Genomic DNA, 54,965 nt, shown 5'->3' with positions numbered 1-54,965 from the left:
ACGCTTTGCGTGTATGTTTCGTGAGCGATTCGCATACGACGAAATCGTCCGCGTCGAGTTCGAATTTCATGTTATCAATTTGAATCCGCAGAGAAGGCGGAGGAGAAGTAACCGTCGCAAATTCGATATCGACGTCTTTGTTGTATCCGACTTTTTTAACTATGTCCTTTAGTTGACTGAATCCGTTTCCTTCGATAAGTTGATGCGCCATTACTTCCCTCCTTCAATCTGCTGAATAAGTTGATTAACTGGATTATTGCTAGATGCCGCGCCACTTGCTTTCTTCTTGGCTTTTTTCTTAGCTTTCTTAGCGGCCGCTTTGACGGTATCATCCTCGTACTCAATCTTCGGTAAATCATCCGTTTTAGACAGCGTTATTTCCATACGATGAACGCCGTTTTGAAACGAATGTCTATCCGCGTTAACGTAAAATCCGCCCACCAAGTCCGTCATACTCTCGAATGCGTAAACCGCTGCTCCTGCGACGACATCCGTAATGCCGAGCGCTTCAATCGATACGTCTTCCGTTATTTTTCCGAGTTCCTTTAACCGCTGCTTCGCGAGTTGGTCGATTTGCGATTTATTGAGTTGCAAGTCCGCTTGCTCTAAGTGCTGCATCAGTCCGTACTTATTCGCGAGCGCCGTATCTTTTGCGAGCGCAGTAATCGGATTATTCTCGTCATCTCCGCCGATAACTTTTACGGACGTCCGCATATCATCGATTGAGCGCGAACGACTTGCGGTAAGAATATTTACGCCGTCTTCGATCATCCATCGCACGATTTCGTCTTTCTTTTCGCGCATGTACAGCTTTCCTTCGCGAGAGTATACGTAGAATTTGCGTCCCGTTTGTTTGCGCGTTTCGGTTAGCGCGGTAACGATCATATCCCACAGCGTCATATTACGCAGAATCATTTTCGGAATGACGTATCCGCTATTTGCGATGTTGCCTAACGGAATTTCGAACGCTTTTGCGATTTCCTTAACGATAGATGACGCGGTCATTCCGACAAACTTGCGCGTATCTTCGTTCTTCGTTAGATAAACGTTTTCGTCATACGCGATAATCGTTGCGTTACCGTCTTGTGCGATATCATACGAAAATATAACTCCGCGAAATAGTCCGACACTATCGACGCTAAAGCGGAGTTCCTTGCCGAGTTCGAACGCAATCGCCGGCTCGTCACCGTTGTACGTGTTCGACATCGTAACCGTTAGTGTGCGGTATGGCTGCGCAACATCTCCGGACCATTCGACGCGTTCAATGAGTGGGTCAACGTAATATTTTCCGTCGTATAGTAACGAAATTGTAACGGCCATTACGGGATCACCAACTTCTGCCCCGCCTTGATGACGTTCGGATTCGGACCGATTACCGCTTTATTCTTATCGTAAATCTTCCGCCAGTCGTTACCATTACCGTAAACTTTCGCGGCAATCTTAAAGAGCGAGTCGCCGGATTTAACCGTATAAGATGACGGAACACTATGCGTATTTGGACGCGGTGCTGACGTAGTGAGCTTCGGCATAACTGCGCCACTATTTCCGCTCACTGGCGTTCCTTTTTTCGCGATATCAATGAACGTGTACTCTTTTAAACTGAGCGTATAGTAAATATCCCCGGGCTCACCGCCTCGCTCTTCGTATTCAAATGAGCGGATAGTTACCGGAATGTTAATCGGCGTACCCGTTACGATATAGCGGATCGGCTTGCCGGATTTCTGCCAACCTTCGATTAACTTTGCGCACTCCCACGGATCTTTTAAGTTCGTATACTCGCAATAGGAGGCGTTATAGTCGCGTGGAAAAAAAGAAGACAACGAAAATTCCTTCTGACGATTATTACCGATAACGGTGTACTCGCCGAGATTAGAAACTTCGATGTCTTCGTATCCATGCGTGGACGTAACGGTAATGGACTCCGGATTAACCGGCAACCATAACGCTTCCGCTCCGTTATTATACTTTAACCAAAACTGCGGTTTCTGCCGCGCCATTTACCCGCCTCCTATTTCGCAAGATGGTACGCGAGTTGTTTCGCAATACGTTCGATATCCGAGTCATTCCGTACGTGGAACGTGTTCCCCGTGATGATTACGTTGCCGCCTTTCGTGCTGCTACCGTTACCGTTGCGGTAATCGTTCGCCTCTGACCGTGTCAATACCGCTTCATCCTTATGCAGATACGCCGGAAACCGGTTATACGGAACGCGATCGAGTCCGCCTGCGTAACCCCTACCGGATGTTACGAAGTTTTTAAGTCCGCCGTATGCGTCAGTAACGCTGCCCCATGCGTTTTCGTACCACGGCTTTTTATCCGGAGCCGAGATATATCCACCTTTGACGAGCGGCTGATTAGGATTCTTTTTGGCATTAGTCGCGACTTTACTCGTTAAGTCTTGTGTGCTGTTGTATTGCCGTTCAATCTTGGCCTTGGCTTGAAGAACTGGGGAATTATCAGAAATAATTTTCTTAAACCACGCAGGTGCTGCGATACTTAATGCAACAGTTAAGCCGATCGGCGTTGGATTAACAAGTAACGCCGCGACGCCGAGCGTTGTTGCAAGTAATGGGTCATTTAAAACACTTGTTGCCATTGACTTGCCCATCGATACAGCTAGACTTGTTGCGAGTTTCGTTCCGAACGATGCAATTTGCTGTGTTCCAGATGAGTTAAGCCATGCTGACAACGCTGGTCCGATTTCTCCTATAACGAAATTAACTTTGCTTTTAAGATCAGGTAGGTTTTGAAAAGCGGGATTCTTTAAGAAGTGTGTGTTCAGATAACCCTTTGCTTTATCGACCATCCGCTGTATACTCGCTGTAATTCTTGGTGTGTACTTTGTTACAAAATCCGCCGCCGCATTAGCGAATCTCTTTACGAGCGGTAGTGTAGGCATCATACCGGCAATTTGCAGAGTTTCGAGTGCGCCCTTAAACTGCTCAACCGCCCCCGACGCGTTATCCATTTTCTTACGTGCTACGTCTAAAGCCGTAACTTTCTTCATTTCCTTCTGGAAGTTTTTAACGCCCTTAGCGCCCTCCTTGTAAAGGATGTTACCGGCACGAATCGCGTCAGTACCGAACATCGTTTCAAGCGCAAGCGACCGTTGCTGATTCGTCAGTTTCGATAACGATTTGCGCAGTAGTCCGGAGACATCTTCGAGTGATTTAATATTTCCATGCGCGTCATAAAATGCGTTCGATCCGTTCTTGGTCATTAATCCGAGCGCTTTAAACAACGAAATTTGAGTCTTGGTTTGCGGTTGGAGGTTCTGCAACATCGTCTTTAGTGACGTACCGGCGTCGGAACCTTTCAGTCCGTTATTTGCGAATAAGCCAAGCGCAGTATTCGTATCTTCGAACGTTAACCCGAGTCCTGCCGCAACGGACGACACCGCCGCGAGTGACATGCGTAATTCCTCCACGCTTGTTGCGGATGCGTTCGCCGTTCCTGCGAGAATATTCGACGCTTGCGCTGCGCTCATTCCATCCGATTTAAACGCGTTAAGCGCGGTCGACATAATTTCCGCAGCACTTGCGAGATCTAGTCCGCCAGAGGTTGCGAGGTTTAGTGCCGCGTTAAGTCCGCCAGCTTGAACGGTTGCGGGCGTTAATCCGGCTTTTAACAATTCTTCGATACCTTGCGCGGCTTCTAGAGCGGAATATTTCGTGGCAGCGCCTTGCTGGAGCGCGAGAGTCTGCATCTGCTTCATTTGCGCGTCTGTTGCGCCAGTGAGCGCTTGAATGGACGACATTTGCGATTCGAAGTTCATCGCCTTTTTAAGCGAGCTGTATCCGGCAACCGCCGCCGCTCCTGTTGCGACTGCCCCAACACCCAAAGCACCCATAGCTGTTTTTTTCGCAAAATTAGAGAGCGTCTTCAATGTTTTCTTTGCGCTTGTATCTAACCCATCAAGAGCTTTTTTTGAACTGTTAGCGCCTTTTACAAATTTTCCGAACTCATCTCGCGCGCGCCCGTTAGCAGCTACATATGTCTGCACAGCTTTTTTCGTAGTCTCAGTTGAGCGCGATAACTGTTTCATTTGTTGATCTATCTTTTTTAGCGTGGATGAAGCGCCGTTGTCTGTTAGCTTAATTTTTCCTACTAACTCATAGGACATCACTTACCTCCTTCCTGCGCTAACCCTTCGCGCTCTCTCGCGACGTTCCGCTTCTTTTTGTTCCTTTTCTTCTTCCTCGAAAACTAAGAGCATCGAGGCAAACATAAACATTTGGTGTCGCTTTTCTTTCGCGTAAACTTCGTCAGGCGGTATATGATGTCGTTGGAATATCGCGTGCAAAAGTGCCGGAATCCCTCCCGCCTTTATTAGTTTTTTGCTTCTTCGATGAGTTCGTCTTCGTTCCCAAATCCGGATAAATCGAGAACCGCTTGTAACACTTTCGCAATCTCGCCGGGCAGAAGCGCTTTAGTTACGCAGTCAGCTTCGTCGGACGCGCCGTAATGTTGAATCAACGCTTTATCCGAGAAATTAGGATCAACGCAGCCCTTCGCGATAAGAAGCGCGTTAAACATTTGCTCATCTGTTTTCTTCTCGCCTTTTGCGTTAGGTAATGTTGCGCGTTCACCAACTCTGCGGAGTTCTTCGTTAGTCAGCGCTCTAACCGTGAAACTCGTTTTCAAACGCGAGATATACACTTGCGATTCAAGTTCGAGTGTCGCGCCGAGTAATGCCTCTAAACCTTTACCTGCATTTTTAGACATGTATAATTAACCTCCGATTGTTTTCGATAATTAAAAAAGCGAGCCGAAGCTCGCTATTATTGCGGTCTAATTGCGTCAAGAATTTCGTATCCTGAAAATACAAAAGTGAACTCATTTTCTACGATAGAGCCTACTTCATAATTGACGACTGGGATGTTATCGAACGTAACGTTCTTCAACCGAACGCGATACGCGCCGAATGATTCCGGATCGTCAAGTTTCACGACAAGTTCCGTTACGAACGGAGAACTCATGTCGTCGGTTACTTGCGCCATTTTTTCGATCCATTCGGATGTGACCATATAGCCGCCGAGTGAACCGGAGCCTTTTAGTGTTGTTGTTTTGTTACCGAGCCAACGTGTTCCGGCGAGTTTAATTTCTTCCATCCCGATTTCGATGTTCGCTTCGACTTTCGTGACATTTGTTAGCCAGTTGCCGTCGACATCGTAAGCGAAACCGTAGTTGCCGCTGATTACCTTTTTCGCGTCCATTGGGCCTGCCATCTATTTTCTCACCGTCCTTAGATATTGATTGTCATTAACACGCGCTCGATGCTGTCTACTTCCGTATAACTAATTTCAAGGAATACGGAATCGCCTACGCTTGGTCTTTGCGAATCCAGCGCAACAACCGGCGACGTCAACACGTTATCGACCTCTAGCTGTTCGAGATACGCTTTAATCGCGACCATTAACGTTGCTTGGCCGTCCGCATTATTGTTGAGTTTTCCGATGTAATTGTCCGCAGCAGTCTTCGCAATGTCGTACGAGATCGCTTGACGTGCGCGAATCGAACGGATTTTCTTACCGGATGTGACGATACCTTGTTCTAATCGAACTTTCTCGCCATCGTTAACGAATACAAGCGATCCAGCCGCAAGTGCCGCGGTAACTTGCGCGTTAGTCAGCCGTTTAGTAACGTCATCGACCGGAAGTACCGTGTATGTCGTCGACCGATTAATCGCGGTTCCTGCGATAAGTCCTGCGACAAATGGCGCGTATTGTGCGGAAGTATACGTGCTGCCACCGACAATTACCCCGTTAATCAAGTTAACGATATAGTCGTCTTTATTTAGCGTTGAGCGCGCGTTACCCAATGTTGGGTCTGCGTCATCAGTTGCGTCACCGCCGATAACGACGATGAACTTCTTACCGGCGTCGCGGTTTGTGGCTACCCACGTTTTAGTTGCGGCTTGTTGCGTATCATCGCTTTCACCGTCAAATACGAAAACGTTAAACGGATAGGCGTCGAATGCTGCGCGCATATCAACGTAATCTTGCGTTAATGGATTCGCGGGCATCGTGTAGACGAGTACTTGCTTTGCACCGCCTTGAAGCGCGAGTAAAATCGATTCAACGTTATCGACTCCGAATAGATCGGTTGCGTCCTTTTCCGTTTCAACCGTGTAGAACGTTTTTGTCGCCGCTGTACCTGCGTAAGTCAAGAGCGGAATAGCGACAATACCGCGAGCGCCGCCGCGAATTTGTGCAGCCGCAGCTTCTACAAAGTTAATGTAGATGCCTGGGCGCGTTGGAAGCGCGGTTGGGTCCCATGAAGCTCCTGGCATGTAATAACCTCCTTATAAATAAAAAGAGCGCTCCATTTTGGAACGCCCTTCTTTATGGTTGTTTGACTGTCACGTTGTTGATTTTTGGATATGCCGTTTGGTCACGCGATTCACGAGTGCTTGTTGCGAGGATTCCGATCGATACGAATAAGTCGTTATCCGTTTTCACCGGTTGCGAAAATGAGAATGACTCGATGCGGATATAATCAATAGAGTCCGCTTGGTATAACGCACGACCTAACGCGTCCATTTTCGGCATAACCTGTTCCGGCCATTGCGCAAAGTAGACGATTTGATATTCGCGGTCAATCCGGTAATGGTAGCGTGTTTCATTCTCGCGTTCTTCCGATAGAAAACGGACATAGAACGAGTTTGCCTTCGGAACTGCCGGAATGGTTTGCTTGCCGGTCGTAGCGTCCGGAAACTGCGCTTTAACGAATGACTCTATCGCAATAATTTCGTCGTTTAACGCCAACTTACCACCCCATTCCTTTCAATTCCGATTTAATTTCGTTCTCTATGTCCGCGAGCCATTTCTTACCGTTCTGTTGCGCAGGAATATCGAGGAACTTCTTCTCCGTTCCAGGAGCGCGAAGGCTCTTACCGCCCGCGTCTTCTTCGTGAATATAATAAGCGTAATTAAAACGCCCTTTACTCGATTGAACGACCGCATTCGCCGTAATTTCACCGGTAAATTCGTTTCCATTACGCTCAATCTCGCCGACCGTAATCGACCGACGTAACGTTCCTTCGTCTAATGGCGCAATGTCTACGGACTCACGTTTCCACGCATCGAGCGCGTCGTGCATTCCGCGTTTTGCCGCTTCTTCAATAACGTCCGCAGATCCGTCAACTAAACGCAACAGCGCGGAGACGTCAAATTCGAGTGCTTCCGCCATCAAACGTACACTTCCGTCAGTATCGGCTTACCGTTAAGCATCCGTCTAGGTTCGATAGCTAGCGGTTTTCGTGCGATCGTAACGCCCAATTCGTTCGTGTACGTTATAACGTCGTCGTACGAAACGTCCGGTAGCTTATCGAAAATAATCGTCATGCTCGAAACGGCTTCTGCTCCGAATTGATTGATGACTACGCTAGTCTGTTCGGTAACGCGCGCCTTGTACATAACGACCGCGCCGGAATCGGTGTGTCCCCATCCGGAATCCGCGCCAGCCTTCGTAACAGTGACCGTTTGCTTTAGCGGAATTATCGCCATTACATCGTCACCCACTTCGTCGCGCGCTTCGAAAGTGTTACGCCGTTCGCGTCACCGATAAGATCGAGCGCTGATTGCGGAATAAACTTGCGTAAATCTGCGCCAACTCCGTTTACGAACGCGTCTTTAAAATTGAACGAGCCGACTTTATCAACGGTAAATCCGGTTAATCCTTGTTGCGCCAGCTTATTCGTGTCGTTAAACGCGACAACTAAAGTATTCGAGAACTCGTACACCGCTTCGTCTGGTATCGTATATTGCGAATAGGCGCGGGTAAGCGTGTTTTCAGCGACGTTTAATATACGTTGTTTTTTCGCTGTATCTGCGTCCGTCCAGTCGTCAATATCGATACAGTTTGCGTTGATATAAAAATCCGCGAGTGCTACCGAAATAGCCAATCGGACCACCTCCGTTATGTTTCGGAGGGTGCGCTCGTTGCTTTGCGTTGTTTAGACGCAGGCTTTTCGGCTAATTCCTCCGTTTGTTCTTTTACCGCATCAACCAACGCATCAAGTACAGCGGCTTCATCTGCGTTGTCGGTGCGGTACTCACCGTTTCTAAATCGCCTCAATTCGCCATTAACGTAAAAGCCGAGTTCGGCGTAGCGTGATGTGTACGTAGACATTCGTTACCTCCGTTAAAAGAGCCCGCAAACGCAGGCTCGTGATTGGGACTATTACGCCAAACCTTTGATGCGCGCGTGAGCTTTTTCTTGACGGAACTCAAGCGTGTACTCACCGACCAAGATACCGCGAGTGTAGTCGCCTTGCTCGCCGAGGTATTTGTGGAAGAACTCGCGGCCTGCCAATGGGCGGATTGCCATACGGTTAACGTCCGTGATGATAGCCTCTTTAGCGTCAAGGTTGTTATTCAGTACGATTTCGAATTGACCGAAGTCAGATACGAAATGGTCAACCTTTTGACCGCGGCTGTTTTCGCTTTGCGCGATCAGGATTTTATTAGAGTCGAGTGCCGAGATCGCACGTTTTTGTTTCGCGCCGACTATGATCTTGTAATTTCCGCCGGAGGCGAAGCCACCTTTTTCGTAGATGGATTGGAGAGCGTCGTTCAGCTTGCCGCCGTCAATGCCTGCGCCAGCCGCGTCAGTCACGTTTGTTTGAATAAAGTTACGAATACCGCGCATTTGACGAACGTTACCGTTTTGATACGCCACACCGTTGATTAGCGCTTTTTCAAGAGACAGCGCGAGTTCAACTTGTTTCTTTTGTTTTTCGTACTCGTATAAGTCGCTGATTCCGTATTGCGTAACAGCTTCAGCAGTGCCGGTGATTTCTACAGAGTCGTCGAAGATTTGTGTGTAATTCGAAACGCTATTACGCGCCTTGAAGCGTGCAGAACGGGCGTCAGCTCCCTCGGTTCCTTCTACGAATTGAACTTCGATTTTAGCGCCGTCAGCGATCGCAGCAGCCGTTGTGCTTGCGTAACCACGCGTTACAGTCAGCGTTTTAGTGCCCGTATTAATTGCGGAAACATACAGCAACTCGTCTCCGATTTTCACAACGTGACCGACGCGGAACGGTTCTGCGTTCGCTACGACAACGGAAGTGTCAGTCGCGAGTTTAGCGCCGACAACCGTAGAATCGTCGCCGAACATTTCGTCTTCAAACCATTGATGCGATGTTTGCGTTACCGCATCGGAAAATCCGATAAGGTTCAGGAGTGGCGTTTGGTGCGGATTAAGCAACAGGATTTCGTCTACTACGGACAGCTTCTTACCGATTAGATCAGTCGTATAAATTCTTGGCATTTAAGTGATTCCTCCTAGTTTTTGTTAAAATAAAAAGGCCGTCCCGTTAGGAACAGCCTTTAACTCTCAAGTTTAAGTTTCAGTGCCGCGAATGCCGCGAAGTCTTCCGGTTTTCCGGTTCTGCGCGCCTTATCACCCGCTTCTTTCAATAGTTGCTCTTTCGTTTTCTCCTGCGGTTCCCCTCCGCCACTAGCGCCACCAATCGGTTTCGGCTTCGCTTGCTCGGCGAGATACGGATGTGCGGCGATTAGCGCCTTTACCGCGTCCTCTACGCCTTGGGGGTTGCCGTCGTCATCAACTGTAATCGCGCTTAAGTCAGCCAATTTTAATGCAGCGGCTACGCGATCAGCCGGAATCTTATTCTCGTGCGCGAGCGCTCTAAACTCTGCGTTAATCACGCGTGTATTAGCGGCAGTTATCGCGGTTGCTCCGCGTTCGTCCGCTTCTTGCGCTTTCTTCCGTGCTTCCTCTAACTCCGCTGCCAACCGTTCGGCCTCGGTTAGTTCCGCTTTCTTACGTTCTTCTTCCGCCTGTTCTAGCGCGGTCAATTTCGCTTTGATATCGTCATAGTCCGCAAACTTTTCGGTCTTCTTACGTTCACGCGCGAGCCTATCCGCGACAATTTGGTCGAGCTCCGCTTGAGTAAACGTCTTGTCCTCCGGTTCTGCTGGCGGTTCCGGTATTGGCTCCGGGTCACCTTCCGCGAAGGTTTGCAGATTCAATGCGTATCTATAATAGTGAGATTGTTCGTTTTTCATTTCGTATCCTCCCGCGTTTTAACGCCGCGTAGCGCATGGTTTCCGCAGAGTTTAACGTCGTGCCGCGTCTGGACAAAATAAAAACGCCTAGAGCATCGATTCAGGATCGCGCACTGGCGAAACAACATGTTTACAATTGGGGTGAAAAATTTGCCTGCGAGGTAAATCGCCAATATACGGGTAATCTCCGGGGGCGTCCGGAGTTAATTTAATGACCCGCCCCTCCCATAATTGACAGTCATCTTTAGCGCCATGTCGCGATATGACTCCGTATTGAACATCGCGACCGAGCGCTTCGTTAATCGTTGCGTCAATTTGCGTTTGCATCATTTTCGTACGCGTCATCATTTCAACGTAAACTTCCGGTTTCCATCGTCGTCCGGCCGCGTCAATAAGTCCGGTATTCACGGAGTCGCCGAGCGTCTTGCGCATTTGCGTGAGTATATCGCGGCTTATCGTACGCCGACCGTTAATGCCCGCCGTCATATTCGCACGAAACGAATCGGCGGTCGCTTGGCGGACGGCGGCGCGAACTTTGCGGTCGACGTTCTGCGTTACCGCAAGTAAATCCGCCTGCGTATCCGCAACGGCTGACGCAACCATTTCGCGATTGATGCGGTTAAACTTAACGATTTTCTGCGCTTCCTCAACCGTTTTGACTACGCCAATATCAATGAGTGTGCGGATAATTCCGTCGGTCGCCGCTTTCGGGATGTTCGCCTTAACCCACTGCGCCGACTCTTCGTTAAGTGACGATAATATTTTCGTAACCTCCGAAAGTGCGACCTGTGCGTTAGCGCGCGATATTTCCGATAGATCGAGGCGGTTTAACTCCGCTAAAATTGCGGTAATTGCACGTTTATACGCGTCAACTAACTTCGCGACGTCACGGTCGTAATTAGGCTCCGTAATCATCCGTTACCACCGTTGAATATCGAACTATCGACCGTACCGTTTACGCGTTGCTCATCCGCGTCGATACGTTTGACTATTTCCTCCGCTTGCGCCGCGCTAACTCCGTCGAGCTCTTTAATCGCGTCCGCCACCGATTGTGTCGGCTTATTACCAGTACGGATTTGCGCTACTTCTGCGGCCTCTTTAGGGTCCTGAGGTACGCCATCGCGCCATCTGATTACGGGATAAACCGGAGTATAAGGTTCCCATCCGGCCACGCCACGATTAGCGTAGTTTTCGAGCTGCATTACGGTCCAAATTGCGTCACGGAGAGCGCGGTCAACGTGCGCGCGTATCCGATTGACTTTCGCTAGTATCGGCATAAAACGCGCCTTAATCGCGCCGGAATCCGTGTGCGACGTTCCCGTTCCGCCTTTATCGTTGGCAAGCGTAGTGCCGAATAACCACTGCGGCGTTTCGCTCATCTGATAAACGAGGCCAAGCAGGATATCGAGCTCTTTGAACGCGGATTCGAGCTGGCCCTCCCACGTCATATAGCCCGGCGTTGGATCGTCTTTTTCAAGCGGAATGTATCGGCCGCCCCCGCGCACCTTGTCGCCACTATCCTCGATGTCGCCTGGTCCGTACATCCACGGATCACTATGCTTCCAAAGGATGTAATCGATCTGCACGAGCCGTTCGTTAATCGCGCTCAACACGCTTTCTATCTTCTCAACTCCGCTGATACCTTCCCACCGGTCATCAACCGATTTATACGGAATGTGGTGGACAAGTAAACGGTCGGTTCCCGTTTCCTCTACGTCAGACTCGCGTCCGGTATCGACCTTCTCCTCGATGTAGTATGTGCTAATTGGTACGCCCCACTCCGAATCAACTCCGCGTTCCGAGAGTTTATATCGCTCATATACGATGTATCCGGGAATGTAGCGCTCAACGTTGAGATACGGCGTTGCGGTTACGGGGCTACCCGTCAACCATTGCGTAATTTTTCCGCCTGTCTCCTCAACCCACTCGATCCACGCGATGTTAATTGCTTTAAACTTCTTACGCGAGCCAACGGATAACTCCGGAAATACAATGTTTGCCGGTACCGCTTCGATAATCGGCTCTAGTGTCACGTCCACGTCCAATCCGAGCGCTTCCGTCTCCGACGTATCGGCGCGCGCCCCGTAGCGCGATTTAACGAATGAATCACCGCGATAGCCACCGCCGATAACGAGTTCATGCGTCATTTGCGTTAGGTCGTTTTCCTCAACGATTGAGTCGAGTCGTTCCTGTTCACGCGTTCCCGGACCGGTTCCGGCTTCGTAAGTCGGCGGCTCTCCCGTGAGCAAATCGGCCGGCTTCGTCAGCAAGATGTCCATAAGATTCACCGCGATAAATAACGTTTTGAGCTGCGATGCGTGCGGAGTATCCTTTAACAGCGACGTCGCTCGTTCGTATATTTCCGCGTGTCGTCCGTCAAAGATAATACGGCCGCGTTTATAGCGTGCGAGCCGCGGTATATGACTAGCCGGAGGATATTGCTCTCCGACATCGAATAATTTAGCCAAGATTGCGTCCCTCCTTTCGTTTAAGCTGCAATTTCTCTAGTGTTTATTTCCGCTAAGACTAAATCGACGCAGGCTTCAATACTTGTGTTGATTTCACGCTCCCAAAAGCGGAATAACGTTAGTCCGCAGGCGGCTATATACGCGTTTTTGGATCGATCTCGTTTAACCACGTCCGGTTTTGTGTGCCAGTAGTCCCCGTCGCATTCAATTACAATTTTGTATTCTGGTAGATAAAAATCTAACGCGAACTTATTGCCTAGAATGTATTGCTCCTCGAATGCAATTTCTCTCTTAGTCAGCTCGTTGGCCATTTTTATTTCTATAGATGTCTTCGCCGTTTTGACTTGTGTCTGTGCATAAAGCCTTGCGCAGTTGTGGTCGCAACAGGCTTGCTGTATTCCGGCCATAATCCGCCGGTACCTATACGGTGGTGTGTTATATGTCTTGCTGCAAATAATGCAGGTTACCTCTCTCCACCCACCTGCCCATCTGCCGTTTCGTTCGCCGTGTAATGACTTGCGTGCTTCCCGTGTGGCTACCATCTTTCTAACGGATTCAGCCATTTCTTCGGTAGTTCGATCAGATGTTAACTTGCCGTGAAATGTTCCGCCAAAATTTGGATTACCTTTTCCTACCATACATTGTGAATGATGTAAGCTCGCACATTTCCTTGAGCAGAAAAACCTTGTTTTTTGCTCTCGAACTCGCTTAATGAGATAATATAAGTTCTTTGAAAATTCTTTTCTACAGTTATGACATAGTAATGAGACATGTAATTTTTTCCTGTCCAATGCTACACCCCCTCGATGATTAATCAGTAGGCCCATGAAGGTTTTTGTCTTATTTGTCGTTTGGATTGGCTACAGATGCTTATTGATTGTTCTAAGGCATCTGGCAAGTCATCGTGGCTCCCTGTTCCATACGTCTCAAACTGCTCGAGCAACAGCGCGTGTTTCCGCGTAAATTGAATAGCGCCACTCTCGATATCCGGGAGCAGCGCCTCTATACGCAATTCCTTACGCGACCTTTGATGTATCTCTTTAACGCGCGTCCTAGCCGGATAGCCTGCGGCCTGTAGCGCTTCTTTTAGTTTCTGTACGAAAAACTCTTGCGCCGCCTGCGCTTCGGCCGCGATTGCATTCGGCTGATAACGCAGCACCTTATCGGTAATCACGCGAATAAACTCGTCAGGCTTAACGCGCTCGCCGTACGCGTCAATAACGTACTTGGTACCGGTCTCTTTATGGCGCGCGATTGTGACGATTGCCGAATAGTCACCGCGCGTTTTACCCATCGCGAAGTCTACGCCCATGAATACGTCAAACTCGTCCATCGGGCGCGGATACTGCGATAAGAGATCGCGAATCGGCTTATCGTCCCAATACGTAAATTTCTCCGGATTAAATATCATCGATTCCTCATCGACCGGATTATTCATATACTCCGTATTGAACGCTTTCGAACCGTTGTCCCATTTCCACGTCATAAGTTTCCAAATCGGCTGTGCTTCCGGCCACAATACGCGAGCACCGCGATCCATTTCCTCGCGGTTCAACTCGTATAGCTTGCGTGCGTCTTCGGCGCGCTCCGATACGGGACGTTCCCTGTCCGCGTATACGAGTCGGCACGCTTCCCATAAGTCCATCCGCTCGGGCCACTCGATAATCGCGCGATATACGCGGCTCTTAAAGTCCGCGCGGTTATATAACACGTTGACGAGTAGCGCTTCGTGATGCACCGTTGTCCCCATGTAAACGAAAGCCGTCCGTTTCCCTTTCGGATCGCCAAGCGGCACAACAGTCTGCGAGAACCAGTCGCGCATCTTCTTCCGTAGTTCGGGCGTCGCGGCATTCGATTTAATATCTTCGAGATCGTCACATACGATTAAGTCCGGCCGCACACCGTTCCAGTTACGTCCACGTAGCGCTTGTCCGGTCGACGCCGCCTCAACTTTCGTGAGTAATCGCGGCACTCCGGATTCCTGCGGTTCCCATGCGATAAACTCGGACGAATTATCTTTCGGATTCTCTTGCTGCTTCGGAGACAATAAAGGACCGAAGTCGCGGCGCAGCTTCTCGTTATGCTTAAGCTGTAGCGCGATCCAGTCCAAGTTGCCGCTAGACACGGCCGGCGTCTCCGATATGATGATTTCGTATTTACGCTTCCGGTACACAATTTCGCGCAACGGAAACGCCTTCGATAGATACGTAGATTTAGCGTGAGATCGCGGCGCCGCCACCGCTACCTTATCATTTGTCTTAACGTTGCTCACGCCGTCCATTATGGCGGCAATTTCACGGTGAAACGAAGGCGCATCCGCGACATCCGTAATATCGAATCCGTCCCAGTTGCCGGCGTTGCCCGGATTACGCGCCTCCGAAAAGTATTCGAGAGCGAACGCGATCAAATCTGTCTCGGCTTCGTTAATCCTCGTTAAGCGCTCATACTCCGCAAGCTGTGCGTCAACGTCCGCCGCGTCTTCCGTTGATAAATCGGCAATATCTACGCCGTCGAGCGCGTCGAGTAGCGTTGCGATTTCGTTGATGCGCGATTCGCGGTCAGGTCGCGTCAGCCACTTACCGTTAACCCATGCGATAGATACCGCCTCCCTTCATTTTAGCGTGATTTTAACGTGAAATTAGCGCAGTTACCCGCTGACGGGTGTGTTCGTATACCCTGCGTGATAACTCCGCTGATTTCACGGTGATTTTAAGCGGAAACTCTCCGCAAGTCCAAACGTTATTTTTGATACGCGGATTTTCTCTGCGCCTAAAACGGCCTCTCGAAAGAGGGGCCTTGGGGGTCACGCACTTTAACGCATTAACGCAACCTACATGTGCACAAAATATATGTTTTGTACAATAGTCTACGTACCCTCCGAAATCCCCGAACCCCGCGCCACGTCTACGTTCTCGGCGCTCACCCTTCCGTAGTCGACACGCACATGTACGTCAATTATACGTTTATGCATCGTTTATACACCGTTTATGCATAGATAATGACGTATTGAAGCGGAAAATTTGCGGAGGGTGTGCGTCCGAGGCGCGCAGTAGGTAAAACGTACCCTACGTGAAGTGACGTGCATACTTATTAGACGTGTATCTTCATTATATGCGTTAAATTAACCGTCAACTTCACGTTTACTCTCTTTGAGCGCGCGTAACCGAGCAGCCAGCGCATCCAAGTCCGGCTCGCTTGTTCCCTTATTTTCTACCTCAACTTTATCCGTTAACATACCGTTTACCTGTAGTAGTAGCTTCGCCGCGGCTGCATTGTGTTCCTTAATTACCGCGTCTGTTAGACTATCCATTACTTCCGGAAGTCTTGCGGTCGTCTGACGGATAATCTCCTTTTTCAATTCGCGGTCAAATAGCGGATCTTTTATCCAGTCATACACGGCACGGCGGCTAACTCCGCACTCTTCCGCGATCTCATCCATCGTCTTACCTCCGCGTTTAGGCAACGCTAGCCACTTGACTGCGATCATGTGGTGTGTCTCCAACCGTTTCAGCACCGTATTCACCTCCGTATTTTAAATAAAGAAACGCGCCAATCATCCGTTCAAGCACGACGGACAAGTAGCGCATATATTAATCAGCGTTAATCAATACGCGAACAGGTCCGTAATCGTCGATAATAACGCCATCGTTACCGCAGATATAAACGTTATCCTCCGGACCATACACGATCTCCCGTACGCCTGTCCTGCGTGCTAACTCGCGGTGTAAATCCGCAGTAGATACTTGCGATAAATCAACGCTCATAACGCAGTCCCTCCGTTCTTCTTCCGGTTGCTGTCCGCAACCTTTACGCGTGGTAACGTATTTATTGAGGTTTGCCTACATGAGGTACTTCTTCGAATATGCTTCATGATACTACATAGACATCTTGGCTCGGGCTTTACCCCTCCCCAACTCACTCATTAGCATGAGTTCGTACGCGACAAAAAGTATTATTAATATCGTTCTTATTTGGTCCGCGAGGTTCATGAGCGTAGCGAATTAACCGAAGCGGTAATGTTTTGTTTGTTCTTACACGTTTGTTATTACACGTTTATTCTTCTTTACCGTCACTCTCCGGTGAATTAGGTAATTCACTCTACAGTGATTTAGGTAATTCACTCTCCGGTGAATAACGATATATCTCGTCCAAATTCCGCCGAATCTCCTCGTCAGTCAGCGCGGAATAATACTGCGGATAATACAGCTTATCGCGCTTGTTCGACGTATAATCCATCGCAGACTTCACGAGTCCGACCGCTTCCAGGACGTCGCATAACCGCTTGACCCGATTTCTACCGATACCTGTTTCGTCCGCGATACGCATTACCGAAGGGAACGCGCTCATATACCGATCGTTGTCCGGCTGCCCGTTAACCATCGATAGCAGGTACGTATACAGCGTAACGATATGTACGTTAGCCTTATCGTACTCGCGCGCAATAGGCACGATCCTGCGAAATAAATCATGCGGAACCGGAGCGTAAAAGCCCCGATCCAGACATTCCGTTTTCTTGCGTGTCGATTCGCTTGCCAAACGCTGAAATTGTTCGCCCATACTCCAACACACTCCACTCCACGTTAATATTATTTACTCGCGTCATACTCATCTAAAGCGCGTTTAACCGCGTCATCTTTCGCAAACAGCCAGAACCGTCCGCCTGTTTTTTCGTTGATACCCACGCAGATATATCGAATGCCCTTTGTTCTCAAGAAGTGAAACATTGATGGCGAATAGCAGTATAAGTAAACGTTACTCATCTTAATTCCTCCCATGACCGTAAAGGTTGACGAAATTTCGCGATGTTCCGATTTCGCGTTCCTCACCGTTATCAAGAACGGCTCTCCCACTCTCGTTTATCTCGATTACTTTTCGTAATGATTTCGATTTTCCCCAATACGCCAGACTGACGTGTGTCGCTGATTTCGCTATGCTGACCGCATCTTTCTTGAACCGCGCGAAGATGAACATCGGTTCGCCTACGTTGTTAATAAACGAAAACAGCGGTTCTTTTTGTGGGACAATCCACTTCTTTCGCAGCATATCGTTAATCATATCGCGAACAATTTCGCGCACATCCTCACGGCTCAGCCCGTAAACCTGCTTCGGCGAGGTGCGTCTGGATATCTCTATCGCAGCTTTGGTCAGAAATCGTTCGTATACCTCATCACTTAGTCCGAGAATAATTTCGAAGTCTACCTGCGTTTTAACGTAATGCTCCACGTATAAATAGAAAGATGTTCTTTCCGCCATCACTCCACCACTCCATTTATTTTTTTTTTTATTATTCGCCGCTTATAACTCGCGCAATGCCCCGTAAGGGAATGAGCCGCGCAATGGCGGCCTCAGCTTAATTTTTATGGGTTCAATTATATAGCCAGCTAAACACTAAAATTATAGGTAATCCACAGTAAATTACCTTAAAGTTCATAATTTGTTCGTATATTGTTCCCCTTTACTTAGTAAAGTATTTGAGTATAATAAAAGTATAAGATAAATCAAAGGAGGAATTAAACGATGCAAAACGTAATGAAAGAGGCGGTGGTGCTGGCAAGAACATATGAGGGTGACTGGGTTGCGCGTATGGCGTTAGCATTAAAAACGGTGTGGGCTAGAATCAAGGAGGGTGTAAAGAAAGTGAAAGCTACGATCGATATTAGAGTTGCTCGCGGAGGCCGTGACTATGTTGCGAAAATTGTTGGTCCTCATCGTCAATATAAATTAGATCGTCAATTCTTAGCCGCAGACCGCGAAGAATGGAATAAGAAAGGTTCCGCCGGACATGAGGAATACGACGTCGAGGACGGTTACTACGAAAAATCAGAATTGGGCAAGAAACGTTATATGAAAGTCGAAAACGGAGCGGCTAAATATATAAATCTTGAAGAAGTTCAATTATGGGCTGCTAAACAACCTTATCGTGAATCTGATATAGACTTCGGTGGAGACGCTACATACGAATTTGGTAATGATGTAACTGGATCGGCTGAATAAATACACGGCGGCCATAGTGCCGCCTCTAAAAAGGAGTGAGTTCTCATGTATAAACAAGTCTTATTTAACGCAATTGTCCGTGGTGGCAAAGAAGCGCGGCGAGCAATTTTTACGGAAGTAACTAACTTGAAAGTGAGCGGATATACCGAAGCTGATGAGTTTTTCAAAGAATTTGATTTAGAGATGCGTTATCACGTGCCCGAAAACATCGTAAGCGATTGGGACGAACATCTGCTGTTTCATAAAATAACGACTAAACTTAATGAGCTAACAACGAATATATTAGCAACGTACAACAATGACGAATACTCGGTATATGCCGCTATTGACGATGATAAAGATGATTATAGATTCATTCTCGATTCAGAAAAGTTAGAGCAAACACTTAGTAATCTGTCAGAACTCAATGCAGGAGTGACTATTGATCAAATCATTGATGCGCTTGTCGTTATCGACGAAAGTAAAGTCAAACAGAAATATTATAACTTAACATCTTTTGCAGAAGCTCTCGGAATATCGAAGCAAGCACTCTACGATCGGTTTAAACGTTCACAGAATCCGAATAGCCGTACTGATTTCCCTGATCCTGACTTTTATGCTCAAGCAAACGGAAAAGCGCCAATGTGGTCAAAAGAACGAGTGCAAGTGCAACAATACATCAATAAACATAAGAAATAAGGGTAAATAAACTTAATGAATAGGGGAGTGTATTAGAATGGCTAAAAAATTGCTGAAATGCCCGTATTGCGAATCTGATTTGGAGCTTCATCATAACTTCACAGGCGCAGATTGGGATACAGTTAAAGGCGAAGGTTCGGGTTATGGATGGGTACTCTCATTAAAATGTCTAAACGGAGACTGTTCAAGGGTTTACCCACTTGTACATTCAAAAGAAATGCACTCTATCAGCGTCGTTAAAGAAGAATATCGTAACTTTAAGAATTATAATCTATAATGCCGCATTTGAATATGGTGAGTACATGCGGAAAGTAAAACGAGCGAATACCCGAAATAAGAAAAAGACCCCGCCAGTTAAGGCTGGGTCTTCACCGATTCTTTCGGATTGCACTCGCGGTGCCTCCGCAGTGTTACCTGTATTATAAACAATATTGGGATAAGTTGTAAATAATTAATAAACTTACGCCGCAGCCGGAAGACTTTCCGCAAGCCCTTCGTAATATTCCGCCACAATCTGATCCTGCCACGTAAAGTCGAACGTGCTGACGAACTCGCCGCGCCACTCTATTTCCTCGCCGGCTCCGAGCGTTAACTCGTTCCAACGGTAAGGACCGCCAGTATACGTATAACTCGCGTCACGATAGCCGTCACAACTTCCGTTCCCATGCGAGAACATAAACGCGCTCACGTCTTTCACGCTATGCCACGACGGGATATGCGGATATAAGTTTTCACGCGTCAAATTATCGTCCGTAAAATCGTTGAGCAACTCGTCAAGCTGCGTACGTCCGTCGCCCCACTTATCCGTAGATTTTCCGTCTTTATCGTATCCAATATCGGTAATCTGCGCGAAGTAGGCCGGCGGCTGTCCTACGAGAAACTTGGCGTCAAAGTCCGTTATATCTTCGTGTCCTCCGCGTTTAAAATTAGAACTCCACTTCGTTGTCGCGGACGGTATGAGCGGAGTTACCGGTGGCGCCTTGCGTACGATTAATATTTGCGTAGGTATCGTCGTGCCGGTTAATGCGAACGTCTCGCCGGGCAACATTACGGTCGCAACGTGCCAACACGTCGTGTACAGTAGCTGGCGCACTTTTTCCGCGTAATTTGCGTAGTTTATTCCCATCGGCAACACAAACGCAATATATCCGCCAGGCTTGGCCGATTTAATCGCGAGCTCAATAAACGCGGATTCCGATTTCCCCTTCGCGCGCCCTTTCGTTACCTTGAGCGTCTCATAGTTGTCCGGAAGATCATCCGCGGCAATATCGATTGTTACGCCGTACGGAGGATTTCCGATCACATAATCGTAGTAATCACGTAGCGCGTGACGAAACGCATCGTCATTAATAACGTTGGCGTGCGGATATAAGAGCGACGTTACCTTAGCGCTGATCTCATCGAGTTCTAGCGCCGTAACCTCCGCATCTTTCGGCAGGTGTTCGATAAATACACCGCTACCGGCCGATGGTTCGAGAAAACGCGAGCCCTGCGGAAATGACCCGCCGGATAGACCGCGTAAAGCCTCGATAATAAACCGCGCAACGTGAGTCGGAGTGTAAAACGCCCCTCCTGCGTATGCGTTCGGCAAGAGACCGCCGGTTGACGTGTAATTATCGCGTAAAAAGGCGACGTCATCTTCCGTAATATCTTCGCGCGGCTTCGCTACAATCGCCATCGATTTAACGTTGCCGTCCCACCGTTTACGATCAGCTTTTCCCATTAAGCCGCCTCCCTTGCGGATTCCACGATCACATCGTTAACTGCGCTCATATCGTTCGCCCACCTCTGCGCAATTCCGCGGCACTGGACGAACGACTCGCTCGCCCCTTCCGTAACTTTGCCCGGACTCGTATCGCGTTTATATTGCGCAGCTCTCGCCTTGTTACGTATCTTCGCGTCAGCATCCACGCGCCAATTCTCGTAAGGCGTGCGCCTTCTTTTCGTCGGCGTCCGGTAATCCCGTCCGTCAGCCCCGCGCGATTCGGCCGCCGTGTCTGACGTTTCTTTGTCGCGTCTGCGGTCGAGTTGTCGCTCGGACATGAACGAATATTCCGCGTTGGTGATCTTGTCCGCACTCTCATCCGCAATCTCTTCGTATAGCACAACGTCGGTCAACCGGTCCATAAGCGCGGCATCAACCGTGGCCGGCGACGGTCTTTCGCCGCGGCAACCGCGCTCTACCCAAGCGTCGAGCGTCCGTTGATTAAATTCGCCGTGCGCACGATAGTATGCGTCTTGTATCGCCGCGACCAGTAACATGCGCGTTTCTCGATCACGGATATTGTACGAGCGCCCGCCGTATTCAAACGTGATAGGCGCGTCGGACGATTTGAAGTTGATGCGGAGTGTTTGTTCGAGTTCGTGCGTTAATTCTGCGGTGATTTCGCGGTATGTTTTCATATCAGGCAGCACTCTCCGTTTCTTCTGGCGTATTTAGGCGCGAGTTAATAATCGCAACGTGTTCCGGTAGCATCTCGATGCCTACGTAATTGAATCCGTTCTGAGCCGCAGCGACCAACGTACTGCCGGAGCCGGCGAACGGATCGAGCACCGTGCCTCCATGCGGAGTTACAAGCGTAATCAGCCACGCCATGAGCGCGATTGGCTTGACGGTTGGATGCGTGTTGGGAACGAGGCTTTGCGAGCCATCTACGCAGGCATTGCGGTCTTTCTTCGTGGCCTTTTTCGACAGCTCGGCCGGCGATACGTTAAAGTACGGAGAGTAGAACGCGTTTTCGTCCGTCGTTACGCAGTTTGCGGGGAATCGTCCGGCCTCGTGCGGAATATATGCAGCCGCGTCATAGTGGCCGAAAATCCCACTATCCCCAGTAGTTGCAGTCTGATTGCCAGTTACCCCGTATTCCGTTCGATCACCTGCAGCACGGACAATGCGGCACCCGTCAATATTAATCGCGCCCGTTCCGTACTTTTCGACCGTTTCGGCTACGGTACCGCCTAGCGGCTTACGCGCGACGATAATCGGTTCGTGTGCGGGCTTGAGTGCGGTTCCCCATCCATCCCATTTGCGGGCGAGTTCGCCTACGGCTTCGCCTTTCGGCGTACGTTCGTAATTCGGCGCGGACATTGAACCGTTCCCGCTAACGACTGCTCCCGCACGTCCGCGCCATATCCCCTCGCGTTTATCAAACACCTTCCCAACATCCAGGCTCTTCGGAAATCCGCTAAAATAAAGCCATTCGATTACGTCACGAATCTCAAATCCGCCAAGCCGCAGCGCTATCGTCATTAAGTCCTGCGTACGCGTCCCCGCAAAGACCAACGCATGGCCACCCGGCTTAAGCACGCGGAATACCTCGCGCCATAAATCCGGATGCGGCACGAACGAATCCCACGCTTTCCCCATGAATCCGCCGTGTCCGTGATCGTACGGTTCACCCGCGATCCATTTAGTAAGGACTTCGGCAATGTCCGGCTCTTTTGATAATCCGTAAGGCGGATCGCAAACGACGCTATCGAAAAAGTTATCCGGATACTGACGCAAAACCTCCGCACTATCTCCGCAAATCACCGTGTTAATTTTCGTCATCAAGCCGCCTCCCCTTCCGTAATCTCTTCGTACTCAACGTCAATCGCCCCGTAATCCCACCGCTCATACACGCTGGCAATCTTAGCCGCGGCCTCGTCGACCGCCTGCTTAACGGTTGGCTGCGCGATCCCCATGATTTCGGCCGCCTTCGCCTGCGTCAGGTCAACACCGTAAACCCACGCAACGGCCTCCGTCTGTCTATCCGTCAAGCCAGCGGAATTAATCGCGCTGTGTAAATCGATGAGGATGTCGCTGGCCGCCGTGTCGCCGCGAAATCTAGCGGAGCTAATGCGGTGCCTGTCGCGGAGTAGCGCTTTGACTCCGGCCGCGTCGTTCAGAGCGTATTTTACCGTATAATTTCGCGTCTGTTTCTCCGTATCCACTTTAACGTGACCCATATTACGCGACCTCCTTCGCCCAGCCCCTTTGTTAATGTCTCGCGTATTAACGAGAGTGCACGCTTCTCTTTCCATCCTTGTAGTGCCGTTTTATGCCATTCCTCAGCGGCTACAATCGTCTCCTTCGGCAGTCGCGTATTCTCCTTCGTCAAATCACCGTAATATTCCACGTAACCGTCTCCTCCCGTATCATTCCGCAGTTACCCGTTCAATCCCGAGCTCCGCCCGCACATATTCGTTCTCGCAATGTCCGTCATGCGTCTGATCGCCGTTCGCGTACGTCGTCATTTCGTCGCCGGCGTATATCTCTCCGTCGCACCATACGCAGTAGGCGGCAACTCGTGGCTCATCGTTCGGGCCTGGCGACCTAAAGCGGTCAAAATCGTACATTATGCGGCCTCCTGTAATCCGGATTCTTGCGGAAGGCGGGCGACCAAACGCTCACCTATCGCACGGATAACGTTAACCGTAACAGCGTTACCCGCTTGTTTATAGCGTTGAGAGTCCGATACGCCTGCGTCCTTAACTGCGTTGTGCTGTGCGTCGGTAAACCCCTGCAAACGCCAGCATTCTAGCGGAGTTAACTTGCGTATGCGGTAGCGCGGATCGTGCTTGTCCTGCGCGGTAAGTGTGAACGATTCTTCTCCGTCATCTTTAAAGCGGCGACCGTTCTGGCGTTTCTCTGGACGTTCTGGTGTGAGGACTGCGCGGACTTCTTCGAGTACGGCATTTTGCGTTATGGCTACTTTTACGCCTTCCCCTTTGTTCGTTGTTAACGTAGGGCTTAGTCCTGCATCTGCGTATACACTTCCGTTCATTCCATTACCTGAAGGGTTAGTATTCCCTACACGTACTACAACCGGCTCCGCAATCTTAGGCTCGCGATGTCCTCCGCCCATTGTCGTTAATGTCGGCGCAACGCCTGTCGGCGCAACGCCTGTCGGCGAGTAAACGCGCCTAATTGAATCGTTACCACGCAAATCAACCATTCCGACCATTATGCAGTCTTCGGATTCAGCGATTATCGGGCTGTCGTCCGCAATAAGTCCGCCAGGATTACGCCCCCCTGAGTTATTTGCAGTAATAGTTGGCATAATTCCATCTACGGCGTGTACACGGTTTTGCTGCTTATCACAGGTTATATATCCAACTTTGCGAATGTCGCTATTCTCCGTTAGCTGCGCGACCAACTTTGCCGTTTTTTCCTCCGATAGGTAATACTTCTCGTCTACGTTCGATTCCAACACGTCGCGTAAACGCATAGTCACCGTATCATTCGTTGGCCAGTCGAAGTTAAACGTTCTAATTCCGAGCGCCTGAGCCCTACGTTTGGCCTTCGCACCGACATCGTTACCTGTTACGTCCCATTCCGCATGTTCTGCGTCACGATCCGCAACGATAAAAATGCGCTCACGATTCTGCGGTACTCCGAAATGCTTCGAGTTAAGTACGCGGAAATCGACTGCGTAGCCGATGTCGTTAAGAACCGCGCACATGGTATCGAACGTTTTACCGCCGTCATGCGATAAAAGACCCTTAACGTTCTCAAGCAGCATCAAACGTGGTTGCTTCGTTTTCGCTATACGGGCTATCTCGAAGAATAAAGTACCGCGCGCTTCCTCGAATCCCTTGCGTTGACCGGCAACTGAGAACGCCTGACACGGGAATCCTCCGACTAATACGTCATGATCCGGTACGTCGTGCGCGTCAATCTTCGTTATGTCACCGTGTAACTCATGTGCTCCGTTATAAAGCGTTTTGTACGCCTGAGTTGCGTATTTATCGATCTCTGACGCGAATACGCAATCACCGCCTAACGCGTCTAACGCTGAACGGAATCCTCCGATACCTGCGAATAGTTCGATATACTTAAACGCCATTAAACCGCCTCCTTTTCAACGAACGGATAATTGCCTGTTTTATCCGTTTGTCCTGTTCGTCCAGCCGGTGTGCGATCGTCATACTCGCGCCCCTGCAATTCGTCAATCCGTCCGTACATGTATCCGGCCTCGAAGCCGCGTCGATACTCTTCCTGCGCGTTAGTCAATCCGCAGCACCTCCAAAATTGCGTCAATCTGCGCATACAACTCGTCTAAGCTACCGCCATTGTCTACGGTAAAGTCCGCAGGGTAAGCGTCGAGCGCCGTTTCGGTACCGTGCATAAGGTCGGCGTACGCGAACGTGTCGCCGGATTTGATTGCGCGGTCGATGCGGACGGCGTCCGGTGCTTCGACGCGGATTAAAACGTAGCCGGCGGACGATAGCGTGGTGGCTTCGTTAGGCTGGCGTACGTCCGAGATGACGGCGCGGAATGGGACGTCGGCACCTTGCGGAACTAACCTTCGCCATGATACGTTGGCTGCCTCAATATCCTTCGCGCGCCAATCGATAGCATCGAGACACTTCCGCGCCCACACGTCCGGATCGCGTTCACGCATCGTCTGGCCGAACCATTGGTAGAGCTCGCGCGGCTTCGTACCCGGCGCTGGCTCTCCGAATATTTCGTGAGCATAGCGTTTAAGCTCGTCGCCGAAAGCGAACTGCGTGTAGCCGTATTTTGACGCGAGGTAATCGGCGGCAACGTTTTTGCCTGCGCGAAGCTTGCCGATGAGTCCGATATTAGGCAGCGAACGAAGTAACGTCATTGGGCGGACACCTCCTCGCGCGAGTCGTCGATAATTACGTAGTCAGCGTCATCTACGCCTTGTTGGTACCCGTGCTTGCTCCGTCTAATATCCTTCGTACATAGTCCGCCAATAACCGCGTATCCTACGGAGGAGTCATGTCTATTAACGCGTCCTATATCGCCACTGTCATAGTGGTGGCAAAAGCCTCTCATACTGTTACCGCTAATTCTAACGATATCCCCAACGTTAACCTCCTCTGGCTGCGGCACGCTCATATATTCCGCAGGAACTTCGAGTCCGAGCGCACGGCGTAGCGCTATCGCGCGTCCGATATGCGCGTTGAATACGTCGTCCGGTGCGCATTTTGCGATGCCTCGCACCGTAAATCCGTCAGACGTGCATCGGATAAGAGCGACTACTGCGCGCTTTTCCCGATTGACAACGTAGGAAACGTCGTGCATTTTACACGGACTACCTTCGGGCCAAAACGATATTCCGTCAGGATCGCCAGGAATCGGTGTTCCAGCGAAATTGTACGGGTTTGAAACGTCAGCCTTCGCGCGCTCAACGATCTCGTCGCGGAGCTGTTGCGGAGATTTCTGCGCCATACACTTATTCAGTCGCGCGATATCGTCAGCGACGCCTTCTTCGATTAATACGATATCTTCACGCGCAACGCGGAGCTGAATCGCTATTTTGCTAACCGTTTCTTCAAGCGTTGATACTCGCGCAGCCAATGTCGCGATATTTTCCGCGATTTGATCGGTCGAACTACGCGATGATAAAGGCGCAGACTCAACCGGTTCGAGTACGCGGTATTCATCCGGATCAATGAAGATTTCGCTATTTTGCGTGCCGTCCGGTTGGATATTGCGATCCCCGTTCGGGTCGATTGAAACGATAGTGTAGATATCTCCGTTCTCATATCCGTATCCGATTCTTGCGTTAATAATTACGACACGCTCGCCCACCGTAGCCTTACGGTCGACCATGCGATATCTTTCACCGTCGATAACGAGGATTTCCGTTGGTTCGAGGACTACGTATTCTTTCGCGGAAATATACCCGCTGGAATTACCGAAAGCTTTGACCGCGCTAACGTAAATCCTCCCGCATTCTTCACTGTCTACCGTAAGGATGGCACCGTTATCGTACATACCCTCCGTAGACCATGCGGCTACGATCTTAATCCGTTCCCCAACGGTCGCCTTCCGCTTAACCTCGCGATATTCCCGCAACACACCGCCGAGTGATTCGTCTTTCAATACCGTAATTTGTTCGTTCATTCAATCCGCTCCCTCACCGTTAATTTTTATTTGTACCGTTTGCCTCCCGAATTGCATTGCGCTATCCCTATCCGCCGTCAATACGTCAATCTCGCGCCCATCAATTCCGCCGCCCGTATCGAGCGCAATCGCCTCGAACTCGTATCCGTTATCCAACCGCACCGTTACGACCGAGCCGAGCGTGATAACGTCCGGATCGACCGCAATGACGCGGTAGCCATCGTAATATTGCGTTTCCCTCACGTCATAGCCTGACCGTGTAATGCCGGTGCAACCTTCGTCGCACATCGCGATATAAGCGGTCGCCTCGAACGGTGCCCACTGCGCTTCCGCTCCGTCTTTGCACGCTTCCGCAGACTTTGCGGTTACTTGCGGAGATTTAACGATTTTAGAAGAAGGATCGACAATTGCCTGTTTTGCCGAGACTTCCGGTTCGATAATCGCGATCAATAACGTGATAAAGAGTCCGTAAGCGGTGCGCCAAATATTCGCGTTTGCTACGCGACCTCCTGCGGATTAAACAACGCTTCGATTTCGGCGAGGAGTGCGGCTTTGGCTTCAGTCGGCGTGATTTTGACAACGGAATCTGCGGTGGTCCAATCGGACATTTTACCATCGAAGGATACGACGTTGTAAGGGATGTTTGTGGTGTCCGTTAAGACAACGCGTACAATGTCACCGTCCGAGAAGGCGTCGTGATGGCTACGGTAAATTACGCGTACCCAATCGCCGGGCTTAATCGTGAGTTCCGCTTCGATCTGCGCGATTTCTGCGGTTAACTGTGCGAGTTGGGCGCGTTTGGTGGCGAGGAGTGTGCGCGGAGTATGTGGCTGAATGCTGAGTCCGGCTCCCCCAATCAGGTGTTTTTCTCCATTACCAGACTCAATAACCCAAATTAGACGATCTCTATCGTAAGGGTGTTCGCCACTTACTATCAGCGTAACCTCGTCACCATTTCGAAGTTTTTTCCTAACGTCAGAGGAGTCAGAAAATGCGGCAGCTTCTGGATATCCGAGTTGATTAGCGAAACCTTTATACGTCGTATACTCTTTACCTTTATTCGTCACAATCGCTTTTCTTCCGTCTATCATTGCGTCACTCTCCTTCGATAATAATTTCGTCAATTAGTGCGACCGTCCGCGCATCTTGCAACGCCGTTATCATCGTACCGCGCTCGTACAAGTTCGCGCCGATCGATATCGTTTCAATACGGCCATCGCTGCGGATGACCCCGACGATAACTCCGGTGATTTCTGCGTTTCTAGCGCGGTCGGCTAGCGTTTCAAGTTGCGCGGCGATTTCGTTTGGGAATGCGATAACTTCCGCCAACTATGCCGCCTCCTTTTCGTCGAAATACGGAGCCAACCACGGATCAACCTCTACGATCTCATCGCGTAGCTTAACCGCTAAGTCTGCGATTTCCCACTGCGCGCCGTTGCCCGGACGTCTCTTCGCGTAAAAATCGAGGAACGTACGCAGATTTCCGGTCATTACGAGATTACACGTTGCGGCGTTCGGTAAGACCATGCGGGCATCTTCGGCCGGAACTCCCGCGCGACGTAAGCGGTCATAACTCGCTTGAATATCGCGCATAGCCTCAACAAACACGTCGTTCGCCGTTAAGTCACGCCATATACTCTCGCCTTTCTCTTCATCAAATCTGACAAGCCGGTGGCCATCCGTTGTCTTACCATCCAGTGACGGAGGTTTAACGTAATCGAATCCACCGCTCTTATCCGCGCTACCGAACCGTACATAACGTTGACTCTGCACGCTAAACGATAGGTGACGGTGGCGTGTTAACTGCGCAAGTAACGCACGGCTTACGCCTTCGATTGCGAACGTGTACGTGATGTGCTCCAACGTGGATTTGTGACCTGACCGCGTAATGTGGCGGAACAACCGGTCGGCCTCCGTACCACTTTCGCCGTCTGACGCGGATTGACCGAAGTATTTAGCGCCTTCCTTTACGATAATTTCCGTCGGTTTGAGCGGAGAGTAGCACGTACGGATAGCGGTGAGTGCGATGGCCGCGCGTTCATTTACACCAACGGGCTCCCCGATTGGATGAATACTTTCGAGAAATTCCGTTGATAGCGCCGTGTTTGCGATTAGTTTAACGTTCAATTTTCGTCCTCCTTGCGGTAAGCGAATGCGTTAGCGAACGCTACGCCCACGTTGAATAATGCCGTGATTGCATATATCGCCAGTATCGAAAATAGTATCGGATGTGCGAGCAAAAATTGCGTCACTTGTTTTATGCCTCCTTTTTGATAAATCTGCCTAACTGATCTCGGGTCACTTGGCGTAACTCACTTCTGAGCCTATTGTGCAGTCTTTGGTGCTCGGGCAAGGTCATGATTTCAAGGTTTTCGATCGCATTATTCTGCTTGTTCTCGTCCTTGTGGTGAACGATCTCATCATCCTTCAGGGGTCTACCTAAGTGCTCAGCCATCACTAACCTGTGTTCAAGTACGTATCCATCTGGCCGTACATTAGGATGCTTTGGCATATGTATGAGGACATATCCGTAGTTGGAGACCTTTCTACCCCCACGCCATGCGGCACACTTTTCGCCCCTATTACCATAATTTGGGTTATTCTCACCGGCGTATTTTACTTTTCGGTATTGCTTGGAACATGACATGCTGCAACACTTTCTCCTATACGCACCAGAAGGCTTGCTGTAAAACTCCTCCCCGCACACCTCACATATTAAGGAGACTTTATTTGTAAGCGTCCTACTTGATAGCGATGCCCTACAGTTAATAGAGCATGTCCTGTAGGACTTAGCTCTGCCTGGCTTTACCGTCTCCCTCTTACCACAAATTTCACAGGTCACCCCAACGTCAGGGGCAGGTTTACCCAATGGCGTACCCTTCCTTCTCACTCGTACCGGTCTGCCTTGAATGATTCTCCGCGTTCTTAGCAATATAAACGTCGAGTACGTCTTGCGGAGTTAAACCGACCTTATCGGATAGGCTTACAAGGAAATGCCACATATCGATAACCTCGTCTTTGAGTGCGACCGAATCGATCTCCTTCGGATTCTTCCACCACTTCCAGTTAACCTCACGTCGGATTTCGTCTATTTCCGATTCCATAGCGAGCGTGATTCCCACCACCCACTCGTCGACCGTCTTATTAACTCCGCGCTCTTCTATAATTCGGGCATCAAGACGTTTTTGCATCTCGAAAATAGTATCCAGTTTGTCGTTCACCTTAACGCACACCCTTTCGGAATTTTTACCATTTCAGCGCATCCGCATGTTGCGCCAACTCCCCGCGGAAATTAACGGTCAAATCGCAGACGTTCGCGTACGGTTGATTGCGGAAATGTTCGAGGTACGGGACGAATCCGGACTTTTTCGGGTCGGGCAAATCGCATTGATCCGCGTGCCCTTCAACGATAACCCTACAGTCATCGTGCAAACGTGTTAAAACTTTTTTAAGCTCGCCGCGCGTAAAGTTTTGCGCCTCCGAAATGATGACCATTTTCCCTTTTACGTTCGTGCCACGTACATAAACGTGAGATTTCGGATACACCCACACGTCGCCGCGTTTCTGCGCTTCTACGTTGTCTTTGTCGTAAATAACCCTGCGTGGGTCCTCGCCGATTTCGTATAACGCGTCCTCTAACGGTGAGAAGTAAACGGACTCTTTCGCTTTCAGATCGCCGGGCAAGAAGCCCATCCGCTTCTCTTCGACCGGACTGATTACGTAGACGAGCGGCTTGCCGAGAAGCTTCGCAGCGGCGACGGCCAACGTAGTCTTACCGGTTCCGGCACGCGCATTGACGAAGGTGATACGGTTATCGAAGATAGAGTCAACGTAACGGCGCTGCTCGTCCGTCAATTTATCAGCGAATCCGAAAAACATCGAATCTTTTGGTAGCGGCATAGATACGTATACCTCCTCCGTTTATTTGTCGCGATCAAGCGCTTGCGTTGCGAATAATAGTACCGAGTTCAACATGCCGATTCCGATTACAACCGCGCTTGGCGTATACACTCCGGTAATAAACAGAATGAAAATTAACGCCCACCATAGCGCAGAAAATCCGAATAATATGCGTATAGTCTCCGCCTCCTTTCCGTGTTATTTCGTCTTACACTTTTATACGGACAGAACATTCGCGTTTTGGGACATCGATAATAAAAAAAGCGGAAGACCATCGCAGGCCCTCCGCTTTCGTTACTTATAAATCGTCGAATCCGTTATCGTCCGATACCTTACCGTAGTTACGCGATTTCCCTTCGAAGAAATCCGTTTTCGTTGCGTTAAGCGCATCGTCACTAAACGGACGAATCCACGGCATCGGATTCGTATCGACGCCGGTGTACGCTTTATCGAGCCCCATTAGCCGCAGGCGACTATTCGCCATGTAACGGATGTAAGCGGACAACTCCGTTAAATCGATGCCGCGTACGTTAGCGAGCGTATAATGCGCCCAATTCGTTTCGAGTTCGACGGCGCGGTCAATCGTCGCGTATACGTAATAGCGGTTAGCCTGCGTGTCGAGCTCCGGAAAATCCGCTAGTAGCTGCTTGAATACTTCCGCGAAGAAATAGCAGTGTTGGTTCTCGTCTCTTTGTATATAAGATACCATTTGCGACGTCCCCATCATCTTCTGATCGCGCGCCAAGTTGTAGAAGAACGCAAATGTACTGTAGAAGAAAATGCCTTCGAGGATAAGGTCGGCGACCATCGCCTGGAAAAACGTCTGCGGATTCGGATCGTCGCGGAACGCTTGGTAGATACCGCTGATAAACGTATTCCGTTCGAGTAATACCGGATCATGTTTCCAGTATTCGAATATCTCGCGCTGTTCCTTGTCGGAAACTATCGATGACAATACGTATGAATACGATTGATTGTGGACGACTTCTTGCTGCCCGATAATTGCGGATATTGCTTCGAGTGAGCTATCCGTAAAATAACGCTTAACATCGCCGACGAACATCGTCTGCATCGAATCGAGAACGGCTAGTAACGATATGTTTATCTTAAACGTGCGCTGTTCTTCCGGATCAAGCGTCGGAAACTGCTGCGCATCCTTAGACATCGGAATCTCATCCGCGATCCAGTGATTGAGCAGCAGGACTTTATACAGCTTATACATATGCGGCATACGGATATCGTTCCAGTTTAGAATGCCGGAGTTTTCCCCGTTAATAATCCGCGTTGATTTATTCGGCGCTTCCGTGTTGAATATCGTTTGTAGACGCAAATAATCGCTCCCTTTTCGTATATATTAAGACGCGCAGCTCTCGCACTCTTCGATCGTTAACGCGCGACTCCTAACGTAATACGTCGATTTCACACCGCTTTTCCACGCGTCAATATGTAACGCTAAGAATGCCGACGCCTTAATATCCGGCGTAACGTATAAGTTAAATGACTGCGCTTGGTCAATGTGACGCTGACGTGCAGCCGCCGCTTTAATAGACCAGTGTTGATCGATTGTAAACGCGGTTTTATAAAACCATATCGTTTTAGGCGAAAGGTCCGGCGCTGGATTCGCAATCTTATACGTTGTCTTCTCCTCGTACGATAACTGCTCGTATATCGGATCGATACTTGCGGTTGACCCCGCGATGATGGACGTTGATCCGTTTGGTGCTACCGCTATAAGATAACCGTTGCGGATACCGCCGCCCCTTACTTCGAGCATTAGATCGTGCCACATTCCGTCCATGCTTAGTACCTCGCCGTCGTCGGACTCCTCCGTATAACGTTTCATGAAATAATTACCCGTTTGCCAATCGCTCCCCTCGAACGCAGGGTAAGCGCCTTTCTCTTTCGCCAACTCAGCGCTCGCTTTAATCGCGAGGTAATTAATACGCTCGTACAATTCGTCGTTATACGCGACCGCTTCGTCGGATTCCCAACGGATACCTTTCAGCGCGAGTAAATGGTGAAGTCCGAACGTGCCGAGGCCGACCGCGCGATATTGCTGATTCGTATGCTGCGCTTGTAGAATTTCGATGTTATTGATATCGATCACGTTATCGAGCATGCGGACCTGAATCGGAATCAAACGTTCTAGTATATCGTCCGGAATAGCCCGCGCTAGGTTAATCGAGTTCAAGTTACAGACAACGAAGTCGCCCGGAATCTTCGTAATAACGATGCGCGTCTGTCCGTCTTTCGTAACGAGCTCTTCCGATTCGGTAACGGTTGGCGATTGGTTCTGCATGATCTCCGTACACAGATTGGACGAATAAATCATTCCACGGTGGCTATTCGGGTTCGCGCGGTTAACCGTATCGCGATAAAACATATACGGGGTTCCCGTTTCGAGCTGCGATTTCATAATCCGCTTCATAATATCGATTGCCGGCACGGTAATTCGCGGAAGTAACGGATGCGCTACGGCTTCGGCGTACTTCTCTCGGAATGATCCGCTACCTACGCTCTCATCGTAGAAGTCTTCGAGTCCCCATCCGAAGAGTGAGCGGACTTCATGCGGACAGAATAGCGTCCAATCTGCGCGAGCTTCTACCGCTTCCATAAACAAATCCGGAATACACACGCCATGAAATATATCGTGCGCTCTCAACCGTTCGTCTCCGTTATTTAGCTTGAGGTCGAGGAACGCTAGAATGTCTTTATGGAATACGTCGAGATAAACGGAGATCGCACCCTTGCGTGTTCCTAGTTGATCCACGCTAACGGCCGTATTATTAAGCTGGCGAATCCATGGAATAACGCCTGAGCTTGTGTTTTTATGTCCGCGAATGTCTGATCCGCGTGCCCGTACTTTACCAAGATAGACGCCGATACCGCCGCCCATTTTACTTAGACGTGCAACGTCCGTATTAGAATCGAATATGCCTTCTAGCGAATCGTCCACGGTATCAATAAAGCACGATGATAGTTGACCGCCCGTTGCTTTACCCGCGTTAGACATGGTCGGAGTCGCCGCTGTCATATACAGATTGCTCATCGCCCAGTACGCTTCCTTAACGAGTTCCATCCGCTTATCTTCCGGTTCCGTGTGCATTAGGAACATAGCGATTACCATATAACGCTCCTGCGGAAGCTCAACGGTCTTACCGTCGAAGTCGCCCGTCAAATAACGCTCAGCCAACGTGAGGAGTCCGATATAGTCGAAGAGTAAGTCGCGCGACGGATCGATAACTGCGCCGAGCTCCTCGATTTGCTCCTTCGTATAGGCTTGCGTTAATTCCTCGCGATAGAGACCGCGCTGTACCATGTCCGCGACCATCGGATAGAATGCGCCATACGGACGGTCCGTGTACGATTTATAACGCCGATTAACCGCAGCCTTCTTGTATAGCGACGTTAACAGAGCGCGGGCGGCCGCGTATTTCCATTCCGGTTCCTCACGTGATACGAGCTCGAGCGCTGACATAATGAACGCCTGCGTAATATCCTCCGCTGATATGGATTCGCGCTGTATCTTCGACAATACTCCGCGTACAAGGCGCTCACGGTTAACGTTGGTGAGGCCGGAAAGTACACGGTTGGCGTACGCGGTAATACGCTCAGGCTCATACGCCATCTGGCGGTTATTCGGTTTGGTTACAAGTGTAGGTACGTTGATATGACATCTCTCCTATTCTATTTTCTGTATCAGATGATCTTCCGCTTCCGCGAGACGTTTACGCGCTTGTGCTAACCGCGCTTCATAGTCCGCGAGAATTTCGCGCTGTATGCGGACAGATCGTTCGAGCATGACGACATCATAACGTTGAAATTCGAGAAGTTTACGGGCGAGTTCGCTCACGCGGGGCAATCCCTCCGATTAAATTTTCGCTTATCAAGTGCGCTAGAATAACCGCAGCCGCATCGCTTTCATCATCGGTCGCGAATCGGTAATCATCCGGTAATCGCAGCCACTTTCGCACCGCTTGCGCGACATCCGCCTTCTCCGCTTTTCCGCTGCCCGTTACGATCTTCTTAACGCTCGTCGGCGTAATATTCGCAGCAACCGCAAGGCCGAGCGAAGCCAGCGCGCGGTCAACCGCCGACCACGCTCCGTGCACCTTATCGTTCTGCGCGTAGTTACGGCTCGGCGGCCATATCTCGCGTGCGATAGCGCCAGTAAACGGGCGGTGCTCGCGGAAAAAGAGGAGCGCGTGCGCCTCGATAAGGCGATAGCGCAACGCGGCGTTATCGGATGGCTCCGTCTTGACATGCGAAGTCGCTACGAGATAGGGAACGCGGTCGATTACGTCGATTACCGCGAATCCAGGCGATGTTAACGATAAGTCGAGTCCGGCGTGACGCGTTTTAACGCCCTGTTTTGGCTTCGTCAGTGTCCGCGCCTCCCCTTAGCGATGCGAATACAACTCCGGTCGATAATGCCAATATTGCGATTAATAAAACCGCTACTCCCGTCGACGACTCCTTAATCGCGATGATTACGAAGTACCAAAACGCGACCGCCGCCCCGTATACTCCCGTTAAAACTAACGATGATACGATTCGATTTACGTATTTCATTTACGCCGCCTCCTTCGCTTGGTCTTCGCTTCTTACCGCGAGGATAAATTCGAGCGCTTCCGCTGGTCCGCGCTTCTTCCAATCCGGCAATCCCGACCGTTGTAGCGCGGTCACTTCCCGTTGGATTGCCACGAGCTCGTCGTCCGAAAGGGATAACGCAATCGCCCGCTTGAAGTCGTTGAATAACCATTTGTCGAGATCGAGTTTCGGCGGATTGCCTGTTTCCGCCGCGTCTACAATCCCCGCGAAGTGATCGAGCACCTCGTCGCGCATCTCGTCCGTAATATACACGCCAAACGCCGCGATATCCGGACTCTTTTCGAATTCATCCGCGGTCATATTCCACGACTTTTTCGACGCGTTCACGTAGAGGATTACGTAATAGTCCACACAATACATTTTCGAATAGCACACGCACTGCTTAACGTGATCCTCTTTCGGACCATTGCGCGTTGAATACGCCGACGTCATCGAGAACGTAGTCTGCTTACTTTTGACTTCGAGTCCGACACGTAGTACCTCGCCATCCTCCGACACGTACCGCATAATTCCGTCGCAGGTTCCGAATAGCGAGAACACTTTTCCGTTATGCTCGATAACCGTGTTAATCTTCGCGAAGTCCTCGAACATCGGCTCGCCGCGGTCGTTTCGCTCGAATCTGAAATTCGGACTCTTGGCGTGTGCCTCCGCGAATAGAATATCGCGCTGAATCGTATCGCCGATAGCCGTACCTATTCGCGTCCAACGTCCTTGATGCGCCGGTCGCTCCGTTTGCTCTTTCTTCGCGCCGCGCATCTTTTCGTAGAGTCCGCGTGCGTCTGCGTTGGCGGCCGACGGTGAGAAATACGGAATACCCCGCGCAGGCCATACCTTGCGTGTATTATCCGTTAGGTAATCGAAGTACCAACGATGTATCTGCGCGTCGAGTGCGTCGTCGTACACTTCGGGCGCGGAATGCCATTCGTTAAGAAACTGCGTAAAGTCTTGCGCGATTTTGTCTGCGATTTGTTGCGTAATTTAAACCGCCTCCTTAATAAGTTCGTATTCAAACGCCTCGCCACGCTTGCCGGCCTCATACGCAAGTTTAATTGCGCGAGATATTTTATACGCACCGTTAAGATCGCGGAAGAATACAGCATCTTCCGGCTCGCCCGCGCTAATGTCGACGCTAACGCTGTTTCCTGCATCGTCCTCTACGTCAACCGTCAGCGAACCCTTTCCGTCATACTCATAACCGCTATTGTCGATACTATGCGTCTCAACGATCTTCATTCTTCGCCATCTCCTTCGTTTTATTTATCGTAATCACTCGCGCACCAAGCGGTGTATACGTCAGTGGGCGCTCCGGACTGTCTACGACAACGTTTCGGTAGTCGATACCGGACTCTAGCGCCTTCTTCCGCAAATTAACGTAAAGCTGCAATGTTGCCTCTACGTCATTCATCGCGCGATGGTGTCCGTTCAATTCGATGCCATAGCGCGTGCAGCAGTCCGCCAAGGCGTGCGCTTTCGTCCGGATCGACCAGGCGCGACATGGCACGAGTGCAGGCGAATGAATCCGGATGTATCGTTCCCAAAAACGCCAAATCGAACGGGGCGTTATGCGAAATTACCAATGACCCCTCTAGCCAAAATTCTAGAGCTAACGAGGCCGCTGTAATATCCGGAGCCCCGCGCAAGTCATCGTCACTAATGCGCGTTAACTCCGTAATCTCTGGCGGAATATTCACGCCATCCGGCAACGCAACAAACGTTTGGAATCGGCCAATTTCGCGTACCGAGCCATCAGCGCCAACTTCCGCACGTATAGCGGCGATTTCCGTAATGTGATCGAGATGCGGGTCAAGTCCGGTCGTTTCAATATCGATAACGGTTATGATTTCGGGTGCGAGCATTACGCGGACCTCCCGGCAACGTATTTGATGACTGTGACTTCTTTCGGTACGACTTCGCGGATTCCATACGAAAAGTCTCCGCCTTCCTGCATTTCCGTGGCCGGACGCTCTCTATTAACGGAGAAATACGCGACCTTCCCGTCAGACTGCGTCACCTTATACGTGATGTCCTCCGTTGTGAACCAGCGTCCACCTCCGCCAAACTTCTCGGCAACTACGTCTATTTCATAGCCTTCCGGCTCGTATGCGTCAAGAATATCGGCAATCTCGCGCCAGTTACCGTCACCAACTATCGGCCAGCGCTCTGCGTCCACCTTCGCTTCCAATTCGCGCAGTTTCTCAATAACGTTTTCCACTCGCCCGTCATCCCCCCCTTCGTCATAGTCCGGTTCCCACCCGCATGGGCAGCCGTGGTCGCCGTATTCGTCCGCGAGTACGCGGCTTTGTCGCCGGCATTGCGGACATGTGTACGTTGTTGTTTCGCGTTCCATTTATGCGGCCTCCTTCGGTACTCGGTACGGCAATACAACAACGTCAATCTCGTTCTCTTCGTCGCGCAGGACGATCGGTGACGACGCGCTAATAATACCGATGATTACTCGCGTGCTACCGGCGTCCTTGAATACGTTGAGTGCGTTAAGAAGATACTCCGCGTTAAACGATACCTCGGCGTCAGGTCCGTAAATGTCCGCGTTAATTCCGGCCGAGAACCTAAACGGTGTGTCGTCGTTATTCGCGGACAGCCTGACGTCAGCGCCGACGAGTGTTAAGCGCGCAGTGTACGTCTTGTTTCCGGACAGTTTCGTGGCTTCGAGCGCTACTTTTGTGCGCGCAATAGCTCCGTTAATATCATCGCGGTTAGCTCCGACGCGGATAAGCGTGATCTGTGTCGGTAACTCCATCGGAATAATGCGCGAAGTGTCCGGAAAAGTTCCGTCAATCGTTGCGCCTGTTTTGGCGTGTGACGTAAACGCCTCCGTAAAGTTATGCGCGCCACCGATGCGGATTAACGTGTGACGGTCGGTAGCAATTACGGAGCCATCTGCGCTGTAGTGAACGCCTTGTAATACCGGTGTCGCTTCGCTAGTTGCAGTAAACTTTTTCGCGTGCTTCGTAATGAGTTCGAGTTTCTTCGCTTGCGATATCGCCATTTATGCGGCCTCCTTGCCGTTATTCATCAAGTATTGAAACGCGAGACGGTTGGCGAGATGTGTGCCTCCGATAAAGTCTTCGTCAGCGTCTGCCGAGTTGTTGTAAATAATCCCGAATGTCATCGCGAGTCCCGTGAAAAAGGCAGTCGCATCTATGTTTTCGAGATTGTATCTATAGTTTTCGCTTTCCTCGTCAAACAAGGACCAGATTAATTCCGAAATGTCACTGGCAAATTGTTGTTCTTTGTTCAGCATTAAGCACCGTCTCCTTCGTTAATAGGTTTCTCCGTACTTTCCGATGAACTCCGGCAGTGGCCGGTTATTATCGAAGTCCCACTCGCCAGGCACGTACTCCATCATCCAGCGTTTTTGGATTACGATATCAGTCGTCAGCGGCACGCTAAATTCGGACGTCTTCGTCATCACGTCGTTAATCAACGCGATCGTCTCCGGCGTTACCTGCTCATCCGGAATGCTGACGATAATCTCGTCGTGGATGGATGCGTTAAACTCCCATCCGCGCTCTCGGCAGATTTGCGCGATACGTATACCAATACGCTTGAGAACGTCGGCGCCCGTACCTTGAATGACTGCGTTAAATGCCGCGCGCTCCCAATAGCCGACGAGTCCGCGTTTTTCTTGCAGCGTGTCGATTTCGTCTTGGATAACGGTAAGCTTCCGTTCTTCGGCCGCAGATAGGCGTGGCTTGCCTCGTAACTGCTTCCGCTCGGTGAACAGGCGAATCAACCGCTGCTCGTTCCGCGCTTGCTCGGCGGCCGTCGCCTTATAGTCCGGAAACCGGCGCTTACGTCCGAAGAGTGTTTCCACGTAACCATTCGCTCGCATCCCGTCACGGATATCGGCAACCATCGTTTTAAACGACGGGAACGTGCGGTCAAAGTTCTCGAAGAACATGTGCGCAACATCCTCCGTAACGTTCATTTTCTTCGCGAACGATTTCGGTGACTGATCGTATGAGACCGCTAGCTGGCCGGTCTTCATCATCTTACGCGGCTGAAACGTGTGAGTTGGATCGTACGCTTTGTCGACGCAATACTCTTGCGGTAGATTAAACGTCATCATCGCCATCGTCGTATAAAGGTCGACGCCATCAACGAAGATTTGCCGCATGGAGTTATCGCCATACCGTGAGTACATGATGTGCGCCATAATACGCGGCTCAATTTGACCAAGGTCGGCGCCGACAAACGTATAGCCCGGACGCGGTATAATCTGATTGCGGACGCGATTGCCTGCGCCTTTTGACGGGAGGTTTTGAGCGTTTAATCCACGTTGTACCTTTCGTTCGTCGGCGATGAGCTTGCGGACGATCGCGTGATAGTTAGCGTCCGTTACTGTTAACAATGGTTATCAACTCCTCATTCACCGAAGTTGCTCATCCACTCAACATGGCTAATCTCGTGCCAATTTTCGGCGTAATAGTCTCCCTTTCCAACTGGTTTGAGATCGGGACTTTCACTAGACTCTGCAACTAGACACTTACCGTATAGCGTTGTTACTATCTCCCCGACGATTGATATCTGCTCGCCCGTGGTATGCTCGTAATACTTTCCTACTTCGAACTCCATTTATTACCCCTCCGTTTCAAATTCGCGTAATATATCGATCGGCCGTCCGCCATACCCCGACGAACTATAACGCCCGGTCGCGGTGCCTCCCGATTTAAACTCCGAATGAATCCGCCCGTCTATTTCGAGCGCGTGCGGTATCTTCGTTACATACGTGTTAAGTAACTTCTCGTACGCCGCAACGGTCGCGAGCGGCTTGAGCGCTTCCTCTTCTTCGTAATAAGCTGCGAGAACATCGGCCGCAGTGCTCCGCGTTTTGCCGCGCTTAAATTGACCGGTTCGGTCGCGGATTCCGAGGTGATCGTAAATCAAGTACGCCAGGTGATTTCCGTTCGTTATCGAAAATTCCTCTACGAAAAGTGGCGCGTGTTCCTCGTCCGCTGGGGCCAATTCCGCAGCCTCCGCTTCCAACTCGCGTAGTCTATCGATTGCGTTCGTATACTTTTTGAGCGCAGTCTTGCCGGCCGCTTCGCACTCCGTGATAACTGCGCGTTGTTTCTCTTGCGCTTCCACATTCCGGGCTAATCGCGCCTTCTGCTTCGTAATCCATTCCGCGATCTTCTTAGCGTTGAGTGTCCGGTCCATCTTCCGCACAAACTCAGCGTCGATATCATATGCGGTGAATACGTCGGCCTGCGCCTGCTCCAATAGCGGCACGAACTCGGCTTCGAGCGCGGCCAATCCGTCAAGGTCAACGCAGAATCCGGAACGCGACAGAAACACGTCAGTCTCCGGTAGCTTTGAGTCAATCTGCGCGTAGCAGTCGAGAAGTTTTCCGCGGTATTCTCCCGAAGACGCCTGCGCCATCTGTTCGAATTGCCATTCCGTTAGTTTCCAACCGTAAAGTACGTCCTTTATCGCGTAGATTCCGACGAGTTCAACGCTGAACGGAGCCGGCGAACGGTTGCCGAACATGTCCTCGAACGTATAGACCGGACCATCGATGCCGAAATAACGTCCGTATTTCGCGACTAACGGTTTCAGACCGAACGACTCTTCGTGTTCGTTAAGCAAGTTCATTGCGTCGAGCGAGTCCCAAACGCAGCCGTGAATTTCGTAACCGTCCTTTATCGCAACGTGAAGATCGTAGCGCGCCGATCCCATGTGGAACGATTTGCCGTGCGCAGGTTGCGAAAGGTACGGAGATATCGCGGCCAGCACTTTAGAGCGCGTTAACTGCGCATCACCGTCCTTGAACGCACACGTATTGTCCAGGAAATCGAATCCGTCAGCACCGCGCATATCAACGTGACCGTACGGTAGATAATAGCCCTCGTTAAGTAACGGTAGCCACACGGAATATCCGATCGAAACGTCAATATACGTATCGACACCAGTACCCTCGAAGTCATTCGCGGTAAGGGAGCGTACTCCCAACTTCGCCCACTTATCCGGCCACTCACGCATCTGACTCCGGCACTCTTCGCGAATACGCTCAACGACTGCCGGCAACTCCGCGTCATCCGTCACGATGTGAAAGTTCGCCGGTTTCGTCCGCAGCGTTTCCGCGACACGCTCTTGCCGGAGCGCTTCGCTTTGCTTGCGGATAATGGCGGCGCCTGCGGTGAGTACGTCGTCCTTCGTCCATGACCGCCCGTCTGAGCGAGGATTGCCTGTTTCCCCGCTCATGAACGCGCGCTTAAACGCCGCAAATTGTTCGCGCTGCTTATCCGTAAGACTCATCGCGCCTATTCGCGCTAACGCTTCTTCCGGAGTTTCCGCTTTGCCCGCCGCACTCTTCCGCTTTGCCGCCGATTTGACCGCGTCTCTTGCTGCGTTGTCGTCCGGACGATTAAGCGAAAGGTTTATTTCGATGAGGATGCGCCTCCTTTCGGAAGATCGAATCGTTGTTCGACCGGTACGATGAGTTTCACTTCCGAAGGGATCGACCAGTTATTGCGGTCTCCTTTGCCAGCATCTACACGTATATTCTTACTTCCGATATACGTAACCTCTCCGATATCGCCGACTCCATTAACGCTGCTATTCGTATTCGCGATAATGCCAACCAAGTCGCCTCGCTTAAACTCGTTCACCTTCCGACCAATGCTCGCCCAACGCGCTTCCTCTTTGGCCGCCGCGACTTCCTCGTCGGTTGCGCGGATAAGTTGGTCTAATGCGTAGATATCACCGCGCTGTCCGTTTAGATCTTCCGTGGCGTAAATGAAACCAAAGTCCGAAATTCGATCGTTCTTCGTGATCTTCAAGATAGTTCCTACTGATTCGGCGCCAGCATCGGATACTTTCTTCGCATACTCCCCGACTTTCAAACGTTCAACCGGTTCGAGGACTACGTATTCGGACGCAGCTGCCCAGTTTTCTTCCCCTGCGCGGTCAATGAACATAACGCCCCCGTTTGTACCGATTACGGAAGTTACCGTAAACTCGTCACCGTCTTCGTAATCGAAGTTACCGCGTGCGTCCACAATCTTAATCCGCTCGCCAACTTTGGCGTGACGCTTGACCTCGCGGTATTTAGACGTTGTTTCCGATACTTTTTCGTAGACTTCGTAATCACTCGCGTAGTTACTGATTTGTCCACCGCGAGAGTCGCCTACGTTATCATCGAAACCTAGGCCATATTTCACGTACAGAGGGCCGTAAAACGCGCCCTTGTCAATGTCGATTGACGACTTAAGCGCCTTAACGATATCCCCCGCCTTCGCCTTCCGCTCAACCTTTCGATATTTCGTACGCTCACCGTCCGCGCCAATTACCTCTACGTCAGCCGACGGTATTATTACGTTTAATTTCGCCATTCTATCGTCTCCTTTTCGGTTTATTACGCAACTTCCGGTAACTCCGTAAACAACGCGCGGTTAAACGCAATCGGTAACTCGACCCACCGCTCGGCTGCGCGTGCTTCTGCGCACCAATACTCCGTTAACAGGCGATTCTCGAACATATACACGCGCGGTACTTCGCCATCTGCCGCCCATACGCCAACGATATAGTCAGCGTCGGCTCGATCGTACGCCGTTCCGTTACCTTTTTTCGCGTAGACTACGAGGTCGCCCCCGCGGTCTTCGCGCTGCCTAATCGTTTTCACCTGAACCTTAACGTGGTCGCCGCTTACGGGGTCAGTCGCGAGTATATCGTACGACTCGTCCGTTTCCGCACGATGCACCGTCCATCCGTTCGCCAGTAGCGCCGCCCTTGCGATTAGCTCCGAATACTTACCTGTAATTTCGCTGACGTGTGCCGTATCAATCGCCCTCCTCTTCCGTAGCGACAACATCGGCCGCCACGATCTCAATCGTTGGGAAATCGTAGCCACCGACGGACACGACGATGTTTAAATCGAACGGTCCGTGGTCGACGTCAATTTCCGTTAAGAAGCGTTTAAGTTGCGCGCTTGCTTTCGGCAATTCCCTTACGTTGTCTACCGTCATGCCGACGGAAATCCGCCGGTCGCTGCGGTAGTTTTGCGCGTTATTCGCGTTCATGGGCGCGCCTCCTTTCGTTAATTAGAACGGTAGGTCTTCGTCAGGAATAGGCGGCGCGTCATCGTTAGAAGGTGCCGGAACTTGCGCACTTGCTCCGATAGACAGTCCAAGACGAGCGATATCGAATCCGGCGATTACGAGATTCTTCACCTGCTCATCTTCGTCCGCAACGTACAAGCACGTTTCGAAATCCGCGAGATCGAACGGCTCATCACCGAGTTTGGCGAAGTTGGCGCGTTCCTCATCCGTCAAATCACGCTCCATTTTAACGATAGCGTTGAGCGATACGACGGCGCCTTGCCCCGTTCCCTTCTTCGAGAGTTTAAAAGCGATAGCGTCGAGGTCATCGATATTCTCTTCGATCGCGCCCTTGATAACCTTTTCTTGGTTCGGCGACAAATCGATGACAATGTCCTGCCCTGTCGTCAAATCGTAGAAGGCGCGCAGGTAGCGTTTTTTGCCACGCAGCAAGTACGCCATATCTTTCGTCGGCTTAACGTCAGCCTCGCTCGCACCGGACTCCTCTGCTACTTTGGCGTCAGCGTATAGCAGGTCGGATGCACGGTCCCATACGCCGTGGCCGGACTGTATGGACCCTTTCGCGTTACGCACTGCCGGAGATTTCGGCACAAACGTGTTGACCTTGCCGTAGATGCCATAACCGAAGTATTCCGCGACATCATTAATTGACCTGACGCCGACCTTGTACGTGCTGCCGGATTTAAATGACACGATAGGGCTATCCTTACCGCCATCATCTCCGTTAGTTGCTGCCGCAGCCGCTGCGCCTACTTTTGTGAACATTGACATTTAATCACGTTCCTTTATCGGTATAGTCGGATATTGCGCTCCGCCAGGCGCTCGGACTCGTATTTCTGCGTCCGCAACGCGGCACCTTTTCGGGAGATGCCGCACGGCCGGCGTAGAATAGGAAGCTTAAGCGATGCGTACCCCAATCGCGATCGGCTTCGTGAAATAATCCGCAGGGTCTTCGTATTCCTCGAACCTTCCGCTATACTGCGCGTCAATAATGCGTGAATTTTTTGAAACTATCTGCGTGGGCTTGCGTAAAATATTCGTGTATGGACGTTTAATGATGGCCACCTCCGGTTATAATAATTAGTAGTTGGTTATAATTTGATGTTGACAATAGGCAACGTAAAAGCATATAATTTGAAATGTCGGATGTATGCAACTGGTAATATTTTGGTTATTTTAACTAAAACGACTTGCCATATATGATATAATTACTGTTGGAATAGTGAATAAACTTCATGCCTGAAGGTTTATTCCTATATCCGTAAAAGGCAGTCGCTAACTCGGATAGTGAACCGACTGCCGCTTTCCTCAAACTGCACTTAACAACGTGGTTTGACACTGCGATTTGAATCTGGTGATATATCTACGGTGCGACTCCGCATTTCCTCCGTAACTTTGCGCCAACAAAGTAGCGGTAGCGGTATCGCTGTTACCCGTATATGTCCAAGATTTTAAAATCGCCAAGTTCCGTAGGTCGCCTCCCGCCAAGGAGGCGATTTCTTCATTTACAAGTATATTATCTTCAATAATTGCCCGATCGTCTTTAACATCTATGGAACATTCTCCATCTTTAGATATAATTGGTACGGAAGTAAAGTTTCTTGTTTTAGTTATGTTTCTCTTCTTCCACCTGTTTAACCTTTCCCGCAACTTTGCCTCAACTAGAGCTCTGAATCTTCCTTTTTCTATGTCGAAGATTTTCACAGCCTCGTCAATCCGTTTGAAACAGTCTTCCTCGAAGTCACATTGACTACTGATTTGATTTCGGCTGATCTCAGATAATCGGTGTATGTGCGGTTGGAAGTGTGCCTTTATACCCCACAATGCTTCCGCGTCACCCATTTGTGCTTTTTGGGCCATCATATTCAGTTGTTGTTCTTCCAAAGATCATCATCTCCTTTTATTCGTTATACATATATACGGACAAGCTTTTTAAAAATTGGGACATATACCAAATTATTTTTTACAAGCTGCTTCGAAGTGCTCGTCCAGCCGCATTGTCAACAAACTGTACGTAGTCGCGCAAAACCGTTTATGTCCCTAGACCTATTTACTTTTGCTTTTAGAGCATCAATGCCTAATCCTAGCATAAGCTCGTTTACATCTTTATGCAACAGCGGAATTAACACAATTTGTACCCTAATTCTTCCAACCAATTCGCCAACAACTCGATTCCGCCACGCACGCCCCGCCGCATCGTTATCGCGTATTACGATTAACTCTTCGATAGGCGACCGCAGTATCATATCGCGTTTAATCGCGTTGAACGATTTCGCACCGCCAGTCGCGATCGCAGGAATCCCCGCGGACATTAGCGTCATCGCGTCCGTTTCCGATTCGACTATCGCAGCTCGGCGGATTCGTTTGCGGTATATCACGTCAAGTCCGTACACCATTTCGCGGATCGGACGTCCACCTTTCGCGTACCAAAACGTTTTTTCGCCTACTTTACGGAATTTAATCGCGCCGAGCGTTCCATTCGGATTGAACCACGGAATGACTACCGCTTTTCTATCGCGGTCATATCCGATGCGCATCAACCTTTGAACAGGCTCCGTAATGCCGCGCTCGGTTAAGTACGGATGGCGGAAATTGTACGCGTCCAGCATCCGTATATCTAACGGTCGATACGGCTCAGCAAGCGTTAAATTAAGCGGCCTTAACTTTGGCTCCTCTTCCGCATTATCACCGGTATTGCCGTACTTCGACCGCAGATAGTCGAGCGTTTCCGCCGTGGTTTCGTTCCGCAAGAATGCGAGTAGCTTAACGATGCCGCCGCGTTGATATTCAGCGTCGGTCGCGCCTGGGTCGCCCCAATTGCCGGCGTTTGCGGTAGACGTATTTGTTAGGTAAACGTAGAATGACGGGTGCGAATCGTAACGGAACGGAGAGGCTGCGGTTAAACGGTCATCCGTCCAAGTTGCGCGCGTCCATTCGAATTGTTCCAGTTCTTCGCGTACGTCTATCTGCATTTAGGGGAACCTCCTTTTATTCGGGTTATATGGTGGAATACCCATTTTATTTGTTATGTCACTATATAGTCGAACTACGTATTACCGCACCTTTCTTATCCCGTTTTATCCCCTGCCATGTTCCCGCATCCGCAGGAAAGTGCCAGGTAATCCTTTTCCGTTTGAATGACGATAGGCTTTTCTTTAGGCTGGTCGCCAGGAATAAAAAGTGTTTCCTTTCCGCAACTGTTGCATACAATCTTAAAACCTAACATATACGCCACCACCTCCTCTTTAGAAAATTATACCAAAGGCCGCCTCAGATTAGAAAATCGATTCGAATTGATCTGCGTTTGGTTCGATTTCGCGTATGATACCAAAGTTTGGTAAGTATATAATCTCGACGCGCGTATCCTCGCCGCCATTACGTCCTTTTCCGAGTTCGATAATTCCGCGTCCTTCCTGCACTAACGTATCAATCGCGATAACGAGCGCAGAGTCTTCGAGAATTGCTTTACTCTTTTTGAGATCCGCACGTTTCGGCGGTTTCAACTCGCGCGCCCCATCGTCTGCCTTCTCATTCGGATTCTCTTCCGCCTGTGTGATAACGTGTATTACCGCGCCAGTGGCTCCGGCAATTCTACGTAATCCTTTGGAAGTTGCCGCAACGTCACCGCCAGCTACTCGAGACGTGTTCGCTTCGAAATCCATATAATAAATTGGATCGATTACGACGACATCCGCCTTCGTTTCGATAATGTCCGCTTCTAATTGACGCAGGCTTCTCTCGCGGAAGTCAATATCGTCAACTGCGCGGAGTATGATGCGTCCTGCCACATTCTCTGGAAGTGCCGACGCAAATTTGCGTAATCCTTCTTCGAACTCTTCCGATAGACTGCCGGATAATAACGCGCGATTTTCGAATCCTGCGTCATGTTCAACGCCGTCGACCATCGCTTTGACAATGCCATCACGCGCTGATAATGACGTATAGGCTCGCGCCATCCACTCGTATTTAGACATTTCCATCGCCCATACGAGAACGTTAGCGCCGTTACACGCGGCCTCTAGCGCGTCCTCCATCGTTAACACGGATTTACCGCGTCCCGACCGTCCGAACCACGAATATACGTTTCCGGAGAAGTAGCCGCCTCCGATCGCTTTATTAACAGATGGGAATTTACTCGGCCATATTTTAAATGACTTTCCATCGCGACGTCTTTCAAATTCCGCTAGGAAATCGGCTGCGGCATATTTAATGTCCGTTCCTACGTTTTTGCGAACTGATGTTCTCATTTTAATAGATTCTAGTTCGCCTATCAAAGTCGATATGAACGTTTCTGAATCGGAAGAATCGAATAGTTTCGGTACTTCTACGTTCATAAACTCTGCTATTCTCCGTTTTCCTTCCGTATCCTTTAATTTTCGCGCAAGGTACTCGTATGAGTCCGTTACGTTCGGGATATACACGAAGTCCGGAAATTGTTCGGTAACGACCGCATAACTTGGCGCCTGCCCTCGGTTCGTAGCTGCATATTCACGAACGAAATCGTATATTCCGCGTTCCAATTCTGTCGCAAAGTGCTCACGGTCAACCCCGAATCGGCTGAACGCTGCGACATCGTTTGTATCGAGTACCTTCGAGATCAGCGTTTCCCCTACGGACATTTTTATCGCATCCCCCTTTTTGACGTGCCTTCGAACAATATTGTTACGCATAAGTCGCGAATACGGTCATATAGTCTCGGGTCGAACACGCGGTCGAGTTCGGTAAGTGGGACGTTTGACGTAAATACGGTCGGAAGTCCCGCCGTCACTCGTCCGTTAATAATCGCGTGTAAATCCGCTCTGAACGCATCTGTCGCGTCCCTAACGCCAATATCGTCGGCGACCAAAAACGGCACGCTCATCGCGATTCGTTGTGCGCGGTAATAACGTTCACCCGCGGGTGCTGCGACTTCTTCGGGAACACGCGGTCTGTTAAACGCGTTAAAATCCGTCTGCCACGCGTTCACATCGAGAAAGTATACGGGACGTTCTAACGCTTGCCGGTTACGCTTAAGCGATCCGATATAATGTGCGATGAGATATTCGTTAAGAACCGCGGCGGCTGTCGTTGTCTTACCGGTTCCTGGCGCTTCCGAGTAAAGATATAGCGATTTAACCGGCTCGTCTGCGTTGTCTTCAAATTGCCGTCCGAATGTGCTGACGTAAGCATCGATTATTTTATACGCGCGTTCCTGTTCCGCTCTAGCTGGCGAATTTTTAACGGTGAGCATCCGATATTCGGATGGAACTCCTGCGGCCCCAATTCGACCACCTCTACCGTCGTAACCGTGTAACGTGATATATGACGGACACCTCCGGTTACATGTTTCGGAGTTTGCGAGTTTGCACGGTTCGCGTAGTATGCAGTTATTAGCGTGACTTATGTCGATCACCTCCGTTAATTATGCGCTCGTAATTGCGTTTCCAAATAAGTTGTAATTTCGGATTGTCCTGCGCCATATCTGCGAGAAACAAGAACATACGTGGAGGACATTCGGTGAAATCAACGACCATCATGTGCGGTCAGCTCCTTTTTAAATATAAAACACAAACAGCCTCACGCGCCTGCCGAATGGGTCGGCGAGGCTTATCATCGGATCGACGTAAGTGGTACGCTCATTTCCGTGACATTTTGCGGAGGTTTTGGTGTGTGGTCGGACGAAGAGGTTGTCCGAATTATATGGCGTAGATTAGAGAGGGTATATATGGTCAATCGTTTGTAGACGCTTGTTCTTATTTCCAATATTATACTCATAATCGCGAGATGTCAACATATAATCTCAAGAAGTTATGAATTGTTTGCGTATTGTTGGGAATGCTATAATTTAGAAAGACATAAGGAGTGAATAAACTATGCTAATTCCAAGCTATAAACCATTAAAGATAACGTTAGTCCAGCGCGATATGACGTTTGCCTCCCTCCGCGAAGCAACCGGTATCGCACCGAACACGTTTACGAAAATGAACAAAAACGAATGGGTCGCGTTAGAAGTTATCGCGCGCATTTGCGAAGCGTTAGACTGCCGCATTGAAGACGTAGTCGAGTTCGTTAAAGATAACCGATAATCTCGTCATCACTCGGTCCGCCCGCCATCCGGTCTCGGCGCTGCCTGTCCGCCAAGACTTGCGGCATAATCCGCGGTAACATATACGCGATGAGAAAGCCGGCCGTCAGTTGCGGATACTCGCGACTAACACGGTGCTCTGCGAATGCGCGCTCGATTGTCTCGCGTAAATTTTCCGCTCCATATTCGGTGAGAGCCCGCTTGATTAACGCCTGCTCAAACGTCCACCCGCGCATAGGAACGTACTTGTCAACGCCGTATTTCTCCGCGTTGAGATCGGCGACCATCGCGTGGATCGTGCGGGTGTTCCAATGTTCGAGCGCGAGGTTACGCCAGTCGGCGCGTTGTTCGGCCGTGATTTTAGCGCGTGTCATCTTTGTATCCCTCCTGGTATGGGTAGGTTAAGCCTTAATCCCTCTCCCTATAAACTTTTCCATTACCATTCACCAAGTCCCATAATTACATATCCGTTTCACATGCAGCCCTTTTGGTTAATTTATTAACAGTTTCTATGCAAGCCCAAATCGGAACTGACTTACCTTCCCAACCCGAGCAATCGTCTTTGCCTTTGCAGTTTTTATATTTCAGGCATTCCGTTTTACAGAAGGCGTAATAATTATTTTTCAAATTGAATTACCTCCGCCATTTCTTAATGGTGATACTTAGATATTTCTGTGACAGTAGAAACAACCGCTTTTGTCCTGTCGCCACGGGGCTTAATCAAATTCTTGCGCTCTACATCTTTGGAGTTACACTCAGGAATGCAAGAGCCTACATAAGCAATCAAAAATGGAGCTACATCATATTTGAAATATGGTTTTCCACTCGCAATTGCATCTCTTTTAGCCTTCAACCTCTCATAATGAACGGTATCCCTATATCCCTTTCTTTCCATACGTTCTAACGCTTTATCGATATCTTGCAGTATTTCATAGCGTGAAGTATCAGTTTGTATAATCGAACCGCTCCTTTCCATAACATAATCCGAACTTTCAACTATTAAACTATCTATCAATCTATCGTTTCGCTCATCCGTCCGGAGCGTAGTGCAACACTCCTGCGCGTCAACATCGGTAAAATGACGGTGATAATCGGTCATGCGTTCACCCCTTATACTATTAATTATACAAATGTTGCGCCACCTTAAACTCAAGCGTCAGCTCACCGTTAATCGCCGCGACCATCTCGTTAGTTGCCGCCCGTACCACGTCGCGCAATTCCGCCAAGCTCGCCGCATCCGATCGCGCGACCGTTCGCATACGCACCGAATCGATTAGCGCGGTGAGGCCTGCGGACGTTAACGGGTAATAACCGGCATCGCGCCATTTTTCGCGTGTTTCCGGAATGCTGCCGTCCTCGGGCGCTTTATAGCCGGGCGCTCGCGTAGGGTCAACGATGTAGCGTTCGCGTACGATAAAGTTCAATTCATTCGATGTGAGTGCGTAGTCTTGCGTGAGTTTAACGTTCATTGCGTAACCTCCTCGTTTAATGTGATGCGGCCGTCCCATTCGGTAAATGCGCGGCGAGCTTCGGACCTACGTAAATTTTCTTCCATCATCGCGGTGTATCCTATAACAACTCGCGTGGCAATGCCGATAAGGTCCGGATCGGTCGCGCTGTATACGCCGTGACCATCATAATAGTCGCGTTGGAAAATCGTACGGTAACCGAATCGTTTACGTCTTTCCTGTAACTTGACGGTAACATAATCGGTGAACATATCGCTCTCAACTTCGCGAATCGTTACGCGGTATTCAGCGCCGTCCGGAGCCGTTACGGGAAACTTCGTTAGTTTCATGCCGCGCCCACCTTTCGCATATATTCTTCGTACGCCTTCTGCGCATACCTGTCGTGGGATAGCGGTGCCCCGACGCGTAGGCACTCGGCTATGAACGTCTCGTCACGGTCGTCACACGGGACACCCTGCGACCACAGCCGCCAGTGTACGAGTTCGTGCAGGAGATTACCGCGTGTCAGTTCCGGACCGAGTTTCACATTAGTTGGCGCGGACATGCGGATTTCAACCTTAATACCGTCGTTACTCCACGCAAATGCCGCCCATTGATGACGCCACTCGTAATCGCGTAGGACGAGAGTTCCCGTATAGTCAACGTCCCAATGTTCGCGTGCTAGATCGTTGGCGAGCGAGAGTAGTCGCAGGCGTTCCGTTTCCAATTCCGATTTCTTCATACCGCGTCCTCCTTCGATAATGTGTAAAATAGTGCAAATGATTAATTTCCAATTTTACCGCGGATAAAAATAATAGTTGACAACTCGGCGAATATGTGTTATTTTATTAAATCTTTTAAAGATATTAAAGTCTTTAAAAGATCTAAATATCTTTACTCAGTTATTCACTACGTTCATAACTTCGTATCGCTCCGGTACAAAAACCGTACCGAATCGAGATATATAACACAGATATTGGTGGCGCGTTAAGAAAGAAAAGATAAAGATAAAACCGTCCCGATGCGCCGCCGCCCGCCGACCTTCGAATCACCTCCGTGAAATTAGCGTGATTTCAACGTGAAATTAGCGTGTTTGGTACGTGAGGGGTACGTTTATGCCCCTCGGACAATTTAAACGTTAATTTCACGGTGATTTTACGGTGAGATTTAAGGAACGCTGATTTAACGGAATTGGAAACGGATTGTTTACGCTATACTTTCGTAAGTGTATAATAGTGCAAACGCAAGTTATGCGGATACCTTTTCCGTAGTATTTTCGTCAGTCAAGCGATTGCCTGTTTCGCCTGATATAACGCCGTACTTCGTTAATTCACGAGTTAATATCGCCTCAATCTCATCGAACTGCGTGTAGTCGATCCGTATTAACGGGATGCCGTTAGCGCGGCAGTAATCCGTTTTAATGCGGTCGTTGCGTTGAGTTTGGCGAAATTGGCGGTCCGCCCACTTTTCACCGCGACCTGCGAAGTCTACCGGGCGAAAGTGTTGTTCTCCATCATACTCAATTAGGACTGTAACTTCTGATGATGATTTACATTCAACTGCGAAATCAAAAGGCAATGGGGACTTGTTTTTACAATCACCGAAACGGAACTGCTCAGTGAAAGAGATGAAATTTTTATTTAAATAATTGCGCACTTCTCGTTCGCCCTTTGATTCACAACACCTTGGACATCTTGCCCCCGTAATAAAGCTATCAGGTCTTATTTTCCAAATATGGCCACACTCATTGTGCCTGTGTTCCACCTTTGTTCGGCCATTGATGTATGTTCCAATTATTGAATACTCACTTCCAACTAACGATGTCACTTTTTGTATATACTCTTCATGTGTTCTCGTTATACTTTTGTGGTAACAAGCAGGGCATCTTGAACCGTTAAGGATACTGTTGGGAGTAACATCCCAGATGTGTCCACACTTATTATGCCTGTGAGCAATATGAACATTGCCGTGCACGTAAGGAGACATAACTGAATACTCATCTCCGACCACACTTCTAATTCTTTCTATATAGTCGGTTCTTGTTTTAGAATTGTTGTGACAATAAGGACATCTCGTACCACTTAAGAAACTACCAGGACGAGCCATCCACTCCCTTCCGCAATCAATGTGTATATGTAGCGCCTTATTACGAGCCCCTTTGTACTCTCCAAGAAACACGTATTCTCCCTCGGTCTGAATCCGTACATATTCCCTGTAAGACTCGGACGTCCACGCTCTTGTCAGTCTATTTACTTTGGGCCTACGTACACATCCCATGCATTGAGACTTCCTACCACCCGCGGAGATCCCCTTGTGAAACTCCGTCAGCGCCTTCACCTCGCCGCATTTCGTACACGCCTTCGCGTCAACCTCTACCGGAGTCCCATCCGGACCAGCTACCGTTTTCTTAACGATCTCGACACGTTTCCCTCGCGCCACCTTATCGCCTCCTATTTTCGCGTTCAATAGTACCGACAGTCTCCGAATTGATTTCGCACCAATTTCGATAAACTTTTTTCGAGTACACTAAATATACGGACAGAACTTTCGCGTTTTGGGACATCGGCTCAAAAAAAAAACGCACACCTCCGGAGAGATGCGCGTATTATTTATTCAATATCATTTAACCGTTCGAGTGGCGAAAATTTACGGTGCTGTTTCGCGATATCCGTTCCGAACAGCGATACGTACGTTTGTACCATTTCCACCGTCGTGTGGCCGAGGATCTTCTGTAGCGAGAACGCGTCGCCACCGTTCATAATATAAAACTTCGCAAACGTATGACGGAAAGTATGCGGACTCACACGCACGCCTTTGATATTCGCAGCGATGCCGATTTTCTGTATGTTCTCCTGCATCGTCCGTTTCTTCATCGGCGTATTATCGATATTAACGAACAGGTAATCGTGTTCTAACGGTCCGCGAACCGAAATATACTTTTTAAGCTCCTTCTCTAACGTTACCTGGAACGGAACATAACGTTCTTTCCGCCCCTTGCCGAATATTTTAATGATGCGCTCTTTCCATATGATATCCGTTATCTTTAATCGTTCTACTTCGGATATGCGAATTCCCGTTTCCAATAGCGTCAATAACAGTACGTAATCGCGGTATCCGGTAAACGTCGTTAAGTCCGGAGTCGACAACAGCTTCTTAATCTGCTCTTTCGAAAACGCCGGAATAATCCGCCGCTCCGCTTTAATCAGCGTTACGTGTTCCGCAGGATTCGCGGACAGGTATCCGGCTTCGTATAGATATCGGAAGAATGTCCGCCATCCTTTCAAATTCGTATTCACAGTTGAGTCCTTAACGCCGGACTCCTTCTTCGCGAGTATACATTCCTTGAAATTAGCCTCCGTTACATCTATCGGTCGCTCAACGCCGACGATATTTAGAAATTTAACGAGTTCTTTCAGCGAGTTATCGTAATATTTAACGGAGTATTCGCTTAGATTCTTGACGCGGCAATTATGCAGAAACGTTGCGATTGCTGTATCGAAGTCTAACGCCTCCAACGGATATTTACTTTCGCCGTCTTCAACGTATGCTTTAATCGTATTCGGACGTCTAGTGCGTTTTGTTACCGCCAAAATTAAAAACCTCCCTACGCGTAATATTCGGAATTTACCGAAAATAACGCGGTAGCGAGGTAAGGATTTCGTATGAAGGATCGGATTTTGCGCGCCACACGTCTGCCGTAAAAATGTACGTATAGGCTACCGTTAGGCGACCGTAAAACCGCGGAATATCAACGCTTAGGCTATCGGACAGGCTCACGTTCACCTGAACCGTGCGCGTCTGCCAATTCCGCCACGACCGCAAGTAT

At 49.8% G+C, this 54,965-nt stretch carries 76 protein-coding genes (1 of these 76 running past the window's edge); 5 read left to right on the top strand and 71 right to left on the bottom strand.

Annotated elements, in window-relative coordinates; all coding sequences use genetic code 11:
* From J2Z20_RS15275 to terL, 18 genes are all read right to left on the bottom strand, one after another.
* Positions 1-211, bottom strand: partial view of a DUF2577 domain-containing protein gene (locus tag J2Z20_RS15275; protein ID WP_209852213.1) — the 5' portion only. The gene continues 128 nt to the left of window position 1, outside the view; only the first 211 of its 339 coding nucleotides appear in the window; the start codon lies at positions 209-211; its stop codon lies beyond the left edge, outside the window.
* Positions 211-1,320: an XkdQ/YqbQ family protein gene (locus tag J2Z20_RS15270; RefSeq protein ID WP_209852211.1), complete on the bottom strand. Its 1,110-nt coding sequence runs from the start codon at positions 1,318-1,320 to the stop codon at positions 211-213. The genes J2Z20_RS15275 and J2Z20_RS15270 overlap by 1 nt, the downstream gene beginning before the upstream one ends.
* Positions 1,320-1,997 (bottom strand): LysM peptidoglycan-binding domain-containing protein, encoded by a 678-nt coding sequence (locus J2Z20_RS15265; RefSeq protein ID WP_209852209.1) that lies wholly within the window; start codon positions 1,995-1,997, stop codon positions 1,320-1,322. The genes J2Z20_RS15270 and J2Z20_RS15265 overlap by 1 nt, the downstream gene beginning before the upstream one ends.
* A gap of 11 nt (positions 1,998-2,008) precedes the next feature.
* On the bottom strand, positions 2,009-4,123 hold the full coding sequence (locus J2Z20_RS15260) for a phage tail tape measure protein (RefSeq protein WP_209852207.1): 2,115 nt from the start codon (positions 4,121-4,123) through the stop codon (positions 2,009-2,011).
* 206 nt (positions 4,124-4,329) lie between these two features.
* Positions 4,330-4,725 carry a phage tail assembly chaperone gene (locus tag J2Z20_RS15255; RefSeq protein ID WP_209852205.1) on the bottom strand — a complete coding sequence of 132 codons (396 nt, stop codon included), beginning with the start codon at positions 4,723-4,725 and terminating at the stop codon, positions 4,330-4,332.
* A gap of 56 nt (positions 4,726-4,781) precedes the next feature.
* The gene (locus J2Z20_RS15250) at positions 4,782-5,216 is read right to left on the bottom strand and encodes a phage tail tube protein (RefSeq protein WP_245252440.1); all 435 of its coding nucleotides are present in this window, start codon (positions 5,214-5,216) and stop codon (positions 4,782-4,784) included.
* 29 nt (positions 5,217-5,245) lie between these two features.
* The gene (locus J2Z20_RS15245; RefSeq protein ID WP_209852201.1) at positions 5,246-6,292 is read right to left on the bottom strand and encodes a phage tail sheath subtilisin-like domain-containing protein; all 1,047 of its coding nucleotides are present in this window, start codon (positions 6,290-6,292) and stop codon (positions 5,246-5,248) included.
* A gap of 52 nt (positions 6,293-6,344) precedes the next feature.
* On the bottom strand, positions 6,345-6,767 hold the full coding sequence (locus J2Z20_RS15240; protein WP_209852198.1) for a hypothetical protein: 423 nt from the start codon (positions 6,765-6,767) through the stop codon (positions 6,345-6,347).
* Position 6,768: 1 nt separating this feature from the next.
* Complete coding sequence (locus tag J2Z20_RS15235) at positions 6,769-7,191, bottom strand: HK97 gp10 family phage protein (protein WP_209852195.1); 423 nt, start codon at positions 7,189-7,191, stop codon at positions 6,769-6,771.
* Positions 7,191-7,508, bottom strand: a complete 318-nt coding sequence (locus J2Z20_RS15230; protein ID WP_209852191.1) for a hypothetical protein — start codon at positions 7,506-7,508, stop codon at positions 7,191-7,193. Before J2Z20_RS15230 ends, J2Z20_RS15235 begins: the two co-directional genes overlap by 1 nt.
* Positions 7,508-7,915 (bottom strand): hypothetical protein, encoded by a 408-nt coding sequence (locus J2Z20_RS15225; protein ID WP_342454325.1) that lies wholly within the window; start codon positions 7,913-7,915, stop codon positions 7,508-7,510. The genes J2Z20_RS15230 and J2Z20_RS15225 overlap by 1 nt, the downstream gene beginning before the upstream one ends.
* A 5-nt stretch (positions 7,916-7,920) precedes the next feature.
* Positions 7,921-8,133 carry a hypothetical protein gene (locus J2Z20_RS15220; protein WP_209852185.1) on the bottom strand — a complete coding sequence of 71 codons (213 nt, stop codon included), beginning with the start codon at positions 8,131-8,133 and terminating at the stop codon, positions 7,921-7,923.
* 51 nt (positions 8,134-8,184) lie between these two features.
* On the bottom strand, positions 8,185-9,276 hold the full coding sequence (locus J2Z20_RS15215) for an SU10 major capsid protein (RefSeq protein ID WP_209852183.1): 1,092 nt from the start codon (positions 9,274-9,276) through the stop codon (positions 8,185-8,187).
* Between the two features lie 59 nt (positions 9,277-9,335).
* On the bottom strand, positions 9,336-10,034 hold the full coding sequence (locus J2Z20_RS15210; protein WP_209852181.1) for a phage scaffolding protein: 699 nt from the start codon (positions 10,032-10,034) through the stop codon (positions 9,336-9,338).
* Positions 10,035-10,121: 87 nt separating this feature from the next.
* A complete protein-coding gene (locus tag J2Z20_RS15205; protein ID WP_209852179.1) occupies positions 10,122-10,949 on the bottom strand; it encodes a phage minor capsid protein in 828 nt (275 codons plus the stop codon).
* Positions 10,946-12,502 carry a phage portal protein gene (locus tag J2Z20_RS15200; protein ID WP_209852177.1) on the bottom strand — a complete coding sequence of 519 codons (1,557 nt, stop codon included), beginning with the start codon at positions 12,500-12,502 and terminating at the stop codon, positions 10,946-10,948. Before J2Z20_RS15200 ends, J2Z20_RS15205 begins: the two co-directional genes overlap by 4 nt.
* Positions 12,503-12,522: 20 nt before the next feature.
* A complete protein-coding gene (locus J2Z20_RS15195) occupies positions 12,523-13,140 on the bottom strand; it encodes an endonuclease domain-containing protein (RefSeq protein ID WP_209852175.1) in 618 nt (205 codons plus the stop codon).
* A gap of 176 nt (positions 13,141-13,316) precedes the next feature.
* On the bottom strand, positions 13,317-14,213 hold the full coding sequence (terL, locus tag J2Z20_RS18285) for a phage terminase large subunit (RefSeq protein ID WP_342454324.1): 897 nt from the start codon (positions 14,211-14,213) through the stop codon (positions 13,317-13,319).
* 588 nt (positions 14,214-14,801) lie between these two features.
* On the opposite strand from terL, the gene J2Z20_RS15185 reads away from it, so the two are divergent.
* A complete protein-coding gene (locus J2Z20_RS15185; protein ID WP_209852291.1) occupies positions 14,802-14,939 on the top strand; it encodes a hypothetical protein in 138 nt (45 codons plus the stop codon).
* A gap of 684 nt (positions 14,940-15,623) precedes the next feature.
* Here the strand turns inward: J2Z20_RS15185 and J2Z20_RS15180 are convergent.
* The 5 genes from J2Z20_RS15180 to J2Z20_RS15160 all read right to left on the bottom strand — a co-directional run bounded on the left by J2Z20_RS15180 (position 15,624) and on the right by J2Z20_RS15160 (position 17,755).
* A complete protein-coding gene (locus tag J2Z20_RS15180) occupies positions 15,624-16,016 on the bottom strand; it encodes a phBC6A51 family helix-turn-helix protein (protein ID WP_342454323.1) in 393 nt (130 codons plus the stop codon).
* Positions 16,017-16,092: 76 nt separating this feature from the next.
* A complete protein-coding gene (locus tag J2Z20_RS15175; RefSeq protein WP_209852173.1) occupies positions 16,093-16,266 on the bottom strand; it encodes a hypothetical protein in 174 nt (57 codons plus the stop codon).
* 334 nt (positions 16,267-16,600) lie between these two features.
* Positions 16,601-17,059 (bottom strand): helix-turn-helix domain-containing protein, encoded by a 459-nt coding sequence (locus J2Z20_RS15170; RefSeq protein WP_209852171.1) that lies wholly within the window; start codon positions 17,057-17,059, stop codon positions 16,601-16,603.
* A 29-nt stretch (positions 17,060-17,088) separates the two neighbouring features.
* Entirely contained in the window at positions 17,089-17,262 is a 174-nt protein-coding gene (locus J2Z20_RS15165) for a hypothetical protein (RefSeq protein ID WP_209852169.1), read from the bottom strand.
* 1 nt (position 17,263) lies between these two features.
* Positions 17,264-17,755, bottom strand: a complete 492-nt coding sequence (locus J2Z20_RS15160) for a hypothetical protein (protein WP_209852167.1) — start codon at positions 17,753-17,755, stop codon at positions 17,264-17,266.
* A gap of 264 nt (positions 17,756-18,019) precedes the next feature.
* On the opposite strand from J2Z20_RS15160, the gene J2Z20_RS15155 reads away from it, so the two are divergent.
* From J2Z20_RS15155 to J2Z20_RS15145, 3 genes are read left to right on the top strand one after another with little or no spacing between them, the layout of a single operon-like run.
* Positions 18,020-18,496: a hypothetical protein gene (locus J2Z20_RS15155; protein ID WP_209852165.1), complete on the top strand. Its 477-nt coding sequence runs from the start codon at positions 18,020-18,022 to the stop codon at positions 18,494-18,496.
* A 45-nt stretch (positions 18,497-18,541) separates the two neighbouring features.
* Positions 18,542-19,174, top strand: a complete 633-nt coding sequence (locus J2Z20_RS15150) for a hypothetical protein (RefSeq protein WP_209852162.1) — start codon at positions 18,542-18,544, stop codon at positions 19,172-19,174.
* Between the two features lie 37 nt (positions 19,175-19,211).
* Positions 19,212-19,451 carry a hypothetical protein gene (locus J2Z20_RS15145; RefSeq protein WP_209852160.1) on the top strand — a complete coding sequence of 80 codons (240 nt, stop codon included), beginning with the start codon at positions 19,212-19,214 and terminating at the stop codon, positions 19,449-19,451.
* A gap of 183 nt (positions 19,452-19,634) precedes the next feature.
* Here the strand turns inward: J2Z20_RS15145 and J2Z20_RS15140 are convergent, their stop codons facing one another.
* The 41 genes from J2Z20_RS15140 to J2Z20_RS14950 all read right to left on the bottom strand — a co-directional run bounded on the left by J2Z20_RS15140 (position 19,635) and on the right by J2Z20_RS14950 (position 49,010).
* Positions 19,635-20,897, bottom strand: coding sequence for an HsdM family class I SAM-dependent methyltransferase (locus tag J2Z20_RS15140; RefSeq protein WP_209852159.1), 1,263 nt, complete (start codon positions 20,895-20,897; stop codon positions 19,635-19,637).
* Positions 20,897-21,577 (bottom strand): hypothetical protein, encoded by a 681-nt coding sequence (locus J2Z20_RS15135; RefSeq protein WP_209852156.1) that lies wholly within the window; start codon positions 21,575-21,577, stop codon positions 20,897-20,899. Before J2Z20_RS15135 ends, J2Z20_RS15140 begins: the two co-directional genes overlap by 1 nt.
* A 1-nt stretch (position 21,578) precedes the next feature.
* Complete coding sequence (locus tag J2Z20_RS15130; protein WP_209852153.1) at positions 21,579-22,679, bottom strand: DNA-methyltransferase; 1,101 nt, start codon at positions 22,677-22,679, stop codon at positions 21,579-21,581.
* A 44-nt stretch (positions 22,680-22,723) separates the two neighbouring features.
* Positions 22,724-23,197 (bottom strand): sigma factor-like helix-turn-helix DNA-binding protein, encoded by a 474-nt coding sequence (locus J2Z20_RS15125; RefSeq protein ID WP_245252438.1) that lies wholly within the window; start codon positions 23,195-23,197, stop codon positions 22,724-22,726.
* Positions 23,198-23,311: 114 nt separating this feature from the next.
* A complete protein-coding gene (locus J2Z20_RS15120) occupies positions 23,312-23,512 on the bottom strand; it encodes a hypothetical protein (protein WP_209852150.1) in 201 nt (66 codons plus the stop codon).
* Complete coding sequence (gene dcm / locus J2Z20_RS15115; RefSeq protein ID WP_209852148.1) at positions 23,512-25,002, bottom strand: DNA (cytosine-5-)-methyltransferase; 1,491 nt, start codon at positions 25,000-25,002, stop codon at positions 23,512-23,514. Before dcm ends, J2Z20_RS15120 begins: the two co-directional genes overlap by 1 nt.
* Positions 25,002-25,169 carry a hypothetical protein gene (locus tag J2Z20_RS15110; RefSeq protein WP_209852145.1) on the bottom strand — a complete coding sequence of 56 codons (168 nt, stop codon included), beginning with the start codon at positions 25,167-25,169 and terminating at the stop codon, positions 25,002-25,004. The genes dcm and J2Z20_RS15110 overlap by 1 nt, the downstream gene beginning before the upstream one ends.
* Positions 25,162-25,767 (bottom strand): nucleoside/nucleotide kinase family protein, encoded by a 606-nt coding sequence (locus J2Z20_RS15105; protein WP_209852142.1) that lies wholly within the window; start codon positions 25,765-25,767, stop codon positions 25,162-25,164. Before J2Z20_RS15105 ends, J2Z20_RS15110 begins: the two co-directional genes overlap by 8 nt.
* On the bottom strand, positions 25,764-27,035 hold the full coding sequence (locus tag J2Z20_RS15100; protein WP_209852288.1) for a hypothetical protein: 1,272 nt from the start codon (positions 27,033-27,035) through the stop codon (positions 25,764-25,766). Before J2Z20_RS15100 ends, J2Z20_RS15105 begins: the two co-directional genes overlap by 4 nt.
* Complete coding sequence (locus J2Z20_RS15095; RefSeq protein WP_209852138.1) at positions 27,036-27,278, bottom strand: 3D domain-containing protein; 243 nt, start codon at positions 27,276-27,278, stop codon at positions 27,036-27,038.
* A gap of 254 nt (positions 27,279-27,532) precedes the next feature.
* Complete coding sequence (locus tag J2Z20_RS15090; protein WP_209852135.1) at positions 27,533-28,126, bottom strand: hypothetical protein; 594 nt, start codon at positions 28,124-28,126, stop codon at positions 27,533-27,535.
* A 4-nt stretch (positions 28,127-28,130) separates the two neighbouring features.
* On the bottom strand, positions 28,131-28,364 hold the full coding sequence (locus tag J2Z20_RS15085) for a hypothetical protein (protein ID WP_209852132.1): 234 nt from the start codon (positions 28,362-28,364) through the stop codon (positions 28,131-28,133).
* The gene (thyX, locus tag J2Z20_RS15080; RefSeq protein WP_209852129.1) at positions 28,365-29,162 is read right to left on the bottom strand and encodes an FAD-dependent thymidylate synthase; all 798 of its coding nucleotides are present in this window, start codon (positions 29,160-29,162) and stop codon (positions 28,365-28,367) included.
* Positions 29,159-29,287 carry a hypothetical protein gene (locus J2Z20_RS18170; protein WP_280921772.1) on the bottom strand — a complete coding sequence of 43 codons (129 nt, stop codon included), beginning with the start codon at positions 29,285-29,287 and terminating at the stop codon, positions 29,159-29,161. The genes thyX and J2Z20_RS18170 overlap by 4 nt, the downstream gene beginning before the upstream one ends.
* A 5-nt stretch (positions 29,288-29,292) precedes the next feature.
* The gene (locus J2Z20_RS15075) at positions 29,293-29,904 is read right to left on the bottom strand and encodes an HNH endonuclease signature motif containing protein (RefSeq protein ID WP_209852126.1); all 612 of its coding nucleotides are present in this window, start codon (positions 29,902-29,904) and stop codon (positions 29,293-29,295) included.
* On the bottom strand, positions 29,897-30,256 hold the full coding sequence (locus J2Z20_RS15070; protein ID WP_209852123.1) for a dUTPase: 360 nt from the start codon (positions 30,254-30,256) through the stop codon (positions 29,897-29,899). The genes J2Z20_RS15075 and J2Z20_RS15070 overlap by 8 nt, the downstream gene beginning before the upstream one ends.
* Before the next feature lie 25 nt (positions 30,257-30,281).
* Entirely contained in the window at positions 30,282-30,935 is a 654-nt protein-coding gene (locus J2Z20_RS15065) for a PhoH family protein (protein ID WP_209852121.1), read from the bottom strand.
* 298 nt (positions 30,936-31,233) lie between these two features.
* Positions 31,234-32,265 (bottom strand): ribonucleotide-diphosphate reductase subunit beta, encoded by a 1,032-nt coding sequence (locus J2Z20_RS15060; RefSeq protein ID WP_209852118.1) that lies wholly within the window; start codon positions 32,263-32,265, stop codon positions 31,234-31,236.
* Positions 32,266-32,289: 24 nt separating this feature from the next.
* A complete protein-coding gene (locus J2Z20_RS15055) occupies positions 32,290-34,563 on the bottom strand; it encodes a ribonucleoside-diphosphate reductase subunit alpha (RefSeq protein WP_209852116.1) in 2,274 nt (757 codons plus the stop codon).
* A gap of 54 nt (positions 34,564-34,617) precedes the next feature.
* Positions 34,618-34,788, bottom strand: coding sequence for a hypothetical protein (locus J2Z20_RS15050; RefSeq protein WP_209852113.1), 171 nt, complete (start codon positions 34,786-34,788; stop codon positions 34,618-34,620).
* On the bottom strand, positions 34,769-35,320 hold the full coding sequence (locus J2Z20_RS15045) for a crossover junction endodeoxyribonuclease RuvC (protein WP_209852273.1): 552 nt from the start codon (positions 35,318-35,320) through the stop codon (positions 34,769-34,771). Before J2Z20_RS15045 ends, J2Z20_RS15050 begins: the two co-directional genes overlap by 20 nt.
* A complete protein-coding gene (locus J2Z20_RS15040) occupies positions 35,295-35,507 on the bottom strand; it encodes a hypothetical protein (protein ID WP_209852110.1) in 213 nt (70 codons plus the stop codon). Before J2Z20_RS15040 ends, J2Z20_RS15045 begins: the two co-directional genes overlap by 26 nt.
* Positions 35,508-36,449, bottom strand: a complete 942-nt coding sequence (locus J2Z20_RS15035) for a hypothetical protein (RefSeq protein ID WP_245252436.1) — start codon at positions 36,447-36,449, stop codon at positions 35,508-35,510. It abuts the gene before it with no gap.
* Positions 36,450-36,524: 75 nt separating this feature from the next.
* Positions 36,525-36,779: a hypothetical protein gene (locus J2Z20_RS15030; RefSeq protein ID WP_209852108.1), complete on the bottom strand. Its 255-nt coding sequence runs from the start codon at positions 36,777-36,779 to the stop codon at positions 36,525-36,527.
* A complete protein-coding gene (locus tag J2Z20_RS18080; protein WP_245252434.1) occupies positions 36,766-36,951 on the bottom strand; it encodes a hypothetical protein in 186 nt (61 codons plus the stop codon). The genes J2Z20_RS15030 and J2Z20_RS18080 overlap by 14 nt, the downstream gene beginning before the upstream one ends.
* On the bottom strand, positions 36,944-37,402 hold the full coding sequence (locus J2Z20_RS15025; RefSeq protein WP_245252432.1) for a 3'-5' exonuclease: 459 nt from the start codon (positions 37,400-37,402) through the stop codon (positions 36,944-36,946). Before J2Z20_RS15025 ends, J2Z20_RS18080 begins: the two co-directional genes overlap by 8 nt.
* On the bottom strand, positions 37,402-37,893 hold the full coding sequence (locus tag J2Z20_RS15020) for a hypothetical protein (RefSeq protein WP_209852106.1): 492 nt from the start codon (positions 37,891-37,893) through the stop codon (positions 37,402-37,404). Before J2Z20_RS15020 ends, J2Z20_RS15025 begins: the two co-directional genes overlap by 1 nt.
* On the bottom strand, positions 37,894-38,553 hold the full coding sequence (locus J2Z20_RS15015; protein WP_209852103.1) for a beta clamp domain-containing protein: 660 nt from the start codon (positions 38,551-38,553) through the stop codon (positions 37,894-37,896). It lies immediately after the preceding gene.
* Positions 38,554-38,808: a hypothetical protein gene (locus J2Z20_RS15010; protein ID WP_209852101.1), complete on the bottom strand. Its 255-nt coding sequence runs from the start codon at positions 38,806-38,808 to the stop codon at positions 38,554-38,556. It lies immediately after the preceding gene.
* An 18-nt stretch (positions 38,809-38,826) separates the two neighbouring features.
* Positions 38,827-39,918: a DNA polymerase gene (locus J2Z20_RS15005; protein ID WP_209852098.1), complete on the bottom strand. Its 1,092-nt coding sequence runs from the start codon at positions 39,916-39,918 to the stop codon at positions 38,827-38,829.
* Between the two features lie 14 nt (positions 39,919-39,932).
* Positions 39,933-40,142, bottom strand: coding sequence for a hypothetical protein (locus J2Z20_RS15000; protein WP_209852095.1), 210 nt, complete (start codon positions 40,140-40,142; stop codon positions 39,933-39,935).
* A 3-nt stretch (positions 40,143-40,145) separates the two neighbouring features.
* Complete coding sequence (locus tag J2Z20_RS14995; RefSeq protein ID WP_245252430.1) at positions 40,146-41,825, bottom strand: DNA polymerase; 1,680 nt, start codon at positions 41,823-41,825, stop codon at positions 40,146-40,148.
* A 122-nt stretch (positions 41,826-41,947) separates the two neighbouring features.
* Positions 41,948-42,901: a hypothetical protein gene (locus J2Z20_RS14990; RefSeq protein WP_209852092.1), complete on the bottom strand. Its 954-nt coding sequence runs from the start codon at positions 42,899-42,901 to the stop codon at positions 41,948-41,950.
* A gap of 23 nt (positions 42,902-42,924) precedes the next feature.
* Positions 42,925-43,377, bottom strand: coding sequence for a PDDEXK-like family protein (locus J2Z20_RS14985; RefSeq protein WP_245252428.1), 453 nt, complete (start codon positions 43,375-43,377; stop codon positions 42,925-42,927).
* A complete protein-coding gene (locus J2Z20_RS14980) occupies positions 43,349-43,588 on the bottom strand; it encodes a hypothetical protein (RefSeq protein WP_209852086.1) in 240 nt (79 codons plus the stop codon). Before J2Z20_RS14980 ends, J2Z20_RS14985 begins: the two co-directional genes overlap by 29 nt.
* A 21-nt stretch (positions 43,589-43,609) precedes the next feature.
* Positions 43,610-44,398, bottom strand: coding sequence for a hypothetical protein (locus J2Z20_RS14975; RefSeq protein ID WP_209852083.1), 789 nt, complete (start codon positions 44,396-44,398; stop codon positions 43,610-43,612).
* A 537-nt stretch (positions 44,399-44,935) separates the two neighbouring features.
* Complete coding sequence (locus tag J2Z20_RS14970) at positions 44,936-45,511, bottom strand: hypothetical protein (protein WP_209852080.1); 576 nt, start codon at positions 45,509-45,511, stop codon at positions 44,936-44,938.
* Between the two features lie 116 nt (positions 45,512-45,627).
* Positions 45,628-46,599 carry a toprim domain-containing protein gene (locus tag J2Z20_RS14965; protein ID WP_209852077.1) on the bottom strand — a complete coding sequence of 324 codons (972 nt, stop codon included), beginning with the start codon at positions 46,597-46,599 and terminating at the stop codon, positions 45,628-45,630.
* A gap of 95 nt (positions 46,600-46,694) precedes the next feature.
* Complete coding sequence (locus J2Z20_RS14960; protein ID WP_209852074.1) at positions 46,695-46,853, bottom strand: hypothetical protein; 159 nt, start codon at positions 46,851-46,853, stop codon at positions 46,695-46,697.
* Positions 46,854-46,902: 49 nt separating this feature from the next.
* A complete protein-coding gene (locus J2Z20_RS14955; protein WP_209852071.1) occupies positions 46,903-48,246 on the bottom strand; it encodes a DnaB-like helicase C-terminal domain-containing protein in 1,344 nt (447 codons plus the stop codon).
* Between the two features lie 2 nt (positions 48,247-48,248).
* A complete protein-coding gene (locus J2Z20_RS14950; RefSeq protein WP_209852264.1) occupies positions 48,249-49,010 on the bottom strand; it encodes a P-loop NTPase family protein in 762 nt (253 codons plus the stop codon).
* 469 nt (positions 49,011-49,479) lie between these two features.
* Between J2Z20_RS14950 and J2Z20_RS14945 the strand changes: the two genes are divergently transcribed.
* The gene (locus J2Z20_RS14945; RefSeq protein ID WP_209852068.1) at positions 49,480-49,692 is read left to right on the top strand and encodes a helix-turn-helix domain-containing protein; all 213 of its coding nucleotides are present in this window, start codon (positions 49,480-49,482) and stop codon (positions 49,690-49,692) included.
* Here the strand turns inward: J2Z20_RS14945 and J2Z20_RS14940 are convergent.
* From J2Z20_RS14940 to J2Z20_RS14910, 7 genes are all read right to left on the bottom strand, one after another.
* On the bottom strand, positions 49,676-50,065 hold the full coding sequence (locus J2Z20_RS14940) for a hypothetical protein (RefSeq protein WP_209852065.1): 390 nt from the start codon (positions 50,063-50,065) through the stop codon (positions 49,676-49,678). The genes J2Z20_RS14945 and J2Z20_RS14940 overlap by 17 nt on opposite strands.
* 275 nt (positions 50,066-50,340) lie before the next feature.
* Complete coding sequence (locus J2Z20_RS14935) at positions 50,341-50,790, bottom strand: hypothetical protein (protein WP_209852062.1); 450 nt, start codon at positions 50,788-50,790, stop codon at positions 50,341-50,343.
* Positions 50,791-50,809: 19 nt separating this feature from the next.
* Positions 50,810-51,160 carry a hypothetical protein gene (locus J2Z20_RS14930; protein ID WP_209852060.1) on the bottom strand — a complete coding sequence of 117 codons (351 nt, stop codon included), beginning with the start codon at positions 51,158-51,160 and terminating at the stop codon, positions 50,810-50,812.
* Positions 51,157-51,489 carry a hypothetical protein gene (locus J2Z20_RS14925; protein WP_209852055.1) on the bottom strand — a complete coding sequence of 111 codons (333 nt, stop codon included), beginning with the start codon at positions 51,487-51,489 and terminating at the stop codon, positions 51,157-51,159. The genes J2Z20_RS14930 and J2Z20_RS14925 overlap by 4 nt, the downstream gene beginning before the upstream one ends.
* Positions 51,486-51,881, bottom strand: coding sequence for a hypothetical protein (locus tag J2Z20_RS14920; protein WP_209852052.1), 396 nt, complete (start codon positions 51,879-51,881; stop codon positions 51,486-51,488). The genes J2Z20_RS14925 and J2Z20_RS14920 overlap by 4 nt, the downstream gene beginning before the upstream one ends.
* A 506-nt stretch (positions 51,882-52,387) precedes the next feature.
* The gene (locus J2Z20_RS14915; RefSeq protein ID WP_209852049.1) at positions 52,388-53,578 is read right to left on the bottom strand and encodes a PDDEXK family nuclease; all 1,191 of its coding nucleotides are present in this window, start codon (positions 53,576-53,578) and stop codon (positions 52,388-52,390) included.
* Positions 53,579-53,748: 170 nt separating this feature from the next.
* The gene (locus J2Z20_RS14910) at positions 53,749-54,729 is read right to left on the bottom strand and encodes a tyrosine-type recombinase/integrase (protein WP_209852046.1); all 981 of its coding nucleotides are present in this window, start codon (positions 54,727-54,729) and stop codon (positions 53,749-53,751) included.
* Positions 54,730-54,965 lie beyond the last annotated feature (236 nt).

The organism is Paenibacillus sediminis (assembly GCF_017873765.1).
GTDB classification, from domain to species: domain Bacteria; phylum Bacillota; class Bacilli; order Paenibacillales; family Paenibacillaceae; genus Paenibacillus_AG; species Paenibacillus_AG sediminis.
The sequence above is the reverse complement of the archived record's forward strand: the minus strand, read 5'-3'. Positions and strand labels throughout refer to the sequence as shown.

Bases quoted from the DNA above. Each gene is read 5' to 3' on its own strand.
- J2Z20_RS14990 (WP_209852092.1), bottom strand. From the start codon at position 42,901: ATGGCGAAATTAAACGTAATAATACCGTCGGCTGACGTAGAGGTAATT.
- J2Z20_RS15160 (WP_209852167.1), bottom strand. From the start codon at position 17,755: ATGGCGGAAAGAACATCTTTCTATTTATACGTGGAGCATTACGTTAAA.
- J2Z20_RS14980 (WP_209852086.1), bottom strand. From the start codon at position 43,588: ATGAACGCGAATAACGCGCAAAACTACCGCAGCGACCGGCGGATTTCC.
- J2Z20_RS15210 (WP_209852181.1), bottom strand. From the start codon at position 10,034: ATGAAAAACGAACAATCTCACTATTATAGATACGCATTGAATCTGCAA.
- J2Z20_RS15020 (WP_209852106.1), bottom strand. From the start codon at position 37,893: ATGGAACGCGAAACAACAACGTACACATGTCCGCAATGCCGGCGACAA.
- J2Z20_RS15010 (WP_209852101.1), bottom strand. From the start codon at position 38,808: ATGCTGAACAAAGAACAACAATTTGCCAGTGACATTTCGGAATTAATC.
- J2Z20_RS15145 (WP_209852160.1), top strand. From the start codon at position 19,212: ATGGCTAAAAAATTGCTGAAATGCCCGTATTGCGAATCTGATTTGGAG.
- J2Z20_RS15220 (WP_209852185.1), bottom strand. From the start codon at position 8,133: ATGTCTACGTACACATCACGCTACGCCGAACTCGGCTTTTACGTTAAT.
- dcm (WP_209852148.1), bottom strand. From the start codon at position 25,002: ATGGCGTTTAAGTATATCGAACTATTCGCAGGTATCGGAGGATTCCGT.
- J2Z20_RS18080 (WP_245252434.1), bottom strand. From the start codon at position 36,951: ATGAATGACGTAGAGGCAACATTGCAGCTTTACGTTAATTTGCGGAAG.
- J2Z20_RS15100 (WP_209852288.1), bottom strand. From the start codon at position 27,035: ATGAACGAACAAATTACGGTATTGAAAGACGAATCACTCGGCGGTGTG.
- J2Z20_RS14995 (WP_245252430.1), bottom strand. From the start codon at position 41,825: ATGAGTCTTACGGATAAGCAGCGCGAACAATTTGCGGCGTTTAAGCGC.
- J2Z20_RS15175 (WP_209852173.1), bottom strand. From the start codon at position 16,266: ATGAGCGTTGATTTATCGCAAGTATCTACTGCGGATTTACACCGCGAG.
- J2Z20_RS15040 (WP_209852110.1), bottom strand. From the start codon at position 35,507: ATGAAATACGTAAATCGAATCGTATCATCGTTAGTTTTAACGGGAGTA.
- J2Z20_RS15140 (WP_209852159.1), bottom strand. From the start codon at position 20,897: ATGGGAAAAGCTGATCGTAAACGGTGGGACGGCAACGTTAAATCGATG.
- J2Z20_RS15195 (WP_209852175.1), bottom strand. From the start codon at position 13,140: ATGGTAGGAAAAGGTAATCCAAATTTTGGCGGAACATTTCACGGCAAG.
- J2Z20_RS14920 (WP_209852052.1), bottom strand. From the start codon at position 51,881: ATGAAGAAATCGGAATTGGAAACGGAACGCCTGCGACTACTCTCGCTC.
- J2Z20_RS15125 (WP_245252438.1), bottom strand. From the start codon at position 23,197: ATGGAAAGAGAAGCGTGCACTCTCGTTAATACGCGAGACATTAACAAA.
- J2Z20_RS15055 (WP_209852116.1), bottom strand. From the start codon at position 34,563: ATGGCGTATGAGCCTGAGCGTATTACCGCGTACGCCAACCGTGTACTT.
- J2Z20_RS14960 (WP_209852074.1), bottom strand. From the start codon at position 46,853: ATGTTAGGTTTTAAGATTGTATGCAACAGTTGCGGAAAGGAAACACTT.
- J2Z20_RS15105 (WP_209852142.1), bottom strand. From the start codon at position 25,767: ATGACGTTACTTCGTTCGCTGCCTAATATCGGACTCATCGGCAAGCTT.
- J2Z20_RS15015 (WP_209852103.1), bottom strand. From the start codon at position 38,553: ATGGCGATATCGCAAGCGAAGAAACTCGAACTCATTACGAAGCACGCG.
- J2Z20_RS14930 (WP_209852060.1), bottom strand. From the start codon at position 51,160: ATGAACGTTAAACTCACGCAAGACTACGCACTCACATCGAATGAATTG.
- J2Z20_RS15260 (WP_209852207.1), bottom strand. From the start codon at position 4,123: ATGTCCTATGAGTTAGTAGGAAAAATTAAGCTAACAGACAACGGCGCT.
- J2Z20_RS15245 (WP_209852201.1), bottom strand. From the start codon at position 6,292: ATGCCAGGAGCTTCATGGGACCCAACCGCGCTTCCAACGCGCCCAGGC.
- J2Z20_RS14935 (WP_209852062.1), bottom strand. From the start codon at position 50,790: ATGACCGATTATCACCGTCATTTTACCGATGTTGACGCGCAGGAGTGT.
- J2Z20_RS14925 (WP_209852055.1), bottom strand. From the start codon at position 51,489: ATGAAACTAACGAAGTTTCCCGTAACGGCTCCGGACGGCGCTGAATAC.
- J2Z20_RS15135 (WP_209852156.1), bottom strand. From the start codon at position 21,577: ATGAAAACATACCGCGAAATCACCGCAGAATTAACGCACGAACTCGAA.
- J2Z20_RS15150 (WP_209852162.1), top strand. From the start codon at position 18,542: ATGTATAAACAAGTCTTATTTAACGCAATTGTCCGTGGTGGCAAAGAA.
- J2Z20_RS15065 (WP_209852121.1), bottom strand. From the start codon at position 30,935: ATGCCGCTACCAAAAGATTCGATGTTTTTCGGATTCGCTGATAAATTG.
- J2Z20_RS15230 (WP_209852191.1), bottom strand. From the start codon at position 7,508: ATGGCGATAATTCCGCTAAAGCAAACGGTCACTGTTACGAAGGCTGGC.
- J2Z20_RS14955 (WP_209852071.1), bottom strand. From the start codon at position 48,246: ATGTCCGTAGGGGAAACGCTGATCTCGAAGGTACTCGATACAAACGAT.
- J2Z20_RS15120 (WP_209852150.1), bottom strand. From the start codon at position 23,512: ATGTACGATTTTGACCGCTTTAGGTCGCCAGGCCCGAACGATGAGCCA.
- J2Z20_RS15090 (WP_209852135.1), bottom strand. From the start codon at position 28,126: ATGATAGACGGAAGAAAAGCGATTGTGACGAATAAAGGTAAAGAGTAT.
- J2Z20_RS15205 (WP_209852179.1), bottom strand. From the start codon at position 10,949: ATGATTACGGAGCCTAATTACGACCGTGACGTCGCGAAGTTAGTTGAC.
- J2Z20_RS14965 (WP_209852077.1), bottom strand. From the start codon at position 46,599: ATGCAGATAGACGTACGCGAAGAACTGGAACAATTCGAATGGACGCGC.
- J2Z20_RS14945 (WP_209852068.1), top strand. From the start codon at position 49,480: ATGCTAATTCCAAGCTATAAACCATTAAAGATAACGTTAGTCCAGCGC.
- J2Z20_RS15255 (WP_209852205.1), bottom strand. From the start codon at position 4,725: ATGTCTAAAAATGCAGGTAAAGGTTTAGAGGCATTACTCGGCGCGACA.
- J2Z20_RS15000 (WP_209852095.1), bottom strand. From the start codon at position 40,142: ATGGAGTTCGAAGTAGGAAAGTATTACGAGCATACCACGGGCGAGCAG.
- J2Z20_RS15270 (WP_209852211.1), bottom strand. From the start codon at position 1,320: ATGGCCGTTACAATTTCGTTACTATACGACGGAAAATATTACGTTGAC.
- J2Z20_RS15155 (WP_209852165.1), top strand. From the start codon at position 18,020: ATGCAAAACGTAATGAAAGAGGCGGTGGTGCTGGCAAGAACATATGAG.
- J2Z20_RS14975 (WP_209852083.1), bottom strand. From the start codon at position 44,398: ATGTCAATGTTCACAAAAGTAGGCGCAGCGGCTGCGGCAGCAACTAAC.
- J2Z20_RS15165 (WP_209852169.1), bottom strand. From the start codon at position 17,262: ATGAGTAACGTTTACTTATACTGCTATTCGCCATCAATGTTTCACTTC.
- J2Z20_RS15215 (WP_209852183.1), bottom strand. From the start codon at position 9,276: ATGCCAAGAATTTATACGACTGATCTAATCGGTAAGAAGCTGTCCGTA.
- J2Z20_RS15235 (WP_209852195.1), bottom strand. From the start codon at position 7,191: ATGGCGGAAGCACTCGAATTTGACGTCTCCGCGCTGTTGCGTTTAGTT.
- J2Z20_RS15025 (WP_245252432.1), bottom strand. From the start codon at position 37,402: ATGCTCGCACCCGAAATCATAACCGTTATCGATATTGAAACGACCGGA.
- J2Z20_RS15170 (WP_209852171.1), bottom strand. From the start codon at position 17,059: ATGGGCGAACAATTTCAGCGTTTGGCAAGCGAATCGACACGCAAGAAA.
- J2Z20_RS14940 (WP_209852065.1), bottom strand. From the start codon at position 50,065: ATGACACGCGCTAAAATCACGGCCGAACAACGCGCCGACTGGCGTAAC.
- J2Z20_RS15265 (WP_209852209.1), bottom strand. From the start codon at position 1,997: ATGGCGCGGCAGAAACCGCAGTTTTGGTTAAAGTATAATAACGGAGCG.
- J2Z20_RS15250 (WP_245252440.1), bottom strand. From the start codon at position 5,216: ATGGACGCGAAAAAGGTAATCAGCGGCAACTACGGTTTCGCTTACGAT.
- J2Z20_RS15030 (WP_209852108.1), bottom strand. From the start codon at position 36,779: ATGAAGATCGTTGAGACGCATAGTATCGACAATAGCGGTTATGAGTAT.